This window comes from Streptomyces sp. NPDC051243, from assembly GCF_044455405.1.
Classification (GTDB): domain Bacteria; phylum Actinomycetota; class Actinomycetes; order Streptomycetales; family Streptomycetaceae; genus Streptomyces.
In genome coordinates this window covers 57,672-115,342 of sequence record NZ_JBITES010000026.1, presented here as the reverse complement: position 1 = coordinate 115,342, position 57,671 = coordinate 57,672, and the positions used below count along the sequence as shown (strand labels likewise).

Below are 57,671 nucleotides of genomic sequence, written 5' to 3'. Positions count from 1 at the left end.
GGATCCCGGTGGCGCCGTTGGGGACGCAGGCGTACAACCCGGCGTTCGATGTGACGCCGCCCGAGCTTGTGACGGCGATCGTCACGGAGGAGGGGGTTGTGTCGCCCGTGACCGCTGAGGCGCTGGCGGAGCTCTGTGGCAGGAAGCGGCCGGTGACGCAGAGCTCGTGAGGCAGCGGCCGAAGACGGTCGGCGGGCGGAACGGGGCAAACCCCCTGAAAAGGTAACGCGGTGTGATCGCGGCAAGGGCAGACAGTGGCGACCACGTACGACTAAGGTCACTGGCCGGTGACCTATCTCACCACTGCCTTCGCCACTGTTATGAGAATGGGATGATGGCATTCATGAAGGGACGAGTCCTTGTCGTCGACGACGACACCGCACTGGCCGAGATGCTCGGCATCGTGCTGCGTGGTGAAGGTTTTGAGCCGTCTTTCGTAGCCGACGGCGACAAGGCGCTTGCCGCATTCCGGGAGACCAAACCCGATCTGGTGCTGCTGGACCTGATGCTGCCCGGGCGGGACGGTATCGAGGTGTGCCGTCTGATCAGGGCGGAGTCCGGGGTGCCGATCGTGATGCTCACGGCCAAGAGCGACACGGTGGACGTGGTGGTCGGACTGGAGTCCGGCGCCGACGACTACATCGTGAAGCCGTTCAAGCCGAAGGAGCTCGTCGCGCGTATCCGGGCGCGGCTGAGGAGGTCGGAGGAGCCGGCGCCGGAGCAGTTGGCCATCGGTGACCTCGTGATCGACGTGGCCGGGCACTCCGTGAAGCGGGACGGGCAGTCGATCGCGCTGACGCCGCTGGAGTTCGACCTGCTGGTCGCGCTGGCCCGTAAGCCGTGGCAGGTGTTCACGCGTGAGGTCCTCCTCGAGCAGGTGTGGGGCTACCGGCACGCGGCTGACACCCGACTGGTCAACGTGCATGTGCAGCGGCTGCGTTCCAAGGTCGAGAAGGACCCGGAGCGTCCGGAGATCGTGGTGACGGTCCGTGGCGTCGGCTACAAGGCAGGGCCGAGCTGACATGACCGGGGACAGTGCCGCTTCGGCCCCCGGTCGGACCGGGGCCCGTCCGGAGCGGCCTGTCGGCCGGAAGTCGGCGGGCTCCCGTTGGGCTCGGATCCTGGAGGGCGGGCTGCTTCAGGGCGGAGTCCAGGGCAGCCCGGTCCTGCGCCTGCTGCTGCGCTGGGTGCGTCGGCCGCTGCTGCCGGTCATGCGGCTGTGGCGGCGCAACATCCAGCTGAAGGTCGTCGTCACGACCCTGCTGATGTCGCTCGGTGTTGTTCTGCTGCTGGGCTTCGTGGTCATCGGGCAGGTGCGCAACGGGCTGCTCGACGCCAAGGTGAAGGCTTCGCAGAGCCAGGCCACGGGCGGGTTCGCGGCGGCCAAGCAGCGGGCGGACGAGGCGGCGGCCGGGACCGCCGACGACGGTGCGACGGTCGACGAGCGTTCCGACCAGAACGTCATCCAGTGGATGAGCGACCTCGTCTCCTCGCTCTCCAGCGGCGGGCAGGGCGCCTTCGAGGTGGTCACGCTTCCGGCCTCCACGGGAAGCGACACCGGTGGGCGCGGGCGGCGTGCCTCCGGCGGTGTGGATCCGACCGCGAGTGTGCCCGAGGCCCTGCGCGACCGGATCGACAGTGCCACGGGGGCGTTCCAGAGCTACACCCGCGTCGTCTACCAGCCCACCGCCCGCAAGGACTCCCAGCCGGCCCTGGTCATCGGCAAGCAGGTCAACGACCCCAACGGCGACCCGTACCAGCTCTACTACCTCTTCCCGCTCAGCCAGGAGGAGAAGTCGTTGAGCCTGGTCAAGGGGACGCTCGCCACGGCCGGGCTCTTCGTCGTCGTACTGCTCGGAGCCATCGCCTGGCTCGTGGTGCGCCAGGTCGTCACGCCCGTGCGGATGGCGGCCGGGATCGCTGAACGGCTGTCGGCCGGGCGTCTGCAGGAGCGGATGAAGGTCACCGGCGAGGACGACATCGCGCGGCTCGGTGAGGCCTTCAACAAGATGGCGCAGAACCTGCAGCTGAAGATCCAGCAGTTGGAGGACCTGTCGCGGATGCAGCGGCGGTTCGTCTCCGACGTCTCGCACGAACTGCGGACGCCGCTGACGACCGTACGCATGGCTGCCGACGTCATCCACGAGGCGCGGGAGGACTTCGATCCGGTGACCGCGCGGTCGGCGGAGCTCCTCACCGACCAGTTGGACCGGTTCGAGTCGCTGCTCGCCGACCTGCTGGAGATCAGCCGGTTCGACGCGGGGGCGGCGGCGCTGGAGGCCGAGCCGATCGACCTCAGGGAGGTCGTACGGCGTGTCGTCACCGGGGCGGAGCCGCTCGCCGAGCGCAAGGGCACCCGGATACGGATCGTCGGCGACCAGCAGCCGATCGTCGCCGAGGCCGATGCCCGGCGCGTCGAGCGGGTGCTGCGCAACCTCGTCGTCAACGCCGTCGAACACGGCGAGGGCAGGGACGTCGTCGTCAAGCTCGCTGCGGCGGGCGGGGCGGTCGCGGTCGCGGTTCGTGACTACGGCGTCGGGCTCAAGCCAGGTGAGGCGACCCGTGTCTTCAGCCGCTTCTGGCGGGCCGACCCGGCACGCGCGCGTACCACGGGCGGGACGGGGCTGGGGCTGTCCATCGCGCTGGAGGACGCGCGGCTGCACGGCGGCTGGCTGCAGGCGTGGGGCGAGCCGGGTGGCGGGTCGCAGTTCCGGCTGACGTTGCCGCGGACCGCGGACGAGCCGCTGCGGGGATCGCCGATACCCCTGGAGCCCAAGGACTCGCGCCGCAATCGCGGACTCAATGACGCCGGTCTGCCGCGCGGCGGCGGTGAGAAGGCCGCGACCGTGCCGGCGCAGCCCAGTGGTGACCAGATGACGCCGATGCCGTCGAGGGACCCGATCCCGCCGAGGCCGGGCACGGCGGTCCCGAAGGCCGATCCGACGGCGCTGCCCGGCAACGGCGCGCGCGTGGTGCCCAGGCCCGCGTCGAGTGCGCGCCGACAGGACGACGCACCCGGTGCGGAAGAGCCGCCGGCTGAGGAAGCCGGGCAGGCCGAGAAGTCGAGCAAGCATGGGGAGGCATCTCGTGGGCGCTGAGCGCGAGGGGGGCGCCCGGCGCACGCGGGGGCGCGTGGTGGCGTACGCCGCCTGTGGCGCCGTACTGCTGGCCGGGTGCGCCTCCATGCCCGACAGCGGCGATCTGCGTGGCGTCGAGTCCACGCCGCGCCAGGACACCCAGGTGCGGGTCTTCGCCATGCCGCCGCACGAGGACGCTTCGTCCTCGGAGATCGTGTCGGGCTTCCTGGAGGCGCTGACCAGTGACGATCCGGACTACGAGATAGCGCGCAAGTACCTGACCAAGGAGGCCTCGGAGAGGTGGCGGCCCTTGCAGTCCACCACGGTGCTCGCCGACGGACCGGGCGTCGATCCTGACCGGGTGGGAGGCCGGGAGGAGACCGACAGCCTCTCGTACACGCTGACGGGCACCAGGGTCGCCACGGTCGACGCGCAGCAGTCGTACTCGCCCGCAGACGGGGACTACCGGGAGACGATGCACCTCACCCAGGACAAGAAGACCAAGCAGTGGCGCATCGACGTGCCGCCGCGCGGTGTCGTCATGGGCAGGTCGGACTTCCAGCGCAACTACATGTCCGTCGACAAGTACTACTTCGCCACGAACACCACGCTCGGGAGGTCCCCGCACACGGCGGCCGTCGCTGATCCCGTGTACGTGCGCAGGAACGTGGACCCCATGACGGAGATGGTGCGCTCCCTGCTCAGGGGACCCACCAGCTGGCTCGACCCGGTGGTCAGGTCGAGCTTCCCCACCGGTACGGCGCTCAGGAAGGACGGCGACTCGCTGACGCCCGACGACCAGAACGAGCTGATCGTGCCGCTGAACGACAAGGCGGCCGGGGTCGGGCTGGCCAAGTGCAACGAGATGGCGGCGCAACTCCTGTTCACCCTGCAGAACCTCACGCCCACGGTGGCGAAGGTCGAGCTGACGGCGGGTGGCAACAGCCTCTGCACGCTCAGGGAGGACCAGGCGGAGGCTGTCGCCACGCGCGGGTCGGTCGAACGTGCCGATTACCTGTACTTCCTCGACGCCAAGCACCGTCTCGTACGGCTGGCGGCAGACACCAACGACACGCATCCCGATCCCGTGCCGGGCGCCCTCGGGGAGGGCGAGAAGCAGCTGGGGTCGGTGGCGGTGTCTCGTGACGAGGACATGGCGGCAGGGGTCGGCCTCGACGGCAAGGAGCTGTACGTCGGAGCGCTGGTGTCGGGCGGCCCGCTCGGGGACCCGGAGCTGACCAGCGAGGGCGGGACGCCCGAGGAGCGGTTGTCGACGCCGAGCTGGGACGCCCAGGGCGACCTGTGGGTGGCCGACCGGGATCCCGACAACCCCCGGCTCCTCCTGCTGGAGGAGGGCGTGGACGATCCCCTGGTGGTCAAGACGCCGCCGGGCCTGGAGGGGCGCATCGAGTCCGTGCGGGTGGCTGCCGACGGTGTGCGGATCGCGCTCGTCGTGAAGGACGGCGACCAGTCGTCGCTGCTCATCGGGCGGATCCAACGCGGTGCGGACGGCGAGGACGGGGAGCCGGCGGCAGTGTCCGTGCACGAACTGCGTTCCGCCACCCCGGAGTTGGAGGAGGTCACCGCCATGTCGTGGGCCGGGGACAGTCGGCTCGTGGTGGTCGGGCGGGAGAAGGGCGGCGTCCAGACCATGCGGTACGTCCAGGTCGACGGCTCGACGCCGGAGGGGCCGGTGCCCGCGGCCCTCACCGGCGTCAAGGAGATCACCGCGTCCGAGGACGCCCGGCTGCCGCTGGTCGGCTACTCGGAGGACGGGATCGTACGGCTGCCGTCCGGGATGCCGTGGCAGAAGGTGGTGACGGACGGGACCGCGCCGGTCTATCCGGGGTGACGTTGCGTCGGGGCCGGGTCGGGACGGGCCGTTGAGGCTCCTGGACGGTGAGTTGGCGGCCGCTGCTGGCCGGAGGGTACTCCGGTTGGGGGCGGTCGCTTCGTTGTGGGGCGGGGCTCCCGTTCTGTGTAGCTCCGCGGGAGTGAGGCGTGGCTGTGTGGGGGATACGGCGTGGTCGGGGACTGGGATCAGTCAGCGTGACTGTGGGGCCGAAGCGGCCTCTGCGGGGCGGCTGGAGTTTTCCACAGGGAGTTATCCACAGGGGTGGCCGGTCCGCTCGGGCGTTGGCACAGTGGTGGGCATGCGGGGGTGGTGGCAGGACCTCACCGACCTGGTGCTGCCGGCCGAGTGCGCAGGCTGTGGAAGGTCTCGCACGGTGCTCTGCCCGGAGTGCCGTGCCGTTCTGAGCGGGGCCGCGCCCAGCCGGGTGCGACCGGTGCCGGAGCCGCCCGGGCTGCCGGTCGTGCACGCGGCCGCCCGGTACACGGACGAGGTGCGAGCGGCCCTGCTGGCTCACAAGGAGCGCGGCGCTCTTGCGCTCGCTGCGCCGCTCGGCACGGCGCTTGCGGGGGCTGTGCGGGCGGGGCTTCGGGAGGCCGGTGCGGGTGGCTGTGGGGCTTCGATGCGGGGAGCGTGGACCGGGCGGGCCGGGTGGGATGCGCGGGATGTGCGGTCCACGGGGGCTGCGCGGGCCCCGGGCGCTCGGGTGCGGGCCGACCGGGTGGGCCGGTTCGGGAGGGCTGCTGCGCCTGTGCTGCTCGTGCCCGTTCCGTCCGCGCGTGGGGCGGTGCGGGCACGGGGGCATGATCCGGCGCGGCGGATCGCGCTCGCGGCCGCGGGTGAGCTGCGGCGGGCCGGGACGCCGGCGCGGGTCCTCGCCGTGCTGCGGCAGCGGCGTGCGGTGGCCGATCAGTCGGGGCTCAACTCCCGTCAGCGGCTGGACAATCTCGCGGGCGCGCTGGCGGTGGCTCCTGGTGGAGGCCGGCTGCTCGCGGGTGGGCCCGTCGTGCTTGTCGACGACCTGATGACGACGGGCGCGTCCCTGGCGGAGGCGGCGCGTGCCGTGCGGGCGGCCCTGGCGGAGGGAGGGAGCGCATACGGCAGAACGTTTGAGGAGGTGGACGCGTATGGATGGGTGACCGAGGAGTTCGGTGCATGTGGCGACGGCACAACCGCTGTGTACGCGACGGGAAGTCGGGAAAGCACAGGGGAACGGACAGCTGGATCTACGGAGGGCGTGGTGCGGCGAGCGCGTGAGATGCCGGGAATCATGGGTGCAGGACAGGTCGGCGACCCGATCTGCGCGGCCGTGGTCGCTGCGACACCGGATTCTTTCGAAATAAACCGGAACTGACCGCGAACTTGCATCGTTGCAGGTTACGAGAGGGCCTATTCACCTGAACGGAGGTACGCCTCAGTAGAGGGTGACGACATCCGTCCGGGCGAGATATGTTCGGTTGTACGGGAAAGGCGCAGGCCATCCCCGTCATATCCGAATGCCGTGCCGCGGGTTTTGCACAAATGACTCGCGGCCATGGGGTGGAGATCTTGCCCATGGGGGAGGAGGAGGTGGACGTCACCGAGTCCGAGGTTCCGGGGTTCACCGGAGCCTGGTGCAAAAGGGAGATGCTCCGCCGATGGAGCGGAGCGATCCGGGAACGGAGTTCTGCGTGGACATCGTCGTCAAGGGCCGCAAGACCGAGGTGCCCGAGCGGTTCCGCAAGCACGTGGCCGAGAAGCTGAAGCTGGAGAAAATCCAGAGGCTCGACGCCAAGGTGATCAGCCTCGACGTCGAGGTGTCCAAGGAGCCCAACCCCCGACAGGCCGACCGCAGTGATCGAGTGGAGATCACGCTCCGCTCCCGCGGTCCGGTGATCCGGGCGGAGGCAGCGGCCAGCGATCCGTACGCGGCACTCGACCTGGCGGCGGAGAAGCTGGATGCCCGGCTGCGCAAGCAGCACGACAAGCGTTTCTCGCGCCGAGGCGCACGCCGACTCACGGCGGCCGAGGTCCCCGACCACGTTCCGGGCGCGGCGACGCTCAACGGGAACGGCCACAGCTTCCAGACGGAAGAACCGGACGGCATTCCCACCAAGAAGATCGGCTCGCTGGAAGTGAAGGGCGAAGGCCCCCTCGTCGTCCGCGAGAAGACGCACGTCGCCTCCCCGATGACCCTCGACCAGGCCCTCTACGAGATGGAGCTGGTCGGGCACGACTTCTACCTGTTCGTCGACTCCGAGACCAAGGAACCGAGTGTCGTCTACCGGCGGCATGCCTACGACTACGGCGTCATCCACCTCAGCACGGACCCGATGGTCACCCAGGCGCAGGCTCCCGCGGCAGGTGGCACGCTGGGCGGCTGACCGTCCGGCTGACAGCTGAGCCGGTGCCCCTGGAGCGCGTGTGCGCCCCCAGGGGCACCGGTGTGCGACCACTTCGCGCCCCGCTCGTCACCGTAGTGTCGGACGGGCATGAAATCATGGCCGCACCGGCCCAACCGGTGGGCCGCTGCCTTGGGTTGGCGATGGCACAGGACCAGCCACAGCCTTCAGGGGGAGGAACGATGGCGGACAGCTTCGGACCGATGCGGGACGAGGATGCCGACGGCGACGTCGTTGGCATGGGCCCGAACGAGGGCTCTCCACGCAAGGAGCCGATCAGAGTCCTCGTCGTGGACGACCATGCCCTCTTCCGCCGTGGACTGGAGATCGTGCTCGCGGCCGAGGAGGACATCCAGGTCGTGGGGGAGGCGGGCGACGGCGCGGAGGCCGTCGACAAGGCCGCGGACCTGCTGCCGGACATCGTCCTGATGGACGTCCGCATGCCCAGGCGTGGCGGGATCGAGGCCTGCACCTCCATCAAGGAGGTGGCCCCCAGCGCGAAGATCGTCATGCTGACGATCAGCGACGAGGAGGCCGACCTCTACGACGCGATCAAGGCCGGCGCGACCGGTTATCTCCTCAAGGAGATCTCCACGGACGAGGTGGCCACCGCCATCCGCGCGGTGGCGGACGGGCAGTCGCAGATCAGCCCGTCCATGGCGTCGAAGCTGCTCACCGAGTTCAAGTCGATGATCCAGCGCACGGACGAGCGGCGCCTCGTGCCCGCGCCGCGGCTGACGGACCGCGAGCTGGAGGTCCTCAAGCTCGTCGCCACCGGGATGAACAACCGCGACATCGCCAAGGAGTTGTTCATCTCCGAGAACACCGTGAAGAACCATGTGCGCAACATCCTGGAGAAGCTGCAGCTGCACTCCAGGATGGAGGCCGTGGTGTACGCGATGCGGGAGAAGATCCTCGAGATTCGCTGATACCGGGTGGGCCGAGAGGTTTGCTTCGAGGGCACTGAGGATCACGCCATGATGCGAGTGAGTTCCTTGGCGAGCGGCTCGCGCAGGTCGGGTGCGTCCACCCGCTCCACCCTTACGTCCGTGCAGTCCACCCAGCTCGCCGCCTCGGCCAGGGCCTGGGCGACCGCGGGGACCGCCTTGGGTCCGTCCAGGGTGACCTGCTTGGCGACCAGGGTTCGGCCGTCGCGGGCCGGGTCCACGCGGCCGACGAGCCGGCCGCCGGCCAGGACGGGCATCGCGAAGTAGCCGTAGACCCGCTTCTGCTTGGGGACGTAGGCCTCCAGTCGATGGGTGAAGCCGAAGATCCGCTCCGTGCGCGCGCGTTCCCAGATGAGGGAGTCGAACGGGGACAGGAGCGTCGTCCGGTGGCGGCCGCGCGGGGGTGTTTCCAGGGCCGCGGGGTCGGCCCAGGCCGGCTTGCCCCAGCCCTCCACGGACACCGGGACCAGGCCCGAGTCGGCGATCACCGCGTCCACCTGGTCGCCCTTGAGGCGGTGGTAGTCGGCGATGTCCGCTCGGGTGCCGACGCCGAGGGACTGGCCGGCGAGGCGGACCAGGCGGCGCAGGCACTCGGTGTCGTCCAGCTCGTCGTGCAGCAGTGCGGCCGGGATGGCGCGCTCGGCGAGGTCGTAGACGCGCTTCCAGCCGCGGCGCTCGACGCAGACCACCTCGCCGTACATGAGGGCGCGTTCGACGGCGACCTTCGCGCCGGACCAGTCCCACCACTCGCTGGTCCTCTTCGCGCCGCCCAGTTCGGTCGCGGTGAGGGGGCCGTCGGAGCGGAGCTGTTTGATCACCTGGTCGTAGGCGCCGTCGGGAAGTTCGTGGTTCCAGTGGGGGCGGTTGCGGTAGGCGCGGCGGCGGAAGGCGAAGTGGGGCCACTCCTCCACGGGGAGGATGCAGGCGGCGTGGGACCAGTACTCGAAGGCGTGCGGGGTGGGAGGCGCAGTCTTGGGGGCTGTCGTCCAGTACGCCTGCTCGACCGTCTTGCGGCCTACCGCGCCCAGGCGGGCGTACGGGATCAGTTCGTGGGAGCGGGCCAGGACAGAGATGGTGTCGAGTTGGATCGCGCCGAGGTGACGGAGTATGCCGCGGACACCGGACCTGCGGTTGGGGGTGCCGAGGAAGCCCTGGGCTTTGAGGGCGATGCGGCGGGCTTCGGCTGCCGAGAGGTCGGTGATGGGGCGCGGGGTCGTCATGGGTCGGACGATAGGGGGTGGCACTGACAATGGGGGATGAGCTGGGGATTTGGGGGAGGGGGCGGTAGGGGTGGGGGTGGGCGTTTGGGGTTTCGCCCCCGCCGCCCCCACCCGTCCCATCCTGTCCCGTCCTGAAGGGGCGCTGCCCGACGGGGGGAAAGCGCCTCGGTCAGGGGTGGTTGGGGCTGTGCGCTCGTGGTGGGGCGGGTAGGTACGGGGCCGTCGAGGGGAGGCTCAGGTCTGAGGGGAGCAGGGAGCCCACCCAGCAGTCCCGGCGTACGCCCTGGTGGACGATGGCGGAGCGGAGGGTGCCCTCGATGGTGAAGCCGGTGCGTTCCGCCACCGCGCGGGAGGGGGCGTTGCCTACCTCCGCGCGCCATTCGACGCGGTCGATCGACATATGGACGAAGGCCCAGCGGGAAGCGGCCAGGACGGCCTGGGTGACGTAGCCGTTGCCGCGGTGTTCCTTCGTGGCCCAGAAACCGATCTCGGCATCGCTCATGGAACGCATCGTGAGGCCGAGCATGCCCACCAGGTCCTCCCCTTCGGGGAGGAAGAGGCCCCACGTGAACATCGAACCGCTGTTCCAGCCCTCCGGTGCCAGTTTGTGCGTGAAGCTGTGGGCGTGTTCGTACAGGTAGGGGGAGGGGATCGTGGTCCAGCGCAGGATGTCGGGGTCCTGGACGGCCTCGTACACGGCGTCGGTGTCCGAAGGGCCGACCGTGCGCATGAGGAGGCGGTCCGTGGTGAGCGTGACGGGTTCCATCGGCCGATTCTGGTCGGGGGCCGCCGCGAACGCCATTCCCCGTGCGCCGCATGCACCGCGTGAACCATGCGGTGGGTGAGCGCCTGATCGCGTTTCGCGCAATTCGTTGGCGGAACGCGGCACCATCCGCGACCCCCGGCCGTTGTCCCCTTTGAGGGAGATTTGAAGCAGCGGATCGTCGGCGTCCCCGGCAGGCTCCCGGCGTGGCGGGGTCCTCGCATACGATGGCCGTTGCTCAGACAAGTCAAAAGGAAACCGACCGTCCCAGGCCCGACCGGCAAGGAGACCAACCCCCGTGTCCGTCCTCTCGAAGATCATGCGTGCAGGCGAAGGCAAGATCCTGCGCAAGCTGCACCGCATCGCGGACCAGGTCAACTCCATCGAAGAGGACTTCGTCGACCTCTCCGACGCCGAGCTGCGGGCCCTCACCGATGAGTACAAGCAGCGCTACGCCGACGGTGAGAGCCTGGACGACCTGCTGCCCGAGGCCTTCGCCACCGTTCGCGAGGCCGCCAAGCGCGTCCTCGGACAGCGTCACTACGACGTCCAGATCATGGGTGGCGCTGCCCTCCACCTCGGCTACGTGGCCGAGATGAAGACCGGTGAGGGCAAGACCCTGGTCGGCACGCTGCCCGCGTATCTGAACGCCCTTTCCGGAGAAGGCGTTCACCTCATCACGGTCAACGACTACCTGGCCGAGCGCGACTCCGAGATGATGGGCCGCGTCCACAAGTTCCTGGGCCTGAATGTCGGCTGCATCCTCGCCAACATGACGCCGGCCCAGCGCCGCGAGCAGTACGCGTGCGACATCACCTACGGCACGAACAACGAGTTCGGCTTCGACTACCTGCGCGACAACATGGCGTGGTCCAAGGACGAACTCGTCCAGCGCGGCCACAACTTCGCCATCGTCGACGAGGTCGACTCCATCCTCGTCGACGAGGCCCGTACGCCGCTGATCATCTCCGGCCCGGCCGACCAGGCCACCAAGTGGTACGGCGACTTCGCCAAGCTGGTCACGCGCCTCAAGCGCGGCGAGCCCGGCAACCCGCTCAAGGGCCTGGAGGAGACCGGCGACTACGACGTCGACGAGAAGAAGCGCACGGTCGCCATCCACGAGTCCGGTGTCTCCAAGGTCGAGGACTGGCTGGGCATCGACAACCTCTACGAGTCGGTGAACACGCCGCTGGTGGGCTACCTGAACAACGCCATCAAGGCCAAGGAGCTCTTCAAGAAGGACAAGGACTACGTCGTCATCGACGACGAGGTCATGATCGTCGACGAGCACACCGGCCGTATCCTCGCCGGCCGCCGCTACAACGAGGGCATGCACCAGGCCATCGAGGCCAAGGAAGCCGTGCCGATCAAGGACGAGAACCAGACGCTCGCCACGATCACCCTCCAGAACTTCTTCCGCCTGTACAAGCGCCACGACCACGACGGCAAGGAACTGCCCGGCCTGTCGGGCATGACCGGTACGGCGATGACCGAGGCCGCCGAGTTCCACCAGATCTACAAGCTCGGCGTGGTCCCGATCCCGACGAACAGGCCGATGATCCGCAAGGACCAGTCGGACCTGATCTACCGCACCGAGGTCGCGAAGTTCGAGGCGGTCGTCGACGACATCGTCGAGAAGCACGAGAAGGGCCAGCCGATCCTCGTCGGTACGACGTCGGTCGAGAAGTCCGAGTACCTGTCGCAGCAGCTGTCCAAGCGTGGCGTCCAGCACGAGGTGCTGAACGCCAAGCAGCACGACCGGGAGGCGATCATCGTCGCCCAGGCCGGCCGCAAGGGCGCCGTGACCGTGGCGACCAACATGGCCGGCCGTGGTACCGACATCAAGCTCGGCGGCAACCCCGAGGACCTCGCCGAGGCGGAGCTGCGCCAGCGCGGCCTCGACCCCGAGGAGCACATCGAGGAGTGGGCCCACGCCCTGCCCGCCGCCCTGGAGCGGGCCGAGGCGGCCGTCAAGGCCGAGAAGGAAGAGGTCGAGGCGCTCGGCGGCCTGTATGTGCTGGGCACCGAGCGGCACGAGTCGCGGCGTATCGACAACCAGCTGCGCGGTCGTTCCGGCCGTCAGGGCGACCCGGGCGAGTCCCGCTTCTACCTGTCCCTGGGCGACGACCTGATGCGGCTCTTCAAGGCCCAGATGGTCGAGCGCGTCATGTCGATGGCGAACGTCCCCGACGACGTGCCGATCGAGAACAAGATGGTCACGCGCGCGATCGCGTCCGCCCAGTCGCAGGTCGAGCAGCAGAACTTCGAGACCCGTAAGAACGTCCTGAAGTACGACGAGGTCCTCAACCGCCAGCGTGAGGTCATCTACGGCGAGCGGCGCCGCGTCCTGGAGGGCGAGGACCTGCACGAGCAGGTGCAGCACTTCATGGACGACACGATCGACGCGTATGTCTCCGCGGAGACCGCCGAGGGCTTCGCCGAGGAGTGGGACCTGGACCGGCTGTGGGGCGCCTTCAAGCAGCTCTACCCGGTGAAGGTCACCATCGAGGAGCTGGAGGAGGCGGCCGGCGACCGGGCCGGTCTCACCGCCGAGTTCATCGCGGAGTCCATCAAGGACGACATCCACGAGCAGTACGAGCAGCGCGAGGCGCAGCTCGGCTCCGAGATCATGCGCGAGCTGGAGCGCCGGGTCGTGCTGTCGGTCCTGGACCGCAAGTGGCGTGAGCACCTCTACGAGATGGACTATCTCCAGGAGGGCATCGGCCTGCGCGCGATGGCGCAGAAGGACCCGCTGGTCGAGTACCAGCGCGAGGGCTTCGACATGTTCACCGCGATGATGGACGGCATCAAGGAGGAGTCCGTCGGCTACCTGTTCAACCTGGAGGTCCAGGTCGAGCAGCAGGTCGAGGAGGTCCCGGTCGAGGACGCCAAGCCGGTGGCCGACCTCGAGAAGAAGGACGCGGTGCCGGCGCAGGCGGGCGCGCGCCCCGAGATCCGCGCCAAGGGGCTCGAGGCTCCGCGCCGCCCGGACCGGCTCCACTTCACCGCGCCCAAGGTCGACGGTGAGGGCGACATCGTCGAGGGCGACTTCGACAACGGCGACGAGCCGGTGCGGTCCGAGGCCGACGGCCTCACGCGCGCGGAGCGCCGCAAGCAGTCGCGTGGCGGCCGGCGCCGCAAGAAGTAGCGCCGGTCAGGGGCGGCGCGAGGAGCGTGCGCCGCCCAGGCAGGCGGTGACCGCGTTGACGGTGCTCGAGGTGCCGTAGTGATTGCACGGAAGGGCCGGGTCTCCTTGGGAGCCCGGCCCTTCGGCCGTGGATGAGCCGTGTGGTGGTCAGTCCTCGTCTGTGCCTGGCCTGCGCGGGCCGCCCAGTTCCACGGCCGTGCAGCGCCAGCGGAGGTCACCGCCCCGTTCCAGACGGAAGGCCATGGCGCGCAGCTGCTCGCCGGCGCCGATGCGGGCGAAGGCCTCGATGGCCCCCGGGCGGGGTTCGAAGTAGCCGATGTCGCGGACCTCGGGGCGGGTGCCGCGGGCGCGCAGTGGACTGCGGTCAGCGAGCCAGGCGAGTTCGTCGTAGGCACGGCCCGCGGTGTGGCGGAGCATCGAGTGGACGGGGCGCTGGCCGCTCAGGACCAGGAGCAGGCGGTCGGCGAAGACGTCCGTGGGGCGGGGTTGGGGGATCTGTGGCAGATGCCCGGGAGGGGACTGCGGCGGGACGATCGGCGGGGCAGGCATCGTGGCTTGCGCTGCGGCTGGGGTGGGGTGGGTCGCGCGGTCCGGCGCTTGCGGGGTGCTGCCTGCGCTCACCCTCGCCCAGGCTCGCGGGGCGGACGTGGACGGTGGACGGGTGTCCCTGGGCCCGGTGTGGGCGTTGGGGCCCGTCGCGCCCGGGGATCCGGGTGGGCGGCCGTCGGGTGATGCCGTGCGGGGCGCGCCGCCGCTCGGGACGCGGGGTGGGGTGCTGCCGGGGCGGCGGGTGTCGCGGCGGCTCGGTGGGCGGGCGCCGGGGCGGTGCTGGGTCCTGGTCATGACCTTGTTCATGGGATCCCCGTTCGGTGGGCCCGGGTGATACCGGGCGGTAACTTCGCGGTCGGTGATCTTGTACGGGGTCCTGGGCGCCGACGGCAAGGAAGTGCGAGTCCGGATCGGGCGGCTGGAAACTTCACTTATCTGGGTGATCGCGAGGTGTGGAACGCCGTGATGGCGGGGCTGCACCGGGTGAGTTTCCGGACCGGAGTGGACGCCCGGCGAGGCGGTGACGGGGACTCGAAAGGGGACACCCGCACGTATCCTGAAGGCCTTCCGGGAGGTCGGGTTCCGCCCTTCCGGGTCCTTGCGGAGCCTCACGAGTACGAAAGCGGTCAGCCATGCGCGTCTACGTCCCCCTGACCCTCCCCGGTCTCACCGAGGCGTACAAGACGGGCGAGTTGGGGACCGGGCCGCTCGTCGCGTACGCGGTCACGCCCGGGTTGCGCGAGTGGTACCTCTCCGACGACATCGAGGAGCTGGAGTACGCGGCGCTGAACCGGGCCGCGCTGGCCTCGCTGCGGTTGCTGGCGGCGGACGCCGGGGCGGTGCGCCGGCGGGTCGTGGTCGCCGTGGACGTGCCCGACGGGACGGCCGTCGCCGACCCCGACCGGGGGCTCGATCCGTCCGCGCTGGGCGAGGTGCGGATCGCCGGGAGTGTGCCGTTGGCCAAGGCGGCCTCGGTGCATGTCGACTCGGGCGATGCGGAGGCCGACGTCTCGGCGGCGGCGGAGGCGCTTGCGGCGGCGGACGACGGGGACGACGACGCGCAGTTCGTGGTGGACGGGGCGGAGGACCACGAGCTGCTGTGGTACGCCACTCAGGAGATTCCGAACCTGGTCGGGCTGGGGGACTGAGGCCTCGGCGCGGTGCGGATCTCGGTGCCGGGCGTCGGCGGGGACGCAGGGCGCCCTGGTGCTGGGCGTTGCCGCTGGGCGTCGGCGCTGGATGGGCTCGAATGCTCGTTGACCTGGTGTTCTCTTGATTGTCAGTGGTGGCGGGTACGGTTTTTGGCATGGGGAAGCAGGTAGGGGCGCACATCGTCTGGGACTGGAACGGGACGCTGTTCCATGACACTGACGCGATCATCGGGGCGACGAACGCGGCGTTCGCCGAACTGGGGCTGGAACCGATCACCTTGGAGCAGTACCGGACGCTGTACTGCGTGCCGGTGCCGAAGTTCTACGAGCGGCTGCTGGGGCGGCTGCCGACCGAGGCCGAGTGGGAGGTCATGGACGAGACCTTCCACCGGTACTACGCCGAACACCGGGTGAGGTGCGGGCTCACCGAGGGCGTGGCGGAGCTGCTCGTGGAGTGGAGGTCGTCGGGGCGCAGCCAGTCGATCCTCAGCATGTACGGGCATGACGAACTGGTCCCGCTGGTACGCGGGTTCGGGATCGAGCAGCACTTCATACGCGTCGACGGGCGGACCGGGCCGTCCGGGGGCAGCAAGGCCGAGCACATGGTGCGGCACGTCGAGGCGCTGGTGAGCGTGGATCCCGCGCGCACGGTGGTGATCGGGGACGCCGCCGACGATGCGGTGGCGGCGCTGCATGTGGGGGCGCGGGCCGTGCTCTACACCGGGGGGTCGCACAGCCGGGCGAGTCTCGAGGAAGTGGGGGTGCCGGTGGTGGACACGTTGGGGGAGGCGGTCGCGGAGGCGGAGCGGTTGGCGGCGTAGGAGGTTGGCGGCGTAGGAGGTCTGCGGCGCTGGGCGGAGTTTCGTTGGGCCCGGCGTCGGAGCTGAGGCGGCGGTGCCGACCGGTGGTGCTGATCCGTGGTGCTGATCGGTGGTGCTGATCGGTGGTGCGGATTGTGGTGCCGATGGGTTACGTCGCCGGTGCTTTCGCCCTCAGTACCGTCAGGAACTCCCGCATCCACGCCGAGTGGTCCGGCCAGGCGCGGGAGGAGACCAGGGTGCCGTCGACCACTGCCTCGGCGTCCTTGAAGGTGGCGCCGGCGGCCTGCATGTCCAGTTCGAGGGCGGGGTACGCCGTGACGCGGCGGCCGCGGAGGCTGTCGGTCGCGGCGGTGAGCAGGGGGCCGTGGCAGATCTGGGCGACCGGTTTGTCGGCGTCGAAGAACGACTTGAGGATCTTGCGGAGTTCGGGGTCGTTGCGGAGGTACTCGGGGGCGCGGCCGCCGGGGATGACGATGGCGGCGTAGTCGCCGGGGTCGACCTCGGAGAAGGCGAGGTCGGCGGGCCAGGTGTAGCCGGGTTTCTCGGTGTAGGTGTCGAAGCCGGGTTCGAAGTCGTGGACGACGAACTGGAGCTTTTTGCGGGCGGGGGCCGCTATGTGGACGTCGTAGCCCTCTTCGCGGAGGCGTTGGTAGGGGTAGAGGACCTCCAGGGACTCCGCGGCGTCGCCGGTGACGATGAGGATCTTCGCTGTCATGTCGGGTGCGCTCCTCTTCTTTGGCCGTGGTCTGCGGCTCCGTCGGGGCCGGCCTACCGGGGAATCTGCCCGGGGGTGGGGGGATTGCCAAGGGGGCGTGCGGTTGTGGGATGCCGGGAGGGCGGGTTCCGGTTGCCGGAGTTTGCCGGGTGCCCGGCGTTGCGGCTGGGGCGGGGCGTTTGCGCAGTCCGGCACGACGGGATGCCTCCCCGGAGTGGCCGCGCGTGCGACGGGGCCACGCCTGCCGCAGAGTCGTCCGTTGTCCCCGCCGCCCTCCCCGTACGCATCGGCCGAGGCCCCGGTTCACCGCTGTTTTCGGACACGGGGTGCCTCCGGATGGCCTGCTTCCGCCTCGTCCCTTGCCCTGATTGTCCGCTCGGTACTTTCTCCCAGCCTCTCCCTCGCCACCCCACCCCGCCAGTTACGCCCTGCCCGCCCCCTTTGCCCCTGTGCAGAACGTCAAAGTTCCACCCCCGGTTTTGTACACATACGGCTCATGACGACCCCCCTGTAAGGAGCGATAGCCTTGGTGGCGTGATCAGCGCGATAGCTCGCGGGGGCACTGGAGCCCCTGCCCTGCGCCCGGAGAGCACGGACCACATCCGTGACCGGGCGGCGGTCGCTGGTCTTCGCGGGCGGGAGGGGGGCGTAAGGGCTCCCGGGACGCCAAGTGCACCCTGGGCCCGGGCGTCGCAGAGAGCAGCGTCACACCCCGTGGGCAGCTCAAAATTGGCTCATATATCCCCGCTCATCTCACCTCGCGGCATAGCGTCGAAGCAGACCGGACACCCCGCGTCGCGGCGTTACGCCCGAGGGGAAGAGACCGTACTTCCTTCTACGTCACGCAACGGCGCGCGACAGGAGCCAGAGGACAATGCAGACCAAGCTGGACGAAGCCAAGGCCGAGCTGCTCGAGAGGGCCGCCCGGGTAGCTGAGAACAGCCCGGTCGGGGGGTATCTACCGACCGGGACGACGGACGAGAGCACCGCCGGCACCCCGGACCACGACATCGTGCTCGCGTTCCTCCAGCGCTACTACCTGCACACCGCACCGGAGGACCTCACCGACCGCGACCCGGTCGACATCTTCGGGGCCGCCTTCTCGCACTACCGTCTGGCCGAGAACCGCCCCCAGGGCACGGCCAACGTGCGGGTGCACACGCCCACCGTGGAAGAGAACGGGTGGACCTGCAGCCACTCCGTCGTCGAGGTCGTGACCGACGACATGCCGTTCCTGGTCGACTCCGTCACCAACGAGCTGACCCGGCAGGGGCGGGGCATCCACGTCGTCATCCACCCGCAGGTCTTCGTCCGCCGTGACCTCACCGGCAAGCTCATCGAGGTGCTCACCGCGCCGCCCGCCGGCGAGCTGCCGCACGACACGCACACCGAGTCCTGGATCCACGTCGAGATCGACCGCGAGACCGACCGCGCCGACCTGAAGCAGATCACCGCCGACCTGCTGCGCGTCCTGTCCGATGTCCGCGAGGCCGTCGAGGACTGGGGCAAGATGCGGGACCTGGCCGTCCGCATGGCCGACGAGCTGTCCCAGGAGCCCCACTCCGACCTGCGCGAGCAGGAGTTCGAGGAGGCCCGCGAGCTGCTGCGCTGGCTGGCCGACGACCACTTCACCTTCCTCGGCTACCGCGAGTACGAGCTGCGCGACGACGACTCGCTGGCCGCCGTGCCGGGGACCGGGCTCGGCATCCTGCGCTCCGACCCGCACCACTCCGAGACCGACAGCCACCCGGTCAGCCCGTCCTTCGAGCGGCTTCCCGCCGACGCGCGCGCCAAGGCCCGCGAGCACAAGCTGCTCATCCTCACCAAGGCGAACAGCCGGGCGACCGTGCACCGGCCGTCGTACCTCGACTACGTCGGCGTGAAGAGGTTCAACGAGAACGGGGAAGTCGTCGGCGAGCGGCGCTTTCTGGGTCTGTTCTCCTCCGCCGCCTACACCGAGTCCGTCCGCCGCGTCCCCGTCATCCGGCGCAAGGTGGACGAGGTGCTCCAGGCCGCCGGGTTCTCGCCCAACAGCCACGACGGGCGCGACCTGCTGCAGATCCTGGAGACGTACCCGCGCGACGAGCTCTTCCAGACCCCGGTCCCCGAGCTCCAGCAGATCGCCACCTCGGTCCTCTACCTGCAGGAACGGCGCCGTCTGCGCCTCTACCTCCGCCAGGACGAGTACGGCCGCTACTACTCCGCGCTCGTCTATCTCCCGCGCGACCGCTACACCACCGGCGTGCGCCTGCGGATCATCGACATCCTGAAGGAGGAGCTCGGCGGCACCAGCGTCGACTTCACCGCCTGGAACACGGAGTCGATCCTCTCCCGGCTGCACTTCGTCGTCCGCGTCCCGCAGGGCACCGAGCTGCCGCAGCTCAGCGACAGCGACAAGGAGCGCATCGAGGCGCGTCTGGTCGAGGCCGCCCGCTCCTGGGCCGACGGCTTCGCCGACGCGCTGAACGCCGAACTCGGCGAGGAGCGCGCCGCCGAGCTGCTGCGCCGCTACTCGGGCGCCTTCCCCGAGGGCTACAAGGCCGACCACAAGCCGCGCTCCGCGGTCTCCGACCTCGTCCACCTCGAACAGCTCACGGAGGAGAACAACTTCTCGCTGAGCCTGTACGAGCCGGTCGGCGCCGCCCCGGAGGAGCGCCGCTTCAAGATCTACCGCAAGGGCGCGGCCATCTCCCTGTCCGCCGTCCTGCCGGTCCTCAACCGGCTCGGCGTGGAGGTCGTCGACGAGCGGCCCTACGAGCTGCGCTGCTCCGACCGCAGCGTCGCCTGGATCTACGACTTCGGTCTGCGCATGCCCCAGGCCGGCGCCGGCGACTACCTCGGTGACGACGCGCGCGAGCGCTTCTCGGAGGCGTTCGCCGCGACCTGGACCGGCAAGGCGGAGAACGACGGCTTCAACGCCCTCGTGCTGAGCGCCGGGCTGACCTGGCGGCAGGCGACGGTGCTGCGGGCGTACGCGAAGTACCTGCGGCAGGCGGGCTCCACCTTCTCGCAGGACTACATGGAGGACACCCTCCGCAACAACGTCCACACCACCCGCCTCCTCGTCTCCCTGTTCGAGGCGCGGATGTCGCCGGATCGGCAGCGGGCGGGCCGGGAAATCGTCGACGCCCTCCTCGAAGAGGTGGACGCCGCCCTCGACCAGGTCGCATCGCTCGACGAGGACCGGATCCTGCGGTCCTTCCTGACCGTGATCAAGGCGACCCTGCGGACGAACTTCTTCCAGGAGGCGGGAGGCGGCAAGCCGCACGACTACGTCTCCATGAAGTTCGACCCGCAGGCCATCCCCGACCTGCCGGCGCCGCGCCCGGCGTACGAGATCTGGGTCTACTCGCCGCGCGTCGAGGGCGTGCACCTGCGCTTCGGGAAGGTCGCGCGAGGCGGCCTGCGCTGGTCCGACCGGCGTGAGGACTTCCGGACCGAGATTCTCGGCCTGGTGAAGGCGCAGATGGTGAAGAACACCGTCATCGTGCCGGTCGGCGCCAAGGGCGGGTTCGTCGCCAAGCAGCTGCCGGACCCGAGTGTGGACCGGGACGCGTGGCTCGCGGAGGGCGTGGCGTCGTACAAGACCTTCATCTCGGCCCTGCTCGACATCACCGACAACATGGTCGCGGGCGAGGTCGTGCCGCCCGCCGACGTCGTCCGGCACGACGAGGACGACACCTACCTCGTCGTCGCCGCCGACAAGGGCACCGCGACCTTCTCCGACATCGCCAACGGGGTGGCCGAGCAGTACAACTTCTGGCTCGGCGACGCCTTCGCCTCCGGCGGCAGCGCGGGCTACGACCACAAGGGCATGGGCATCACCGCCCGCGGCGCCTGGGAGTCCGTCAAGCGGCACTTCCGTGAGCTGGGCGTGGACACGCAGACCGAGGACTTCACGGTCGTCGGCATCGGCGACATGTCCGGTGACGTGTTCGGCAACGGCATGCTGCTCAGCGAGCACATCCGTCTGGTCGCCGCTTTCGATCACCGGCACATCTTCATCGACCCGACCCCGGACGCGGCCACCTCGTACGCCGAGCGCCGTCGCCTGTTCGAGCTGCCCCGCTCCAGCTGGGAGGACTACAACACCGAACTGCTGTCGGCCGGCGGCGGGATCTTCCCGCGCAGCGCCAAGGCCATCACGGTCAACGCGCACATCCGCGAGGCCCTCGGCATCGAGGGCAAGGTCTCCAAGATGACCCCGGCCGAGCTGATGAAGGCCATCCTCCAGTCGCCGGTGGACCTGCTGTGGAACGGCGGCATCGGTACGTATGTGAAGGCCTCGACCGAGTCCAACGCGGACGTCGGCGACAAGGCCAACGACCCGATCCGCGTCGACGGCGCCGACCTGCGCGTCAAGGTCGTCGGCGAGGGCGGCAACCTGGGTCTGACCCAGCTCGGCCGGATCGAGTTCGCGCGGCACGGCGGCAAGATCAACACCGATGCCATCGACAACAGCGCGGGCGTCGACACCTCCGACCACGAGGTGAACATCAAGATCCTGCTCAACGGTCTGGTCTCCGAGGGCGACATGACCGTCAAGCAGCGCAACAAGCTGCTCGCCGAGATGACCGACGAGGTCGGCCGTCTGGTCCTGCGCAACAACTACGCGCAGAACACGGCGATCGCCAACGCCCTCGCGCAGTCCAAGGACATGCTCCACGCCCAGCAGCGCTTCATGAAGCACCTGGTCAGGGAGGGCCACCTGGACCGGGCGCTGGAGTTCCTGCCCACCGACCGCCAGATCCGCGAACGCCTCGGCACCGGCCACGGCCTGACCGGCCCGGAGACGGCCGTCCTGCTGGCGTACACGAAGATCACGGTCGCCGAGGAACTGCTGCACACCTCGCTGCCGGACGACCCCTACCTGAGCACCCTGCTGCACGCGTACTTCCCGACCGCGCTGCGCGAGCGGTTCCCGGAGCACCTCGTCAGCCACCCGCTGCGCCGTGAGATCACCACGACGGTGCTGGTCAACGACACGGTCAACACGGGCGGTACGACGTATCTGCACCGGCTGCGCGAGGAGACCGGTGCCTCGCTGGAGGAGATCGTCCGGGCGCAGACCGTGGCGCGCGCGATCTTCCGCTCGGCGGCGGTGTGGGACGCGGTCGAGGCGCTCGACAACAAGGTCGACGCCGACGTCCAGACCCGGATCCGGCTGCACTCGCGCCGCCTCGTCGAGCGCGGCACGCGCTGGCTGCTCAACAACCGGCCGCAGCCGCTGGAACTCGCCGACACCATCGACTTCTTCGCCGAGCGGGTCGAGCAGGTGTGGTCGCAGTTGCCGAAGCTGCTGCGCGGTGCGGATCTGGAGTGGTACCAGCAGATCTACGAGGAGCTGACCGGCGCGGGCGTCCCGGCCGAACTGGCCACCCGGGTGGCCGGCTTCTCCTCCGCCTTCCCGACGCTGGACATCGTGTCCGTGGCGGACCGTATGGGCAAGGACTCGATGGACGTCGCCGAGGTCTACTACGACCTGGCCGACCGCCTCAACATCACCCAGCTCATGGACCGCATCATCGAGCTGCCGCGTGCGGACCGCTGGCAGTCCATGGCCCGCGCCTCCATCCGCGAGGACCTCTACGCCGCCCACGCCGCCCTGACCTCCGACGTCCTGGCGGCCGGCAACGGCACCGCGACGCCCGAGCAGCGGTACAAGGCGTGGGAGCAGAAGAACGGGGCGATTCTGGGGCGGGCGCGTACGACGCTGGACGAGATCCGGGGATCGGACGCGTTCGACCTGGCCAACCTGTCGGTGGCGATGCGCACGATGCGGACGCTGCTGCGGACGCACACGTAGGCCGTCCGTGAGCACATAGGTCATATGTGAGTCAGGGCGCCCCGGGCTGTGAGAGCCCGGGGCGCTCGCGCATTTGAGGCAAAACGGGACTTACAGTGCTCGGGTGAGCATCCTGCGGGCCGCGCTGCGGAGAACGACGGTCATCCCGCAGGTCGTCGCCGCCCTGGTCGTCGTGCTGCTCCTCCTCGTGATCGCCCGGCTTCCGTGGGCCGGTGACCTCGGTGTGCACGCGGCGACCGTGCAACGCCTGCGGCACAGCCTGGTCGATCCCGGCAACCCACTGGTCGACGCGGACACGCCGAGTCCGTACTACTCGCCGTGGATGCTGGTGCTGGGGTGCCTCGCGCGGGTGACGGGGTTCTCGGTCTTCGTCGTGCTGCGGGTCGGCGCGCTGGTCGGGCTGGGGCTGCTGGTCACGGGCGTATGGCGCTACGTGCGGACGCTCAGCGCGCATCGGGCGGCCCCCGCGCTCGCCGTGCTGTGTCTGGTGTTCCTGTGGGGGACGTCGCTGTTCACCTGGAGCGGGTTCCTGGGGCTCAACTCGCTGGCGCTGACGGTGTCGTATCCGAGTGTGTTCGCGTTGGGGCTGGCCTTTCACCTCTGGGCCTGGCTGGCGGGGGCGGTGCATGCGCGGCCGCTGGGCGGGTGGGGGGCGTGGCTCGGGCTCGGGGCGCTGTGGGCGGTGATTCTGCTGTGCCATCAGTTCTCGGGGGTGGTGGCCTCCCTGGGGGCGCTGGCTGTCGTGGTCGCCGCGCGGCCGGGGCGGCAGGTGTGGCTGCGCGTGGGGGGTGGGCTGGCCGTGGCGGTGGGGGTGCTGTGGGTGTGGCCGTACTACGACTTCTTCGCGTTGTTCGGGGCGGGGGATGAGCTGGAGGCAGTGCATCGGGGGCTGTACCGGGACCTTGTGGGGAGGTACTGGCTGGTGCTGCCGGGGGTGGCGGCGCTGGTGGTGCGGTGGCTGCAGGACCGGTGGGATCCGCTGGTGCTGTTCTTCGCGCTGGGGGTGGTGGTCGTGGGGGCGGGCGGGCTGAGCGGGCACTACTCGTGGGGGCGGGCGTTGCCCGCGGTGGTGATTCCGGCGCAGGTCGCCGCCGCGTTGGCGGCGGTCGGGACGGGGACCGGAGCGGGGGCGGCGGCCCGGTGGTGGCGTGGGGGCGGGGCGGCGGTGCTTGCCGGGGCGCTGGTCGTGGGGGCGTGGACGCAGGTCGGGACCGTGGGGTACGTCGTTCCGCGTGGTGTGCTGCCGGGGGTGGTCGCGGGGAAGTACCGGGCGCCTTGGGTGGGGTACCGGTGGGTCACGCCGTGGATGCGGTACGGGGACGTGGTCATGGCGCGGACGTTTCCGGCTCGGCAGCTTCCGGCGTACGGGGCCTACACCGTGGCCCCCGGCTACCCCGACTTCTTTCTGCCGGACGAGGGGCGGCGGGCGGCGGATGTGCGGCGGTACTTCGCGGCGGGGACGTCCGGGAGTGCGCGGCGGGGGATCGTGGCGGCGTACCGGGTGCGGTGGGTGGTGGACCGGGGGGCCGGGGTGGGGGTGGGTGGGGAGCGGCACTCGGGGTTGCGGGTGGTGACTTGGGGGCCGGGTGGGCAGGTGCTGTATGAGGTGGTGCGGTGAGGTTCGCGACGGCGTCGGTGAGGGGCCACAGCCTGGCCGGTGCCTCGCCCTCAAACGCCGGACCGGCTGAAAGAGCTGCTCACAGCTTGCCGAAGATCACTCCGCGCCACGTCCAGCCCGACTCCAGGACGGCGTTCCGCAGAGGGTCGCGCAGCTCCGAGCTGTCGAAGCGGAAAATCTCCTTCTTCGAGACCGCCACTCTCTCCACGCTCAACCGTGTGGTGACGGGAGACGGTCCTGTCCGGCCCGCGCGAGTACGACCCCCCCGATCTTGAGCTGCGGCGGGCTGCCGACCCGCGTGACCTCCCACGATTCCTCGAGGACCCGTACCTCATGGTCGTCCGGAACCAGGCGCAGCCGGATCCGGACGGCGCGGGTCAGCTGGGACTCGACGAAGACCGTCTGCCACGCGGGCTCCGCCATTCGCCACTCCGCCACCAGGTCGGCGTCTTCCGCGGAGCCGTCGCGGATGACGTACGGGGCATCGGGCCGGTTGACGCCGAGCAGGGCCGCGCGGACTTCGGTGGCGGATCGAGGGGCGACACCGTCGTCGGGGCGGTGTGTGCCGGTCAGCTTGTCGAGGAGTCCCATGAAGTGAGGCTGTGCAGCGCGGGGTTGGGGTTCGAGATCTGCAAGCGGACCGCTCATGGGCTCGGATCACCGGCCCCGGCGCAGCGCGCTCGGCGCCGATCACTGGCCTCAGCGCAGCGCGCTCCGCACCAACCGCGCCGCCCTTCGCACCCTCGGCCGCGCCACTCGCCGTACCACCGGTCGCACCAGCCTCGCCGTCACACCCACCGGCTCCCACCGCAGCTGGAGGCGACCGGGGCCCCGGCCCTCGGGTTCGACGGTCACTCGGTGGGGGGCCGTGGCGGAGTGGTAGTTGATGCGGGTCGTCAGGGTGGGGAAGGTCAGGGGGGCCAGGAGTACGGCCGTGTTGCGCAGGCCCTGGTGTTCGAGGCGGAGGAGGGGGTGGCGGGTGCCGGCGAAGCCGTGGTGGGGGACGGGGGCCGTGGTCAGGTCCAGGTGGACGTGGCCCTCGAAGACGCCGGGGAGGACGGGCGTCAGACGGAACGGAATGGTGAGGCGGCGTCGGCCGGGCGTGAGGAGGAGGCTTGCCCGCTGCGGGCCCACCGGCAGGCGCAGGCCGGGGTCGTACGTCCGGATCGTCAGGTCGATCGAGGCGCCGGGACCTCGTGTGAGGTCCGTGATCTCGTGGCGGAACTGGGCGCTTCGGAACGGGCGGGTGTCCAACTCCAGGTCGGCGACGTCCAGTTCGCGGCGGGACCAGGCGGTCGCCGGGACGCGGTCGCCCCAGTACGTGTTGCCCTCCGCGTCCTGGCTCACCCGCCTCGGTGCCACGGCACGGCCCAAGCCCCGTGCCGCAAGTCGGGCCTCGGTGAAGCGGCGTTCGCGGACCAGTTGCAGGACCACCCGTTCCGTGCGCGGGAGGCGGGCGTAGGCGTGCGGGGACAGGGTCTCCAGGTAGGGGACCATGATGTCCGCGAAGGAGTCCAGCCACTGGTCGTCGCGGTACGGCAGGTCCCCGGCGTACATCCGGAAGTCGTGCTTGAGGAACTTGTAGTCCTTGTCCTCGCGCAGCGCCCCATGCCCGCTCTCGGCGAGGAAACCGTCGATCAGGTGCTGGACCCGGACGCGGTCCCGGACGTTGCCGAGTCTGTCGCGCTGGTTGGAGATCGATGCCGCGTCCCGGGTCGCGTACGGCGCGATGTGCCAGCGGTACACCGGCTCGGGGACGATCGTGAACTCCTTGGCCAGACAGTACGCCTGCGCTGTGAACAGCTGGTCCTCGTAGTGGACGCCCTCGGGGAAGCGGAGGTCGTGGCGGTCCAGGAAGGCACGGGCGTACATCTTGCTCGTCGACAGGTGCTCGAAGAGCAGCCGGGGCTCGGACTCGATGCCGACCACCGTGCGGCGCTCGGCGACCAGGTGCGGCATCCACTTCGTACGGCGTTCGCTGTCCTCCCGGACCCGCACCACCGCGCCCATCGCGAAGTCGATCTCCCGTTCGCGGTGGGCCGACAGGAGCAACTCCACCGCGTTGTCGGTGAGTTCGTCGTCGCTGTCCAGGAACATCACGTACGGGGCTCGGGCGATCTCCAGGGCGCGGTTGCGCGGGGCGCTGCAGCCGCCGCTGTTCTCCGGCAGGCGGAGGTTGAGGATGCGGGGGTCCTCGGACGCCAGTCTCCCCGCCACCTGGGGGGTCTCGTCCGTGGAGTGGTCGTCGCTGATGATGATCTCGATATTGCGGTGGGTCTGGCGGCGCACCGACTCCACGGCCCTGGGCAGCCGTGCGGCGTCGTTGTGGACGATGACCGTCACCGTCACGTCCGGCGTCATACCGCCTCCCGGGGGCTCGGCGCCGGCGTGCGTTCCTCCAGTGGGATCACCGGCGGCAGGGCGTCCTCGTCCTCGCCCAGGAACACGCGGCGTACGACCCGTTCGGCGGCGCGTCCGTCGTCGTACTCGCAGAAGCGGCGGCGGAAGGCGGCCCGCGCCTTCGTGGCGCCCTCGTCGTGCCAGGCATCGGTGGTGAGGATCTCGGTCAGTTCCCGCTGGGTGCGGGCCACCTGGCCCGGCGGCTCGGACATCAGGTCGAAGTAGACGCCGCGGGTGGTGCGGTACGTCTCCCAGTCGTCGGCGTGGATGACGATCGGGCGGTCGAGGTTGGCGTAGTCGAACATGATGGACGAGTAGTCCGTGACCAGCGCGTCCGCGGCCAGGCAGAGGTCCTCGACGGGCTCGTACGACGAGACGTCGATGATCCTGCCGGTGCGGCGCAGGGCCGTCAGGGGGGACGGCGTCCCGTCGTAGAAGTAGTGGCCGCGGACGAGGAGGACCGTGTCCTCGCCCAGGTGGTCGGCGAGCGTGGCGAGGTCCAGGCGCGGGGTCCAGCCGGCCTCGTAGTCGCGGTGGGTGGGGGCGTAGAGGATCGCTCGGTGGGTCGGGGGGATGCCCAGGCGGTCGCGGATCGCCCGGATGTCCGCTGCCGTCGCCGAGTAGTAGACGTCGTTGCGCGGATAGCCGTGGTCGAGGGAGACGAAGCGGGACGGGTACGCGCGCTCCCACATACGGGTGGAGTGGCTGTTCGCCGAGATGCTGTAGTCCCACTTGTCGATACGGGACATCAGGGCCTGGAAGTCGAGGCCCTTGGCCGCCGCCGGGAACTCCAGCTGGTCCAGGCCCATGCGCTTGAGTGGGGTGCCGTGGTGGGTCTGGAGGTGGATCGCCTCCGGGCGCTTCACGACGGCGTTGGCGAAGTTGACGTTGTTGACCAGGTACTTCGCCGTGGCCAGCACCTCGCGGTAGCGGCGGGTGCCGGGGAGGACGTGGTCGGTGTGGGGCGGGAGGAGGGGGGCGTTCTCCGGCGTCACCACCCACACCGGGTGGATCTGCGGGGCGAGTTCGGTGAGCTTGGCCGCGATCGCCGCCGGGTTGCAGGCGACCCCGCGGTTCCAGTACGCCGCGAAGACCGCCAGGCCGGTGTCGACCGGGCGGGACAGGGCCTTGCGGTAGTGGTGGTCGCCGAGGGCGGTGGCGATGCGGCGCCCGTGCGTTCGTACGGCCGACTTGGTCGCGCGGCGGGCACGGTTGACCGCCTGGAACGCGCGATACCTGGTGTAGGCATTCTCTTCGAGGAGGGCCCGGCGGATGGCCTCGGGGCCGGTGGGCGGACGGTGCCCGGGCGGGTGGTGACGGACGGCCGCTGCGCCGGCTCGGCGGAAGAACTCCCTGGCGACCGGGTCCGGCATGGCCGTGCGGGCGAAGGTGCGCAGGCAGTCCTGGACCATGACGTCGTACAGGACGGCGTCCGGCGGGGGACCGGCGGTGGGGTGGGACGCGGGGCGGTTCCGGGCGAGGTCGAGGAGCGTCTCGTAGCGGTCTATCAGGGAGTAGCACTCCTCTGGAGTGACCGGCGGGAGGCTCTCGGGGCGCAGCTCGTAGTGCTCGTACGCCACTTGGTTCAGGGCGGCGATCTCGTCGGCGAGGAGGAGGGCGGCGTAGGCCGCGAACGGCTCGTCGGGGGTGGTGAGCCGGTGTATGTGCGCCTGCCAGAAGGGGGTGCGCAGCGCGCGGTTGCCCAGGAGCGGGGTGACGCGGAGCGCGCTGCGGGCGATGTCGTCCAGGCGGTGGGCGGCGCGGCCCGCGCGGGCCAGGAGGGGGCCGTCCTCGGCGGGGAGGCCGGAGATGTCCCAGGTGGCGCGGACGTGGTCGAACAGGAGGACGTCCACCTCGTCCGGCAGCTCCGCGGCACGCTCGGCCACCATGCGCGGGGCACCGGCGGGCAGACCGTCCTTGGCGTGCACGAAGTGCAGCCAGCGGCCGGAGGCCCGGGCCGCCCCCGCCGACCGGGCGGCCGCGTCGTCCGTGCCGTCCGGCAGGGGCAGCACCAGCATCTCGGGGGCGTACACCCGGGCCGTCTCCTGCGCCCATGCGCCGACCGCGGCCACGATCACCTCGACGTCGGGGTGGGGGTGCGCGGCCAGGGAGGCGAGCAATCCGGTCAGGCGGTCCTGAGTGTTCGGCCCGTGGACGATGACGCTGAGTTCGGGCATCGCGGGGACACTCCTTCACCTTCGCCATCGCTGTCACTACGGTGCACTCTGCTCCGTCATAGTGGCATTAATGGGGCGAAAGGGTGACGCCGGAATGCGCCTCACGAGGGAACCGGGGCAGCGGGCGCGGGCTTCGGCTGGGGCTTAGGGGCCGGCTTGGCCGCCTTGTCACCCGTGAACGCCTCGTACTCCTTCAGCACCTCGTCCGTCGGCCCGTCCATGCGCAGCTCGCCGCGCTCCAGCCACAGCACGCGGTCGCAGGTGTCGCGGATCGACTTGTTGTTGTGGCTGACCAGGAACACCGTGCCCGCGTGCTTGCGCAGCTCGCGGATCCGGGCCTCGGAACGCTTCTGGAAGGAACGGTCACCTGTCGCCAGCGCCTCGTCGATCAGCAGCACGTCGTGGTCCTTCGCGGCGGCGATGGAGAACCGCAGGCGGGCCGCCATGCCGGAGGAGTACGTGCGCATGGGGAGGGTGATGAAGTCGCCCTTCTCGTTGATGCCGGAGAAGTCGACGATCTCCTGGTAGCGCTGCTTGACCTGCTCGCGGGACATGCCCATGGCGAGGCCGCCGAGGTGGACGTTGCGCTCGCCGGTGAGGTCGTTCATGAGGGCCGCGTTGACGCCGAGCAGGGAGGGCTGGCCGTCGGTGTAGATGTGGCCGTTCTCCACCGGGAGCAGGCCCGCGACCGCCTTGAGCAGCGTCGACTTGCCGGAGCCGTTGGTGCCGATGAGGCCGATGGCCTCGCCCCGGTACGCCACGAAGGAGACGTTCTTGACGGCGTGCACCCTGCGCACGCCAGCCGCCTTCTCGGCCTGCTTGCGGCGCAGGATGCGGTTGAGAGCGGCGGTCGCGGAGCCGCGGCCGGCGCCCGTGCCGTTGACGCGGTAGACGATGTCGACGCCGTCGGCGATGACGGTGGGGATGCTCTTGTCGAGGTTCTCAGCCACGGCCGTACGTCTCCTCAGCCTTCCAGAAGTAGATGAAGCCGCCGACGCCGGCCAGCAGGGCCCATCCCGTCGCGATGGCCCACACGTGCGGCGGGAGCTGGCTCGCGTGGAAGCTGTCGATCAGCGCGAAGCGCATCAGGTCGATGTAGAGGGCGGCCGGGTTGGCCTGCAGGGCCGCGGTCACCCAGGACGGCAGGTCCTTGCCGCTCGTGATGTGGCTGATGCTGAACATCACGCCCGACGCGTACATCCAGGTGCGCAGCACGAACGGCATCAGCTGGGCGATGTCCGGCGTCTTCGCGCCCATGCGTGCCATGACCATCGCCACGCCCGCGTTGAACGTGAACTGCAGCACCAGCGCCGGGATCGCCAGCACCCAGGACGCGGCCACCGGAATGCCGAAGCAGAGCAGGATGACGACCAGCGCGGCCATCGAGAACAGCAGCTGCTGGAGCTGCTGCAGCGCGAAGGAGATCGGCAGCGCGGCCCTCGGGAAGTGAAGGGCGCGGACCAGGCCGAGGTTCCCGGAGATCGCGCGGGTGCCCGCCATGATCGAGCTCTGTGTGAACGTCCACACGAACACGCCCGTCACCAGGAACGGGATGTAGTCGGGCACGCCGTGGCTGGTGCCCAGCAGCTCGCCGAAGATCAAGTAGTACACCGCCGCGTTCAGCAACGGCGTCAGCACCTGCCACACCTGGCCGAGCTTCGCCTGGCTGTACTGCGCCGTGAGCTTGGCGGTGGCGAACGCGGTGATGAAGTGACGGCGCGCCCACAGCTGGCGGATGTACTGGGGCAGCGAGGGGCGGGCGCCGCTGACCGCGAGCCCGTGACGGGCGGCGAGGGCCGCGAGGTCGGCTTCGGGCGGGGCCTGGGTGCTGGAGGGCGGTGCGTCGAGGGCCTGGCTCACATCCGCTGCTTTCGTTCGGGGGAGGGCGGGGGGTGGGCGTGAGGGACGCCGAGGTGCCGGTGTGGTTCGGCGGTTCCTTACGCTCCTCTTCACGTTTTCTTACGTCGGGACGGGACCGTATCGTCGCAACGTGAGCGTAGGTGCAGGGGGCGTCGGAACGCAACCGTTTCGTCGTGACGTGAGGGACGTAACGCCGGGCGGGGGGACGCGGCGTCGCGACGCCCGCGTGAGGACGGGACGGTCGCGCCCCGACGTCATGCGTGAGGACGGGACCGTATCGTCGCAACGCCCTATGCTGGTCCGTATGACGACCAACGCCGACCAGCCCCAGACGCGTCCGCGCCGCCGGACCCCGGCCGGGGCGGCCGTACTCCGGGAGGACGTGACGGAGGCCATCAGGGCGGCCGTCTTCGAGGAGCTGGCGGCCGTCGGCTACGCGCGGATGTCGATAGAGGGCATCGCGCGCCGCGCGGGCGTCGGCAAGACGGCGGTGTACCGGCGCTGGCGTTCCAAGCTGCACCTGGTGCTGGACGTGGTGTCGGCGGTCGCCGTCATGGGATTGCCCGTTCCCGACGCCGGTTCGCTGGAAGGGGATCTGCGTCAGCTGTACCAGGTGACCGCGCGCGCCCTGCGGCACCCCTTGGCCTCGCAGATCCTCCCCGACCTCCAGGCCGAGGCGGCTCGCAGCCCCGAGATCGCCGAGGCTGTGCAGAAGGCGCTGCGGGACGGGCAGGCGAGCGTTGCCAGTGGGATCGTGATGGCCGCGGAGAAGCGTGGCGAGGTGCGTCCGGGCATCGACGAGGAGTTGGCCCTGGATCTGATCTCGGGCCCCCTGTACTGGCGTTCCGTCGTGATCCGCAGCCCCAAGGTGCCCAAGGGTTATCTCGACGCCCTGGCCCGTGCCACCGCCCACGCCCTCAAGGCGTTGTGAGTGGCTCTGTGAGTAGGCTGCGCGCAGCGACCGCCGGTTGATCGGGGCGGCGACACCGCGCGCGTGCGGTGACCGGCGCAGCGGCGGAACTGCCGTGAGCGTCGTGATCGCCGAGGACAACGCGCTGCTGCGTGAGGGCCTCGTCCTCCTCCTGACCTCGGCCGGGCACGAGGTCGTGGCCGTCGCCGCCACCGGCCCCGAGTTCCTGCCCGCGCTGCTGGAGCACCGCACCGACGCTGCCGTGCTCGACGTGCGGATGCCGCCGGACTTCCGCGACGAGGGACTGCGCGCCGCCCTCGCCGCGCGCAGGGAGATGCCCGGGCTGCCGGTGCTGGTGCTCTCGATCGCGGCACTGGCCGGGTAGCGCGTCGTTCGTGTCCTCAGACCCTGCTACCAGCGAACGGGCACTTCGAACGGGCCGCCTTGGGGGCCCGGGTGCGCTGCCTCTCCGTGGTGCGTGAGCGCGGTGCCGGTCAGTGGCACGGAGGTGAACCCGTCGAAGTAGTGCAGTGGTACGTGTGTGATCAGCAGGAGTCCCAGCCCGAGCGTGACCGCCGTACGCTTCACGTTCTCGTGACCGTCGCACCACAGCCACACCACGACGGCGAGGTTCACACAGAGCAGGAACGCCCAGCGATGCTCGTCCCACCCGCCGAAGGCCAGCAGGAACGGCGCTCCGCTCGCGCCCACGGCCAGGGCGCGTGTCGCCCAGCCGCGTGTGTCGTGGCCGCGTCCCACGACGACCGCCGTCACTGTGATGGCGACCAGGGCGAGCGGGGCCAGGGAGAGAGCGATGTTCCACGGGTCGTAGGCGGTCCAGTTCTGGACCTGGGTGCGGAAGAACAGGGCGATCGCGTCCTCGCGCCAGTTCCAGCCGCCCTCCCTGATCCGTGCGATCAGATGTTCTCGCGCTCCCGGGGCCACGGATGGCACGGCGAACAACAGGGCGTTCACCGCCACCGGCAGGGTGCTCACCGCGAACGCGGTGCGCACCGACAGCGCCGAGCGCCACACGGCCAGCAACCACAACGGGATCACGGTCAGCGCACTGATCTCATGAGCCGTCGGCGCCAGGGTCATCACCAGAGCCGCCGCCCACCATCTGCCGCGACCTCCGAGCCACAGAGCGACGAACAGCAGCAGGAACAGGACCTGGTCGAGATAGCCGACCTCGTGGAAGAGGTAGCCACCCGCCGGGAGAACGAAGAACGCCACCGGGAGCCATCGCCGTACCGGTGTCGTGGCCCGCACCACCGCGGTGACGACGACGGCGAGCAGCAGTGCCAGGATCGCGAGCGAGAACGCCGCGTAGAACCAGTACGCATTCCCTGCCCACTCGGCGAGCGGGTAGAGGACGGTGGCGACGAGGAAACGGCGGCGGAACCCGTCGGTCAGTGACGTCGTCTGGAGCGTCACGGTCCAGAGCGACGGCAGCCGGGCCCCGGTGTACAGAGCGAGCGCGATGGCCGCCGCACACAGCCCACCGGCCCACCAGGAACGCGAATGTGACGCCCGAGGAATGCCGGATGCCGCAGTGCGGGGAGCGGTTTGCGGAGGAAGGGAGGCACTGACCACGCGGACAAGCTATGTACTCGTCCGGGTGCCTGCGTGGCGCCAGGCCGTACACCGGACTGATCCACGCCGAGCGGACGTCCGGAATCACCCGGCTGAGCGATCGGGCTGTGCCGAGCGGCGGCTGGTCGGCCGATTCGGAGGGCGTGCCGTGCGATCTGGACGGCAAGTGGCAACCCCTCGGGTCGGACGGAGTCGGCGGTGACCGGTGGTCCAGTGACCGCCCCGCGACAGGAACCTCAGTGCCGCGCCGCCTTCGGATGCGACCGCAGCCACCCCGCCCACGCCGACGTGATCATGTCCTGCACGTCGTGCCTGGCCTTCCAGCCCAGTTCGGCGGTGATGCGGTCGGCGGAGGCGACGACGCGGGCCGGGTCGCCGGGGCGGCGGGGTGTGACGGTCGGGGGGCGGTCGTAGCCGGTGACGGCGTTGATCATGTCGATCATCTCGCGTACCGAAACGCCTTCTCCGCGACCGATGTTGAACGTGAGGTCGCGGCCCGGCGAGGCCTGGAGCGCGCGGGCCGCGGCGACATGGGCCTCGGCCAGGTCGACGACGTGGATGTAGTCGCGGACGCAGGTGCCGTCGGGGGTCGGGTAGTCGTCGCCGAAGATGCGCGGGGGCGCGTCCTCCGTGAGCTTCTCGAAGACCATGGGGATGAGGTTGAAGATCCCGACGTCGGCGAGTTCGGGGGCGGCCGCGCCCGCCACGTTGAAGTAGCGCAGTGACGCCGTGGACAGGCCGGTCGCGCGGCCCGTCGCCCGGACCAGCCACTCGCCGGCCAGCTTCGTCTCGCCGTACGGCGACATCGGCACGCACGGCGTGTCCTCCATGACCAGATCCACGTCCGGCATGCCGTACACCGCCGCCGAGGAGGAGAAGACGAAGGACCGTACGCGTGCCGCGGTCACCGCTTCCAGGAGGACGCGCAGGCCCTCGACGTTCTCCCGGTAGTAGTGCAGGGGGAGATCGACCGACTCGCCGACCTGCTTCTTCGCCGCGAGGTGGATGACACCGGTGATGCGGTGGGCCAGCAGGGCGCGGGCGACGCGCTCGCCGTCCAGGGTCGAGCCGACCACCAGCGGCACGCCGTCGGGCACGCGCTCGATGATGCCGGTGGACAGGTCGTCGTACACCACGGAGTGCTCACCCGCCTCGGTCATCGCCCGTACGACGTGCGCTCCGATGTAACCGGCGCCGCCGGTGATCAGCCAGGTCATGTGCGGGCGTCCCCTCGTCAATGGGCCTGTGAGCCTGAGTGTCTGTGGTCTGGGTGTCTGTGGAGTCTGGGGGTCTGTGGAATCTGGGTGCCAGTGACAGTGAAGCAGGCGCTGGGGTCTGGCACGGACTCCTGATGTAACTGGGCGTAAACCACGGGCCACGCGTCGTGCCGGGTGGTTCATCACGACGGATCGTAAGCCGGATGAATGCCATATCGAAGGTGATACGCCGTCAATGAAAAGTAACAGTCTGCTAATAGCACAAAATCGGTCCCGTGACGTACGCCGAACAGGAACAGGAACAGAGACAGAGGAGGAGCAGCCGCGCGGCAGGCGCCGGCACCGCCCTCGCCGTCTGTGTCCCCATGGCCGTCATGCTCGGTATCGGGCTGTGGGGGCTCGACCGGGAGGGCATGTGGCGGGACGAGGGGGTGACGTTCCAGGTCGCGCGGCGGTCGGTGCCGGAGATCTGGCGGCTGCTGCGGGACGTGGACGCCGTGCACGGCCTGTACTACCTGCTCATGCACGTGGTCCTCGCCCACTACCCCGGCGAGCCCGGTGAGGTCGCGCTCCGGTTGCCGTCGGTGCTCGGCGCGACCGCGGCGGCGGGCCTGGTCGCGGCGCTCGGAGCGCGGCTGGTGCGGCCCAGGGTGGGGCTGTGGGCCGGATCGCTGTTCGCGGTGACGCCGATGACCGGGCACTACGCGCAGGAGGGGCGGTCGTACGCACTGGTGGCGGCCGGGGTGGCGGGGGCGACGCTGCTGCTGGTGCGGCGGGTGTGGTGGGCGTACGGCCTCGTCCTCGGGGCCGCCTGTCTGCTGCACGAGCTGGCCGTGCTGGTGGTGGGCGCGCACGCGGTGACCCTGGCGGCGGGCCGGGTGTCGCGGCGGGTGTGGTTCGGGTGGGGGCGCGCGGTGGCCGGTGCGGGGATGGTCCTGCTGCCGCTGGTGGCCCTGTCGTGGGTGCAGGCCGGTCAGGTGGAGTGGTTGCCGGTGCCGGAGTGGGGGACCGCGGAACGCCTGCTCCGGGGGTTCGTCGCCGGGCCCTCGGGGGTGGTGTTCGGGGCCTGCGTTCTGCTGATGGCGGTGGGGCTCGGGACGGGGCGGGTCACGGCGGTCGCGCTGCCGCTGCTGGTGGTGCCGCCGGGGCTGCTCATCGCCGTGTCCCAGGTGCGGCCCGTCTACGACGACCGGTATGTGCTGTACGCCCTCGCGGGGGCGCCGTTGCTCGTGGCGGCGGGGGCCGATCGGGTGGCCGCGCTCCTGGCGCGCGAGCACCTGGACGCCCGCCTTCGTGGCCGCAGCACCGGCCGCCCCTTGCGCCGCCCCCTGATCCCCCGGATCCCCCTGGCCGGCGCCCTCGCCATCACCCTCGCCTTCCTCCACCACCTCCCCCTCCACCGCCAGGACCGATCCCCGACGCACCGCCCCGACAACCTCGCCGCCACGTCCGCGTTCGCCGCCCGGCATCTGCGTCCCGGCGACCCGGTGCTGTACCTGCCGTCGATCGGACGGCGCTCGGCGCTCGCGTACCCGAAGGGGTTCCGGTGGGCCCGGGACATCGCGTTGCTGCACTCCGCGCCGAGGTCGGGGACGCTGTACGGCCGTGAGGTGGGGGCCGAGGAGCTGCGGCGCAGGCTCGACTCGGTCGACCGGGTCTGGGTCGTCGCCGAGCCGTACGCCCTGCGCTCCCACTGGTACCCGCGCAACCCCACCGAGCGCGCCAAACTCGACATCGTGGCCGAGGAGTTCCGCCCCCTCCCCGCCGGGCGCCACGACGACCCGCTACGGCTGTACGTCCGCAGACAGCCCACGCAGCACGCCGCGGGCCCGAACCGAGCCCGTCCCACCCGGCAGAACAGCGCCGAGCAGCACGCCGCGCCCCATCACGGCGCCCCGCACGAGGAGACCGCCCAGTCCGAGCGCGGATCCCCGCACGAACACGCCGCCGCACCCGAGCACACCACCCAGCCTGAGCACGGCGCCCCGCACGAGGCGCCCGAGCACCCCTCCCCGCCTACACCCCCCGCTCCGCCGACTCCTCCAGCGCAGCCGCGTCCAGAGCGGCCGTGAGCTGGTCCAGTCGTGCGCGCAGCTCGCGGATCTCCTCCACGTCGAAGCCCGTCGCACCGGCGATCCGGCGCGGCACCTGCAGGGCCCGCTCGCGCAGGGCGGTGCCCTCCTCGGTCAGCCGCACCTCCACCGAGCGCTCGTCGCGCGCGCTGCGCTCCCGGCGTACCAGGCCCGCCGCCTCCAGCCGCTTGAGCAGCGGGGACAGCGTGCCGGAGTCCAGGCGCAGGTGTTCGCCCAGCTTCTTCACGGGGAGGTCGCCGTGCTCCCACAGCACCAGCATCACCAGGTACTGCGGATAGGTGAGCCCCAGGTCCTTCAGGACCACGCGGTAGACGCCGCCGAAGGCGCGCGACGCGGCGTTCAGGGAGAAGCAGATCTGCTGGTCGAGGCGGAGCCAGTCGGCCGTGGGCGTGGTCGTCATGGCTCCAGGGTAACTCGCGTCCGCCATTCAGTTGCGCACAATTGAATTGCGTGCTCTACTTGTGGTCGTCCGGCGGCCGCAGACAGAGCCGCCGGAACGTGACTCGAGAGGGATGGTTTTTCATGGACGCGCTCTACACCGCAGTCGCCACCGCCACCCACGGCCGCGACGGTCGTGCCGTCTCCAACGACGGCAAGATCGACCTCAAGCTCGCCCCGCCGGTGGAACTGGGCGGCAACGGCGAGGGCACGAACCCGGAGCAGCTGTTCGCCGCCGGTTACGCCGCCTGCTTCGGCAGCGCCCTCGGCCTCGTCGGCCGCCAGGCCAAGGTCGACGTCTCCGACGCCGCCGTCACCGCCGAGGTCGGCATAGGCAAGCAGGGAGAGGGCTTCGGTCTGAAGGTGACGCTGCGCATCGAGCTGCCCGACAGCCTGGACGAGGCGACCGGCCGCAAGCTCGTCGAGACCGCCCACCAGGTCTGCCCCTACTCCAACGCCACCCGCGGCAACATCGACGTCGACCTCGTCATCGAGTAGGACCACGCCTTCAGCAGCCGCCGGTCACCCGATCCGCGCCAGCACCTCCCCCGTCGTCCGGCTCCAGGCCACCACCACCGCCTCCTCCGGCACCCGCTTCCAGCGCGTCAGCAGCAGCCAGCGCGCGTGGTAGCGCCGGGCGACGGCCGTGCGCTCGGCCCGGGTCGACGCGGGGGAGAGGTAGGCGCGGACATCGGCGAGCCGGCGTCCGCGTTCCCGCTCGTCCAGGGCGCGGTCGGGCCAGATCGGCGCGGCGAGGTTCGGCCCGTACCCGGGGATCGAGCGAGGGGCGAAGTGCCCGTCGGCGATGATCACTTCACTCTTCCCGACATGCCGCGCCACCCAGGCGTACGACGGCCACAGCGACGGCTGCTGAAGCCCGACCGGATCCAGCGCACGCGGCACCACCGCCCCGCCCTGCACGGTCAGGAACCCGACACAGGCCCCGGCGGCCGCGGCCCCGCCCAGCACCCGGCGCGCCCTGCCCCACGGCCGGGGCGTCGCCAGCTCCACCGCCAGCGCGAACTGGAGCGGCACCAGGGTGAGCCCGAGGATCCTGCCGTAGGTGTAGTGGCCGCTGACCCAGCCGTACGCCACGAGCAGGCAGTCGAGGGCGAACAGCAGCACCAGCGGATCCCGCCGGGAACCCCGCCGCCACCGCAGCCACAGCGCGGGCAGCCCGAGCAGTGCCAGCCAGAACTGCCCCAGGAGCTGCTCGTACAGCCGCCGGTGCATCCGGTCCACGCTGTCGTCCCCGGCCAGCGCGAACACATCGAAGTACGGCCAGCACCCGGCGACCAGCACCGCCGTCCCCGCCGTCACCCCCCACCGCACGGCCACGGCACCCGGCTGCCGACGCCACCCCCGCTGCCACCCGGCCACGAACGCCACCGCCCCCAGCAGCGCGGCCGCCGCCGTGATCGGATGGATCAGCAGGATCAGCCCGTACAGCATCCCGAGCCCCGCATGCCCGGCGACCCCCGGCAGCCCGCTCGGCCCGACGTACCGGACCTGTCCCCGCGCCCGCGCCGGTCCCTCCCCCCGCGCTCGCGCCCCGGTCAGCGCCCAGGCCCAGAACGTCAGCCCGATGGCGAACGCCGAGGGATAGCCGAGGTTGCCCGTCATCGACATCAGGCTCGGATACCCGCTCCACCAGGCCCGCTCCGTCCCCCACAGCAGCGTCATCGTCCCCAGTGCCAGCACCGGCGCCCACGGCCGGGGTGTGAGCACCCGCACGAGCCGGCCGATGCCGGTCAGCAGCACCAGCAGGTTCAGCGGCCCGGCCAGCCGTACCACCTCCCAGCCGCCCAGCCCGGTCAGCCGGGCGAACGCACCCTGCGCGACGGCGTACGGCGAGTAGTACGGGCTGCCCGCGCCCGGCAGGTCCGCCATCGGATGGCGTGGGTGGAGCAGGTTCGCCCGCAGACGTTCCACGACCGCCGCGTGCTGGCCCGCGTCGCAGCACAGCGGCACGGCCCAGTACGCCAGCGACATCACCAGGAAGAACAGAAAGCCGAAGACCTGGTACGGCGTGGGACGCCAGGGGCGGCCGCCGCGCAGCGCGGTGGAACCACGCACCGCCCTCCGGACGAGTGTGCTGACGGCCGCCTTTCCGACCTGGGAGGTTGAGTGGGTTCGGGGCATTTGCCGTATGTTCCCGATGTCGCCGACCGGGTCAACGGCGCTGCCTCACGTCACCACATCGAGTGAACCCGGGTGAGCCGCCACAGCGGACACGGCCTAGCGAGCGTCCGTCAGCGACCTCGCGCCCGCCGGAGCGGGCACCCTCCTCGCGCCGATCGGCCCCTCCGGCGTCCGCTCGCCCAGCATCACCGCGCGCACCACCCGCTCGGCGGCGTGTCCGTCGTCGAACTCGCAGAACCGCTCCCGGAATCCGGCCCGCGCCCGCGCCGACTCCCCGTCCCGCCACGTCCCGGACGCGAACAGCCACGCCAACTCCCGGTAGGAGCGCGACACATGGCCCGGCGCGTCGGCCGTGATGTCGAAGTAGGCGCCCCGGCTCGCCGCGTACGCCCCCCAGTCGTCGGCGTGGATCACGATCGGCCGGTCCAGGTTGGCGTAGTCGAACATCAGGGCCGAGTAGTCGGTGACCAGGACGTCGGCGGCGAGCATCACGTCCTCGACGTGCGGCTCGTCCGTCGCGTCGATCAGCACGCCCCGCCGATGCAGATCGGCCAGGCCCATCCCGCGTGCAATGCCCTTCGCCAGCGACGGGTGCAGCCGTACGACCAGCGTGTGGCCGGCGCCCAGATCCTCGGCGAACCGGGCGAGATCGATCCGGTCGACATGGCCGCCCCGGCGGTAGTCGCGACGGGTCGGCGCGTACAGCACGACCGTGTGCCCGGCGGGCACACCGAGCCGCGCACGGACCGCCTCACCGGCTCCGGGACCGGCGTTGACCAGCACGTCGTTGCGCGGACTCCCGGTCCTGAGCGAGGTGAAGCGACACGGATAGGCCCGCTCCCACACCAGCTCCGAGTGCCGGTTGGCCACCAGGCTGTAGTCCCAGCGGTCGGCCCGCCACAGCATCTTCGGCACGTCGAAACCGTGCCGCGCGCCGGGCTTGGTCAGCAGATCGGCCGCCATGTACTTGAGCGGGGTGCCCAGGTGGGTCTGGACGTGGACGCTGCCGGGGCGTTTGGCGAGGGTGCCCGGCCAGTTGACGTTGTTCACCCAGTACGTGGCCCGCGCCATGACCTCGTGATAGCGCCGCGAGCCCGGCGTCACGAAGTCGATGCCCGGCGGCAGCGCCTCCACGGCGTCCTCCTGGACGACCCACACACCCCTGATGTGCGGGGCGATCTCGCGGGCCTTGGCGTGGATCGCCGCCGGATCGCCGAGCACTCCCCGGTGCGAGAACGCCGAGTAGACCGCCAGGTGCGGATCGAGCGGAAGCCTCGACCGGGCGCCGTACCAGACCCGTTGGGCCCGCTGCGCGACAGCCCGCGTCACCCGCCGCCTGCCGCTCCCCGCCGCCGAGCGCACGTCACGCAGTCCGCGCAGCACGGCGTACGACGCGTACGACGCCGTCGCCGGCAGCCGCATCTCCTTGCCGCGCGGGCCGTCCGGGAGGGTGAAGCCCTCCGGGACGTGACGGGAATGGAAGGAGCGGATCTCCCGGTAGAAGTCCCCGCGATCCCTCGGCGTCACCCGGTCCTCGCGCGCGAGCACGAACAGCATGTGGTCCAGGGCCCGTTCGAACAGCGGCGGGCGCGCCCACGCCAGGTCCGGGCGCCCTTCGAGGAACGCGAACAGCCCCTCGTACTGCGCGAAGATGTCGAAGTGCCGCCGCCCCGGCGTCTTGGTGATCGCGCCCTGCCGCCGCTGCCGGTACTCGACCCCGATCCGCTCCAGACAGGCGATCCGGTCGGCCAGCACCATCGAGCGGTAGGTGACGGGCGCGTCCTCGTACAGGCCCGGGGCGTAGCTCAGCTCGTGCTTCAGGAAGAAGTCGCGGCGGTACGCCTTGTTCCAGGCGACCAGGAACAGGTGGAGGTACTCGGGGCGCTCGCGGATGCTGAAGGTGCCGGTACCGGCCGCGGCCAGCAGGTCCGCCGACGTGCTGCGGCCGCCGCGCCCCCACCAGTGGGTGCGCACGTGGTCGAAGACCAGCAGGTCCGGGTCCCGGTTCGCCTCCAGGCGGGCCGCGACGGCCGCCAGCAGGCCCGGCGTGTAGGAGTCGTCGCTGTCGAGGAAGAGGACGTAGTCGCCGCTCGCCTCCTCCAGACCGGCGTTGCGGGCCCGGCCGAGGCCGACGTTCTCCGGCAGGTGCAGCACGCGCACACGGGCGTCGCGGTCGGCGTAGGCGTCCAGGATCGCGGGGCAGCCGTCGGGGGAGCGGTCGTCGACGGCGATCACCTCGAAGTCGGTGAACGACTGCCCGAGCACCGAGTCCAGGCACTCCCGCAGGAACCCCTGCACCTTGAAGACGGGAACGATGATGCTGAAGCGGGGCACGTCAGTTCCTCACGAGGGTCGTCGGGGCGGGGGCGGGGATGCGCTCGGCGAGCGGGATGACCGGTGGGATCGCCTCGGGCGGCTCGCCCAGCAGCACCCGGCGTACGACCCGTTCGGCGGCGAGTCCGTCGTCGAACTGGCAGAACCGCTCCCGGAAGGCGGTCCGCAGCGCCTTGGCCTCCGCGTCCGCGTACGAGCCGTCCCGGAAGAGGGCCGCCAGCTCGCCCGGCGTCCGCGCCACCCGCCCCGGCGGCGACTCCATCAGGTCGAAGTAGACGCCCCGCACCTCCCGGTAGACGTCCCAGTCGTCGGCGTACACGACGATCGGACGGTCCAGGTTGGCGTAGTCGAACATGATCGAGGAGTAGTCGGTGATCAGCGCGTCGGCGGCCAGGCAGACGTCCTCGGCGGAGTGGTGCGCGGTGACGTCGATGATCCGGCCGGTGCCGCGCGCCCTGCCCCGGTCGTAGAAGTAGTGGGCGCGCAGCAGCACGACGTACTCGTCGCCGATCTCCTCGCACAGCGCCTCCAGGTCGAGGCCCGTCTCGAAGCCGGTGGCGTGGTCGCGGTGCGTGGGGGCGTAGAGCAGGGCCTTCTTGCCGTCCGGAACGCCGAGTTCGCGGCGGGCGCGGGCGACGTCGGTGGCGTCGGCCGTGTAGTAGACGTCGTTGCGCGGATAGCCGTACTCCAGGGGCTCGTGCGCGGACGGGTACGCGCTCTCCCACATCTGAGTGGAGTGCCCGTTGGAGGTGAGGTTGTAGTCCCAGCGGTCGACGCGGGCCAGCAGTTTGCCGATGCTGCCGGTCGCCGCGGTCACCACGGGGTACGCCGACTGGTCGGCGCCCATCTTCTTCAGCGGGGTGCCGTGCTGCGTCGACAGGTGCACGCTGCCCCTGCGCTTGACCACGGCGTCCGCGAAGTTGGCGTTGTTGACCAGGTACTTGGCGCGGGCGAGCACGTCCCAGTGCTTACCGCTGCCGATGACCGCGTACTCCACGTCCTCGGGCACCGTGTGCGCCCGGTCCGCCTCGACGAGGAACACCGAGCGCAGGTGCGGGGCCAGTTCACGCGCCTTGGCGTGGATCGCGGCCGGGTTGCAGAGGTAGCCACGGCCCCAGTACGCGCAGTACACGACGAGGTTCCTGTCCAGAGGCAGCAGCAGCTGGAGCCGGTACCGCAGCCGGTTGCGCACCCCGCCCGGACGCGGCACCCCGGCCGCCGCCCGCGCCGCCGCCTGGATGGCCCGGCGCAGCGCGCGGAACGCCGCGTACGACCCCGCCGCCAGCAGCCGGTGCTGCACGCCCAGGCTGCCGCCCGGCACCCGGAACCCGGCGGGGCGGTGCCGCCGGTAGAGCCCGCTCGCCCGGCGGAAGAAGGCACGCCGCCCGCGCGGCAGCCGTCGCGGATGCGCGGCCGTCTTCAGTACGGCGCCGAAGACCTGCTCGAACAGCGCCGCGAACCGCTCCCCGGACAGCCCCTGCCCGGCCGCCCGCGTCAGCACCAGCTCGACCTGGTCCAGCAGCTCGGCATGGTGCTCGCCCGGCAGGCCCAGCCGGCTGCCCTGCCGCCGCAGCAGATGCCGTACGACGACCTGGCGCAGCACCGCCACGCGCTCCGCGCTCAACGCGACCAGGCCACCGAAGCCGACATCGGTGAAGTGGCCCTCGGGGAAGGCGAGTTGCCGCTCGGCGAGGAAGGCCCGGCGGTAGGCCGCGCTCCAGGCCGGCAGCTGGACCCCCGTCAGGTGCGGCGCCCGCTCCGGCGGGAAGACCCCGTCCGGAGCCCGGGCCAGCAGCGGCGCCGCCGGGTTGGTCGGCTCGCCCACCCACCACGGGGTCCGCTCGTGCTCGAAGTACAGGACGTCCACGTCACCGGTCTCGTCCAGCCGCGCGTCCAGCGCCGCCAGCGCGCCCGGCACCAGCACGTCGTCACCGTCCAGGAACAGCAGCCACTCACCGATCGCCGCCCGCATCCCGGCGTTGCGCGCCCCGGCCCGCCCGGCGGTCGGCGGCGAGTGCACGGGCGCCACCCGGCAGTCCCGCCGGGCGTACCCGGCCGCCACGTCCGACGCCGGGCAGTCGGGGCCGTCGCAGACCGGGATCAGCTCGAAGTCACCGAAGGACTGGGCGAGGACCGAGTCCAGCGCCAGGGACAGCCGGCCCGCGACCCCGTGGGACGGAACGATGATGCTGAAGCGGGGCATACTGCTCTTTCTGTCGTTGTGCCGGCGGCCGGGTTCCCGAGGAGGCCGAGGCCGGCCTCAGACGCGAACTCCTCTTCCGTGAGAACGGCGTTCAGACGCTCTCGGTGACGGAACCGGGTGGCGGTTGCCCAGCGGCACCACGGACGGGACGCCGGTCTCACCCAGCACCACATGGCGTACGACCCGCTCGGCGGCGCGCCCGTCGTCGTACGGGCAGAAGCGCGTCCGGAACGCCGACCGCAGCTGGGCGGAGCGCGAGCCGCACCAGTGGCCGGTGGCGAAGATGTCGATCAGCTCGTCCTCGCTGCGCGACACCGCGCCCGGCGGGCAGGACCGCACGTCGAAGTAGGTGCCGCGGGCCGCCTCGTACGCCTCCCGGTCGTCGGCGTGGATCACGATCGGCCGGTCCAGGTTGGCGTAGTCGAACATGATCGCCGAGTAGTCGGTGACCAGGGCGTCCGAGGCGAGGCACAGCGACTCGACACTCGGGTGGTCGGTGACGTCGATGACCTGGTCGGTGGTCGCCGCGAGCGGACCGCCGTGGCGGTGGTGGGCGCGGGCCAGGACGACGTGGCGCGGGCCCAGGCGGCGGGCGACGCGGTGCAGGTCGAGGGGGCTGCGCTGGGTGCGGCGGTAGTCGCGGTGGGTCGGGGCGTAGAGGATCACGACGGCGCCCTCGGGGATTCCGAGGGACTCACGGATCCGGGTCACGTCCGCCGAGGTCGCCTGCTGGAAGACGTCGTTGCGGGGACTGCCGTACTCCAGGGTCGTGTAGCCGCCCGGGTACACGCGCTCCCAGATCAGGGTGGAGTGGCGGTTGGCGGACAGGACGTAGTCCCACTTGTCGACCTCGTCGACCAGCTCGTCGAAGTCCGTGTCACCCGAGGCCGCCGGGCGTTCGCGCAGATCCAGGCCCATGTGCTTGAGCGGGGTGCCCCGCCGGGTCTGCACCACGATCTGGCCCGGGCGCTTGACCAGGCGGCGGTCCAGCTCGGCGTTGTGGACGAGGTACTTGGAGCGGGCGAGGGCCGTCCAGTAGGCGGCCGTGCCGGGGCGCAGCCGGCGGGTGCCGGTCGGCACGGCGGCGTGCTGCTCGGCCTCGGCGATCCAGGCCGTGCGGATCCCCGGGACGTGCGTGCGGAACGCCTGCTCCAGGGCGCCCGGGTGGCAGCCGTGGCCGCGGACGCCCTCGGCGGCGAAGACGGCGCGGTCGGCCCGTACGGGGAGGCAGCGCTGGAGGCGGTAGTGCAGGCGCAGCAGCGCGGAACGCAGGCCCTTCAGCAGGCGGTTGGCGAGCTTGGCGGTACGGCGGACCAGGGCCGCCGTCAGCTGCAGGGCGTGGTAGGTGCGGTGCAGTCCCAGGCGGACGAGGGCGTAGTGGACGCGGGTGCGCGCCGGGACGGGGACGCCGGGGGCGTGGTAACGGCGGTAATGCGTACGGGCCTTGCGTAGGAAGGCGGCGCGGCTGCGGCGCGGTAGGCGGTCGCGGCGCGCGAACACCACGATCAGGTGGTCGACCATGCGACGGAACAACAGCGGGCGCCAGCGCGCCAGTTCCGGGTTCTGGCCGACGTACGCGAAGACCCTGTCGTACTGCTCGAAGATGTCGAAGTGCCGCGGGCTGACCGTGCCGAGGATGCCGCCCCGGCGCCGCTGCCGGTAGTGCACGCACACCCGGTCCAGCGTCGCGATCGACTCCGCCGTCATCAGGACCGGATACGTCCACGGGGTGTCCTCGTAGTAGCCGGACGGGAAGGCGAAGCCCTCCTCCGCGACGAACTCCCGCCGGTACGCCTTGTTCCACGCGACCATCAGCAGCCGCAGCAGCCCCGGACGGTCTGCGAGCCGGAAGGGCGCGGGGCCGTCCTCGCTGAGCCGGTCGGCGGCCTCGTTGCGGATCGTCTCGCCGGTCCAGAAGGTGCGCGCGTAGTCGTAGACCAGGACGTCCGGGTCGCCGGTCTCCTTCAGCCGGTCGGCGATCGCGTGCAGGGCGTCGGGGGTGAGGGTGTCGTCGCTGTCCAGGAAGAGCAGGTAGTCGCCGGTGGCCTCCGCCATACCGGCGTTGCGGGCGGGCCCCAGGCCCCGGTTCTCGGCGAGGTGCACGGGGCGTACCCGTGGGTCGCGGACCGCGAACTCGTCGATGATCGCGCCGCACGCGTCCGGCGAGCAGTCGTCGACGGCGATCAGTTCGAGATCGGGATACGACTGCGAGAGCACCGATTCCAGGCACTCGTGCAGGTACGCCTGCACCTTGTACGCGGGGACGATGACACTGAACCTGGGCAAGGGACATCCACTGGGTCGGTCGGGGGGGGATGGGCGCTGTCGCCTTGCCGGGAACGGCCAATGGAGTGACTTGGTTACGGGACCTACGGCATACGGGGGACCCGTAAGTGAACGACAGGGGGCGGGCCGATGTCGGCCCGCCCCCTCAAGCGTGGCGCCCTTGCCGCTACTTGACCGCGCCCGCCATCACGCCGGACACGAACTGCCGCTGGAACGCGAAGAACACGATCAGCGGGATCACCATGGAGATGAACGCGCCGGGTGCCAGTACGTCGATGTTGTTGCCGAACTGCCGTACCTGGGTCTGCAACGCGACCGTGATCGGCTGGCTTCCGGAGTCCGTGAAGATCAGCGCCACCAGCATGTCGTTCCACACCCACAGGAACTGGAAGATGCCGAGCGCGGCGATCGCCGGACCGCCGAGCGGCATCACGACACGGAAGAACAGGCGCAGTTCACCGGCGCCGTCCAGGCGGGCCGCCTCCAGCAGCTCCCGCGGGATCTCCGCGAAGAAGTTCCGCAGCAGGAAAACCGCGAACGGCAGGCCGAAGCCGACGTGGAAGAGGATCACGCCGATCAGCGAGCCGAAGATGCCGATGTTGCCGAACAGTTCGGCGATCGGGATCAGCGCCACCTGCACCGGCACCACCAACAGGCCGACCACGCCCAGGAACCACCAGTCGCGGCCCGGGAACTCCATCCACGCGAACGCGTATCCCGCGAGCGAGCCGATGATGACGACGAGGACCGTCGCCGGGACCGTGATCAGCACGGTGTTCAGGATCGAGTCGGTGATGTCGCTGTTGCTCAGGAGCTTGTCGTAGCTGTCGAAGGTGAGTTGGGAGGGCTTGCTGAAGACCTCCCACCAGCCGCTCGCGGTCATCTCCTCCGGCGGCCGGAGCGACGACAGCAGCAGCCCGATCGTCGGGACCAGCCAGAACAGGCCCACGACGATGAGAAACACCCGCACCAGCCCGCCGCTGACGAAGGAGGCGAGCCGGGCGCCGAGCGACTGCTCGCCCTTGACGCCGCTGAGCGGCTCGGGCGCCGCCTTGGTGAGCCTGCCGGCGTCCGCACTCATCGCCGCACCTCCCGCCTCAGCCGACGGACGTTGAACCACATCACCGGGATCACGAGCAGCAGCAGGAACACGGAGATCGCGCTCGCGATGCCCGGCTGGTCCTCGGAGAAGCCCTTGCGGTACAGCTCCAGCGCGAGGACGTTCGCGTCGTCCTGGGAGGAGCCCGGGGCGATGATGAAGACCAGGTCGAAGATCTTCAGGACGTTGATCATCAGGGTGACGGTGACGACCGCGAGGACGGGTGCGAGGAGGGGGACCGTGACCCTTCGGAACACCTGCCACTCGTTGGCGCCGTCGACCCGCGCCGCCTCCAGCAGATCGCGCGGGATGCCCGCGAGCCCGGCCGCGATCAGCACCATCGCGAAACCGGCCCACATCCAGATGTACGACCCGATGATGGCCGGCGTGACCAGGGACGGGCCGAGCCAGTCCAGGCCGTTGTACGGCTCCTTGAAGTTGCCTGCGGGGAGGCGGAGTCGGGCACCGTCCGCCGCGGCCGGCAGGGTGAACGTGCCGTCGTCGGCGGCCTTGGTGGAGGCCACCACCTTGCCGTCCCTGACGGCCTCGACCTTCATCCCGGCGTACCCCAGCTCGGACGCGTCGACGCCGCCGAGCGTGCCGACGCCCTTGCCGCGCGTGAAGTCCTGCCAGGTGGTGCCGGTGACCTTCCCCGGCTCCGCCTTCGCCGGTACGGCCTTCTTGGCGTCGTCCGGCATCTGGTCGGGGGCCACGCCGACCAGAGGCAGCACGACCGGGGTGCCGGCGCTGACTGTGGCCTTGGTGATGAAACCGCCGCCCGGCGCCGCTTCGAGGGGCGACTCGCGCCCCGGATGCGCCTTCGGGAACGCGGACGCCTGCGCGAAGGTGTCGTGCACACCGACCCACACCGCGTTGGCGACGCCCTTGTCCGGGTCGGCGTCGTACACCAGCCGGAAGATGATGCCCGCCGCCAGCATCGAGATCGCCATCGGCATGAAGACGACCAGCTTGAAGGCCGTTCCCCAGCGCACCCGTTCGGTCAGCACCGCGAAGATCAGACCGAGCGCGGTGGCGACCGTGGGGGCGAACACCACCCAGATGACGTTGTTCTTCAGGGCGGTGCGGATACCGTCGTCCGTGAAGAGGGCCTCGTAGTTGTCGAATCCGGCGAAGCCGTCGCCGGACTGGTCGTAGAAGCTGCGCACGACCGAGTACCCGATCGGGTAGACCACGAGCGCGCCGAGCAGCACGAGGGCGGGCAGCAGGAAGAGCGCCGCCATGGCCTTGCGCGTGCCGGTCACACTCTTGCGCGACCTGGGTGCGGCAGGGGTCGGATTCTCCGGGCCGACCCCTGCCGCTTCCGCCGACGCCATGGCGTCAGTTTCCGTACGCCGCGGCCGCGTCGGCTTCCAGCTTGCGCTGCGTACCCGCGATGTCCGACGGGTTCTTCAGGAAGTCCTGCAGCGCCTTCCACTCACCCTTGCCGGGCGTGCCGCCGAAGGCCTGCGGGGCCTGGTCGGACATGTCGAAGCGGAAGTCGTCACCGGAGTCGATGAGGGCCTTGGCGATCTTCCGCTGCACGTCGTTCGGGTACGCCGAGTTGTCCACGTTCTTGTTCGGCGAGAGGTAGCCGCCGAGCTTCGCCTGGATCGTCGCCGCGTCCGGGGAGGCCAGGAACGTGGCCAGCGCCTGCGCCGCCTTGGAGTCCTGCAGGATGACGGCCGCGTCGCCGCCGGAGACGACGGGCGCGGTGTCACCGACGGCCGGGAACGGGAACACCTTCGCGTCCGTGCCCACCTCCGCCTTGGCCTGCGTGATGTTGACCTGCGCGAAGTCGCCCTCGTAGACCATGCCGGCCTTCGGCTGGTCGCCGCCGGTGAAGGTCTGGGTGACGGAGGCCGGGAAGTCCGTCTGCAGCGCGCCGCTCGCACCGCCCGCCACATAGTCCTTCTTGCCCCACACCTGGGCGAGCGTGGTGAGCGCGTCCTTCACGGACGGGTCGGTCCACTTGATCTCGTGCCGCGCCAGCTGGTCGTACTTCTCGGGACCCGCCTGGGAGAGGTAGATGTTCTCGAACCAGTCGGTGAGGGTCCAGCCCTCCGCGCCGCCCACGGAGAACGGGGTGACGCCGGAGTCGTACACGGTCTGCGCGGTCGTGAGAAGCTCGTCCCACGTCTTGGGCTCGGTGGCCCCCGCGTTCTCGAAAACCTTGGTGTTGTACCAGATCAGCGACTTGTTGGCGGCCTTGTAGTAGACGCCGTACTGCTTGTCGTCGACCTTGCCGATGTTCTGCCAGCCCTGCGAGTAGTTCTCCTGGAGCTCCTTGACGGCGTCCGCGCCCAGGGGCTTGGCCCACTTCTTCTCGACGGCCTGCTTGATGGCGCCCGGCTGCGGAAGCATCGCGATGTCCGGCGGCTGCCCGCCCGCGACCTTCGAGCCGAGGAAGTTGATGATCGGGTCCTGGGCGGGCACGAAGGTCACCTTGGCGCCCGTGCGCTTCTCGAACTCCGCGAGGACCTTCTTGAAGTTCTCCTGCTCGGCACCGGTCCATACGGCGGCGACCTCGAGGGATTCGCCGTTCAGCTTGGGAAGGGTGACGGTGTCGGCGGTCTCCTGACCGCCGGAACCGCCCTGTTCGCCGCCGCCGTTGTCGTCATCGCCGCCGCATGCCGTGAGCGAGAGCGCGAGGGCTCCCGCCAGTACGGCCGCCGCGGCCCTGGCGGCCCTGTTCGTCCGGTTCTTGCTGCTCGTGCTGCGCATCACTGCCCCGTTCTTCGTGCCTCGTCGAACGTTCGAGCGCTGTCCCGTGCGATCTGGTCTACGCCTTGGTATGGGGGGCGGCAAGACCGCCTCCGCTGTCAACCCGGGGATCGTGACGACCTCGTGACCAGGGACCGCGCACTCCTGCTATCGGCGTGAACGGCCCCGTCCTGAAGGCGCCCGCTACAGCAGAGACGGAACCTCCACCGCGGACACCTCCCGTGCCGCCCGCTCCAACGCACTGGCCAGCAACGCAAGATCCGTCGGCCCGTTGCCCAACTCCCGCACCGGGCGCCGGGTCGGCGGGTCGCCCATCCGGTGCCACTCCAACGGCACCACCGTGGGCCGCAGCGTCGCCGTCCGCGGAATGCGCCCGGTGACCCGGCCGCCCTGGAACGGCACCACTCTGCCGTCCGCCCACGCCAACCGCCCACGCCCCGGCGCCGGTTCGTCAGGACCCGCCGCGACCGCGTCCAGCGTCACCCGCAACGTCGCCAGGCGCGCCGGCTCCGACTCCGCCGTACGGCCCCCGATGCCCGCGGCGGCCACCAGGTGCACCCCGAGCCGCGCGCCCTCCCGTGCCACGGCCTCCAGCGCACGTATCACCGAGCCCGCCGCGGGTCTGCCCGGCGACCCCAGCGCGGGCGAGACCAGCGCGTCCAGGTCGTCCACGACCACGACGAGCCGCGGCAGCGGCGGCACGGCCTCGGCCCGCCGACGTGCCGCGCCCGGCCGCAGCCGCAGCGTGGAGCTGGGCGGTGTGTCCAGATCGCCGTTGAGGTCACCGCCCCCGCCGCCGATCCCGGCGCCCGCCCCCGCCCCACGGTGCGCGACCATCCGGCTCGACAGCTCACGGCCCGTGTGCCACTCGGTGAAGTCGGACCGCCCGAGCAACTCCGCGCGGCGCTTCAGCTCGGCGCTGAGCGACTGGGCGAACTTCCGCATGCGGACGGGGTCGTTGGCGGTGAGGTGGGTGGTGACATGCGGGACGTCCGTACAGACCCGCAGCCCCTCGCCGTGCGCGCCGCCCGCGCTCACCGTGTCCCGGCCGTCCATCAGCACGATGCTCAGCCGGTCCGGCCGCTCGGCCGCCGCGAGCGAGGCGACGACCGCCCGCAGCAGCTCCGTACGCCCGCTGCCGTGCGGGCCCTCGATCAGCAGGTGCGGGCCGTCGGCGCCGAGGTCCGCGCTGACCGGCCCGCGCGGCCCGGCCCCCAGCACGGCGCACGCCCGCCCGCCGAGGGCCTCCGCGTCGTCACCGGCGTCGGCCCACCGCGCCATCAGCGACGCCGGGGTGGCCCGGGCCAGCCCCAACTCGTCCAGCAGCCGCGCCGCCTGAGGCAACGGCACGGACACGCGCGCGTGCCGGTCCCCGACGGCACCCTCGGTCCGCAACGGCGCCAGAGCCCGCGCGAACCGCTCAGCCCAGGCGAGCGAGACGGCGTCCACGGCGGCCACGGTGCCGTGCCCGACGGGACCGTGGGCGGGGGCGCCGGAAGGGCCGGCGGGGCTGGAGGAGCCGGAGGCCGGGCTGTTGCCGGTTGGGCTGTGGGCACCTGGGCTGTGGCCGGTGGTGTGGTGATCCGCAGGGCCGTGGTCGCCAACGGCGCCTTGGCCGGTGGCACCCGTCCGCGCCGCGTCCCCCGCGCGTGGGGAAGCCTCCGCCTCCGCCCCGCGCGGGAAGCCCTCCGCCTCACGTCCGGCAGCCCGAGCCCCGCCGCCGTTCCCGCTTCCGGCTCCGCCCCGCGCCACCCGCATCAGCCGCAGCGCCGTCGCCACATCGCCGCTGAGCAGCGCGACCGCACCGCACTCGCGGAACACCGGCGACACCGTGCAGGCCGCCTCATAGGTCTCGGTCACCGGAGAAGCGGGCGACGCCGAAGCCGTCTCGGCCAGGCACACGACATGGATCCCGGCCCGCGGCCCCTCCAGCGCCAGCCGTGCCACGGCCTCGCGCAGGTCGGCACCACCGGGATCGCCGTCCACGACGACCACGCTGTACGGCCCCGCGAATCCGCTCGCCCCGTCGGCAGGGTTGTCGTCCCGCGCCCACGAGGGCCGCCGAACGGCACGCTGAGCAGGCAGTGGCCCGCCCGCCCCATGGCTCGCCGAGCCTATGACGGCATCGGCGGCCGTCTCCGCCGTCAGGTCCTCCAGCCGCCGCAGCAACTCCTCCGTGCGGGCCGTCGCCTGTTCGCGGTCGTACGCCAGCAGCAGGCGGCAGTCCTGGCCGTGGCCGGGGCGGACCTGCGGGAGCCAGCCCAGCCAGGACCACTCGGCGGTGCGCTCCTCCAGGGGACGGGAGCGGTCCGCGCTGATCAGGACCAGTTCCAGGGCGTCCGGCGAGTGCAGGGCGGCGAGTTGGGCGATCACCGCGCGGGCCAGCCCGGCGAGCCGCTCGCGCGGACCGGCCAGGCCCAGCGCCCCGACCTCGCGCAGATCGGCGGTCACCGGTACCGCGGGCAGCAGCCCCGAGCCGTCCGGCGCCGCCCGGTCCGCCGTGCCGAGCCGTACCGTGAGTGCCTCCGGGTGGCCCGGTGCGCGCTCCCACAGCCGGGGCCCGGGGCCCAGGGCCGTCAGCAGCAGGGACGCGGGGTCCGGCCACGTCTCCGGCAGCCGGGGGCCGCTCGCCGGCGAGGGGAGCTCGGTCGCCTCGGCCCGCTCGTCGTCGTACGTCCCACGCCGCGCCGCCTCCTGCTCCCCGCGCCCGCCGGCCAGCCGCCGCGCCCACGCCGAGAGCCCGCCGCGCCTGCGCACGCCGGGCGGCACATCGGTGCCCCGGAGCGGGGTGCCCTTACGGCTGCCGCCGTGCGCCGGGGTCCCGCCGCGGCTGCCGTCGCTGACGGTGCCGTCGATGCCGATGCCGTGACCGACCGTGTCATCGCGGTCGGCCGGGGTGCCGTCGCGGCTGCCGTCGCTCGCGGTGGTGCCGGCGCCATGCCCCCCGGTGTCCCCGCCGAGTGCGCCCACGCCGAAGCCCGCGCCGTGCGTGTCGCCGCCGCGCGGTGCCGTGGGGGGCCGCCCGGCCCCGCCCTGCCGCTCGATCCGCGGTGCCCCGCCCTGGGGCGGCACGAGGGGCGGCTCAACCGGGCCGTGCTCCTGGGCGGCCGACCGGCCGGCCGAGGACCCGGACGCGTCGCCGCCGTCCGGCACGCGCGCGTGCGGTACCGCCGGGGCACCCGGCGCGGGCGCCGCCGGGCCGTCGCCCGCCGGGCGGGGGCCGACCGGGTCGCCCCCGACGGGGACGCGCACATGTCCCTCTCCGTCCGGCTCCGTCCGTACCCGTGCCCCCGGCCCGCCGGCCGGAGTGAGCCGCAGGGCCGACTCACCGATCCGCAGCAGCGCGCCCGGCGCGAAGCGCACCGGGCGGGTGGTCAGGCGGGCGCCGTCCAGCGTCGTGCCGTTCGTGGAGCCGAGGTCGGCGACCGAGACACGGCCGTCGGCGGCGACCGTGACCGCGCAGTGCAGCCGGGAGACGTCCGGGTCGTCGAGCGGGACGTCGGCGTCGGCGGAGCGGCCGATGCGGATCTCGCCGCCGTGCAGCAGGTGCACCCCGCCCGCGTCCGGGCCGGCCACGACATGGAGCTGGGTCGGGGCGTCGTCCAGCTCGGGGTGGGGTTCGGGCGCCGCCGGGGCGCCCACGGACAGCACCGCGCCGTCTGTCAACGGGGGTTCGCCGAGCGTGCTGCGCCGGTCGTCGAGCCGCTCCGTGCCCGCGTACAGCACGACGGGGCCTCCCCCGCGCTCCGCCTCGCTCCCGCGTGAGGTGCCCCCGTCACCGGACACCGCCGAGGCGAGCGCCGACGCCACCGCGGCCAGGGCCGTGCCCGCGGGCGCCGTGACCAGCACGTCGCAACTCGCGGCGCGGCCCCGCGCCGGGGAAGGCGGAGCCAGCGGGTCTACGACGGTCAGCCGGATCTGCATCGGCGTCAGCGGTCCCTTCTGTGCGGGCGCGGACCACCCCACACGAGCACATCGGCCAGTACTCCCCGCATCCTCGCACCTGCCACTGACAACGCGCCCCCCGCCCGAAGGCAAGTGATCTTGATTGGTCGGCTCTGCCCGCAAAAGTGCCTGACAAGTGCACCGCCGACGATCAGTTGAGATCGCTCACGTCCGCTTGCGGCAACCACGAGACAGAGCCGAGCGTCTTTCCTTCGAACATGTACGGGAAGCCATACGTAAGACGCACAGAATGACGACAGGCCGGTGTCCGGGGGCACGGCACTACAGTGGGTCGGAACGTAGGCAAGCAGCAGGGAGCGCGACGTGCGGCCGGTAGGCAGCAAGTACTTCCTCGAGGAGCCGCTCGGTCGCGGCGCCACGGGGACCGTCTGGCGAGCCCGCCAGCGGGAGACCGCGGGCGCCGAGGCAGCCGTGCAGGGGCAGCCCGGTGAGACCGTCGCGATCAAGGTCCTCAAGGAGGAGCTCGCCAGCGACGCGGACATCGTCATGCGGTTCCTGCGGGAGCGGTCCGTCCTGCTCAGGCTGACCCACCCCAACATCGTCCGGGTCCGTGACCTGGTCGTCGAGGGTGAGCTGCTGGCCCTGGTCATGGACCTCATCGACGGCCCGGACCTGCACCGCTACCTGCGCGAGAACGGCCCCTTCAGCCCGGTCGCCGCGGCCCTGCTCACCGCGCAGATCGCCGACGCGCTGGCCGCCAGCCACGCCGACGGCGTCGTCCACCGCGACCTGAAGCCCGCCAACGTCCTGCTCCAGCAGAACGGCGGCCAGATGCACCCGATGCTGACCGACTTCGGCATCGCCCGTCTGGCCGACTCCCCGGGGCTGACCCGCACCCACGAGTTCGTCGGCACGCCCGCGTACGTCGCGCCCGAGTCCGCCGAGGGTCGCCCGCAGACCTCCGCCGTCGACATCTACGGCGCCGGAATCCTCCTCTACGAGCTGGTCACCGGCCGCCCGCCGTTCGGCGGCGGCTCCGCCCTGGAGGTCCTGCACCAGCACCTGAGCGCCGAGCCGCGCCGCCCGTCCACGGTCCCCGACCCGCTGTGGACGGTCATAGAACGCTGCCTGCGCAAGAACCCCGACGAACGGCCCAGCGCCGAGAACCTCGCCCGCGCCCTGCGCGTCGTCGCCGAGGGCGTCGGCGTGCACGCGAACTCGGCCCAGATCGCCGCGGCCGAGGGCGTCGCCGCGCTGCTCGCCCCCGACCCCTCGCCGGCCACCGTGCCCGGCTCGGCGGACCCCACTCAGGTGCTGCCGCACGGTGCGGCCCCCGGCGCGTTCGACCCGAACGCCGCGACGAGCGTCCTGCCGCACACCGGCGCCCCCGGCCCGGCGGGCGCCGCCGACCCCACCACCGTGCTGCCGAACACGGGCGGTCCGGGCGGACGGGGTGCCGCGGACCCGACGGCCGTCATGCCGCCGATGCCGCCGGGACAGCCCGGTCAGCCGGGTCAGCCCGGGCCCGAGGACCCGCACCCCTGGCAGAACCAGCTGCGCGCGGCCCGGGACCGCAACGAGCAGACGCAGGTCCAGTACCTCGACCCCGATCAGGACCCGCTGCGCCGCCGCCCCCAGCGGCAGGTCGCCCGCCCGCAGCAGCAGCCGCACCCCCAGCAGCAGGCCCCTCAGCAACAGCGGCCGCCGCAGGGCCGGCAGCAGGGGTACGGCTACCCGCAGCAGCAACAGCCCCAGCCGTACGCCCCGCCGCGCCGGCCGCAGCAGCAGCCGCAGCGGTACGCCCCGCCGCCCACGCCGGAGCCGCAGCGACCGCAGCGCGAGCCGCGCGAGCCACGCCGGCGCAGCGCCAACCCGATGCGGATCCCCGGCCTCGGCTGCCTCAAGGGGTGCCTGTTCACGATCGTCATCCTCTTCGTCGCGGGCTGGCTGATCTGGGAGCTGAGCCCGTTGCAGGAGTGGATCGGCACCGGCAAGGGCTACTGGGAGCAGCTCACCGACTGGGTCAGCACCGTGAGCGGGTGGATCGGGGAACTGGGCGGAGGCTCGGGCACCAACTGAGCCGAGACGGTGCCGGCTCGGCCAGTTTGGTTATTTGTCGACATCTGGCGGGTGATTTCCGCCTCCGCAGTGAAGGTTGGCTCCTCGGACGCGTAGTTTTAGCGACAACACGCGGCAGTAGGAGCAGCTTTGGCACGGAAGATCGGCAGCCGGTACACCGCCAACCAGATCCTGGGGCGGGGCAGCGCCGGCACGGTGTGGCTGGGTGAGGGGCCCGAGGGGCCCGTCGCCGTCAAGCTGCTGCGCGAGGATCTCGCCTCCGACCAGGAGCTCGTCGGACGGTTCGTGCAGGAGCGGACGGCGCTGCTCGGGCTGGAGCACCCGAACGTGGTCTCGGTGCGCGACCTCGTCGTCGACGGCAACGACCTCGCGCTGGTCATGGACCTGGTCCGCGGCACGGACCTGCGCACCCGCCTCGACCGCGACCGGCGGCTCGCGCCCGAGGCGGCGGTGGCGATCGTGGCGGACGTCGCGGACGGGCTGGCGGCGGCACACGCCGCCGGGGTCGTGCACCGGGACGTGAAGCCGGAGAACGTCCTGCTGGACATGCAGGGCCCGCTGGGCCCGGGCGGCTCGCACCCGGCCCTCCTGACGGACTTCGGTGTGGCGAAACTCATCGACTCACCGCGCCGCACCCGCGCCACGAAGATCATCGGCACGCCGGACTACCTGGCGCCGGAGATCGTGGAGGGGCTCCCGCCGAGGGCTGCGGTCGACATCTACGCCCTCGCCACCGTCCTGTACGAGCTGCTGGCGGGCTTCACGCCGTTCGGCGGGGGTCACCCGGGCGCGGTCCTCCGCCGCCATGTCACCGAGACGGTGGCCCCCCTCCCCGGCATCCCCGACGAGCTGTGGCAGCTGATCGTGCAGTGCCTGGCGAAGGCGCCGGCCTCGCGGTTGCGGGCGTCGGAGCTGGGAGTGCGGCTGCGGGAGCTGCTGCCGATGCTCGCCGGGATGCCGCCGCTGGACGTGGACGAACCGGACTCGGAGCCGGTGGAGGAGGAGGCCCCGGTCGCGGAGGAGACGGCGCCGGTGGGGGAGCGGGCGCGGCGGCGAGGGGCGGTGCCCCTGGTACCGGGCGCCAAGCCGGCCGACTCCAACCGGGACACCCATACGTCGATGAGGGTGCCGGCGCCCGACGAGCTGGCCGGGGGCGCGCGCGGTACGGCGCGGGTGCCGAGGGCGGCGGGGGCGCCGCGGCCGGGTTCGGCGCGTCATCGGGCGACGGCGCGCAGGCGGCGGGTGGCGTTGGGGGCGGCGGCGGTGGCGCTGGTGGCCGCGGCGGGAGTGGGCACGTGGCTGGCCACGTCGGAGGACGACGCCGGCGCGACACCCCAGGACACGAACAACACCGCCCCGGCGACACCGTAGGTTTCCGCTGGTACGGCGTCGGCGACGCCTGGCGCCCCGTAAGGCCACGGCACCCGGAGCTCCCCGCTCGGCGGAGCCGTTACGCTGGAGGCGTGGCAGTCGTCGATGTATCCGAAGAGCTCAAGTCCCTCTCCTCGACCATGGAGTCGATCGAGGCCGTTCTGGACCTCGACAAGCTGAGGGCAGACATCGCCGTGCTCGAGGAGCAGGCGGCCGCGCCGTCCCTGTGGGACAACCCGGACGAGGCGCAGAAGATCACCAGCAAGCTGTCCCACCTCCAGGCGGAGGTGCGCAAGGCCGAGGCCCTGCGCGGGCGGATCGACGATCTCGCCGTGCTGTTCGAGATGGCCGAGGAGGAGGACGACCCGGACACCCGCGCCGAGGCCGAGTCCGAGCTCGCCGCCGTCCGGAAGGCACTGGACGAGATGGAGGTCCGGACGCTGCTGAGCGGCGAGTACGACTCCCGTGAGGCGCTCGTCAACATCCGCGCCGAGGCCGGTGGCGTGGACGCCGCCGACTTCGCCGAGCGGCTGCAGCGCATGTACCTGCGCTGGGCGGAGCAGAAGGGCTACAAGACCGAGCTCATCGAGACGTCGTACGCCGAAGAAGCCGGCATCAAGTCGACCACCTTCTCCGTGCAGGCGCCGTACGCCTACGGCACCCTCTCCGTCGAGCAGGGCACCCACCGCCTCGTGCGGATCTCGCCCTTCGACAACCAGGGGCGCCGCCAGACCTCCTTCGCGGGCGTCGAGGTCCTCCCCGTCGTCGAGCAGTCCGACCACGTCGAGATC

At 71.3% G+C, this 57,671-nt stretch carries 37 protein-coding genes and 2 pseudogenes (2 of these 39 cut by a window edge); 19 read left to right on the top strand and 20 right to left on the bottom strand.

Going from position 1 to position 57,671, the window contains the following annotated elements; genetic code table 11:
- The 7 genes from mtnA to ACIBAG_RS43555 all read left to right on the top strand — a co-directional run.
- Positions 1–170: the end of an S-methyl-5-thioribose-1-phosphate isomerase gene (gene mtnA / locus ACIBAG_RS43585; RefSeq protein WP_399113422.1), read on the top strand. 982 nt of this gene lie to the left of the window's left edge; only the last 170 of its 1,152 coding nucleotides appear in the window; its start codon lies beyond the left edge, outside the window; its stop codon occupies positions 168–170.
- A 161-nt stretch (positions 171–331) separates the two neighbouring features.
- Positions 332–1,021, top strand: coding sequence for a two-component system response regulator MtrA (gene mtrA / locus ACIBAG_RS43580; protein WP_187822996.1), 690 nt, complete (start codon positions 332–334; stop codon positions 1,019–1,021).
- A gap of 1 nt (position 1,022) precedes the next feature.
- Complete coding sequence (mtrB, locus tag ACIBAG_RS43575; protein WP_399113419.1) at positions 1,023–3,098, top strand: MtrAB system histidine kinase MtrB; 2,076 nt, start codon at positions 1,023–1,025, stop codon at positions 3,096–3,098.
- Positions 3,088–4,929, top strand: coding sequence for an LpqB family beta-propeller domain-containing protein (locus ACIBAG_RS43570; protein ID WP_399113417.1), 1,842 nt, complete (start codon positions 3,088–3,090; stop codon positions 4,927–4,929). Before mtrB ends, ACIBAG_RS43570 begins: the two co-directional genes overlap by 11 nt.
- Positions 4,930–5,230: 301 nt before the next feature.
- Positions 5,231–6,283 (top strand): ComF family protein, encoded by a 1,053-nt coding sequence (locus ACIBAG_RS43565; RefSeq protein WP_399113416.1) that lies wholly within the window; start codon positions 5,231–5,233, stop codon positions 6,281–6,283.
- A gap of 316 nt (positions 6,284–6,599) precedes the next feature.
- Positions 6,600–7,292 carry a ribosome hibernation-promoting factor, HPF/YfiA family gene (hpf, locus tag ACIBAG_RS43560; RefSeq protein ID WP_371132030.1) on the top strand — a complete coding sequence of 231 codons (693 nt, stop codon included), beginning with the start codon at positions 6,600–6,602 and terminating at the stop codon, positions 7,290–7,292.
- 200 nt (positions 7,293–7,492) lie between these two features.
- Complete coding sequence (locus tag ACIBAG_RS43555) at positions 7,493–8,239, top strand: response regulator (protein ID WP_399113415.1); 747 nt, start codon at positions 7,493–7,495, stop codon at positions 8,237–8,239.
- A gap of 41 nt (positions 8,240–8,280) precedes the next feature.
- Here the strand turns inward: ACIBAG_RS43555 and ACIBAG_RS43550 are convergent, their stop codons facing one another.
- Both ACIBAG_RS43550 and ACIBAG_RS43545 read right to left on the bottom strand, forming a co-directional pair.
- Positions 8,281–9,477 (bottom strand): winged helix-turn-helix domain-containing protein, encoded by a 1,197-nt coding sequence (locus tag ACIBAG_RS43550; RefSeq protein WP_399113413.1) that lies wholly within the window; start codon positions 9,475–9,477, stop codon positions 8,281–8,283.
- 169 nt (positions 9,478–9,646) lie between these two features.
- Positions 9,647–10,243, bottom strand: a complete 597-nt coding sequence (locus tag ACIBAG_RS43545) for a GNAT family N-acetyltransferase (RefSeq protein ID WP_399113412.1) — start codon at positions 10,241–10,243, stop codon at positions 9,647–9,649.
- 295 nt (positions 10,244–10,538) lie between these two features.
- On the opposite strand from ACIBAG_RS43545, the gene secA reads away from it, so the two are divergent.
- Positions 10,539–13,388: a preprotein translocase subunit SecA gene (secA, locus tag ACIBAG_RS43540; RefSeq protein WP_399113410.1), complete on the top strand. Its 2,850-nt coding sequence runs from the start codon at positions 10,539–10,541 to the stop codon at positions 13,386–13,388.
- Between the two features lie 147 nt (positions 13,389–13,535).
- Here secA and ACIBAG_RS43535 read toward each other — a convergent pair whose 3' ends face one another.
- The gene (locus ACIBAG_RS43535; protein WP_399113408.1) at positions 13,536–14,243 is read right to left on the bottom strand and encodes an Rv3235 family protein; all 708 of its coding nucleotides are present in this window, start codon (positions 14,241–14,243) and stop codon (positions 13,536–13,538) included.
- 326 nt (positions 14,244–14,569) lie between these two features.
- On the opposite strand from ACIBAG_RS43535, the gene ACIBAG_RS43530 reads away from it, so the two are divergent.
- Entirely contained in the window at positions 14,570–15,085 is a 516-nt protein-coding gene (locus ACIBAG_RS43530) for a DUF6912 family protein (protein WP_399113407.1), read from the top strand.
- Between the two features lie 158 nt (positions 15,086–15,243).
- Positions 15,244–15,909 (top strand): HAD family hydrolase, encoded by a 666-nt coding sequence (locus ACIBAG_RS43525; RefSeq protein WP_399113406.1) that lies wholly within the window; start codon positions 15,244–15,246, stop codon positions 15,907–15,909.
- 148 nt (positions 15,910–16,057) lie between these two features.
- On the opposite strand, the gene ACIBAG_RS43520 is transcribed toward ACIBAG_RS43525, so the two are convergent.
- Positions 16,058–16,624, bottom strand: coding sequence for a DJ-1/PfpI family protein (locus tag ACIBAG_RS43520; RefSeq protein ID WP_399113405.1), 567 nt, complete (start codon positions 16,622–16,624; stop codon positions 16,058–16,060).
- Positions 16,625–17,498: 874 nt separating this feature from the next.
- Here ACIBAG_RS43520 and ACIBAG_RS43515 point away from each other — a divergent pair.
- Together ACIBAG_RS43515 and ACIBAG_RS43510 are read left to right on the top strand one after the other, a co-directional pair.
- Positions 17,499–22,430 (top strand): NAD-glutamate dehydrogenase, encoded by a 4,932-nt coding sequence (locus ACIBAG_RS43515; protein ID WP_399113404.1) that lies wholly within the window; start codon positions 17,499–17,501, stop codon positions 22,428–22,430.
- 103 nt (positions 22,431–22,533) lie between these two features.
- Positions 22,534–24,048: a hypothetical protein gene (locus tag ACIBAG_RS43510; protein ID WP_399113402.1), complete on the top strand. Its 1,515-nt coding sequence runs from the start codon at positions 22,534–22,536 to the stop codon at positions 24,046–24,048.
- Positions 24,049–24,127: 79 nt separating this feature from the next.
- On the opposite strand, the pseudogene ACIBAG_RS43505 reads toward ACIBAG_RS43510, so the two are convergent.
- From ACIBAG_RS43505 to ACIBAG_RS43485, 5 genes and pseudogenes are all read right to left on the bottom strand, one after another.
- Positions 24,128–24,639, bottom strand: a pseudogene (locus ACIBAG_RS43505) (hypothetical protein).
- A 108-nt stretch (positions 24,640–24,747) separates the two neighbouring features.
- The gene (locus tag ACIBAG_RS43500) at positions 24,748–26,409 is read right to left on the bottom strand and encodes a glycosyltransferase family 2 protein (protein WP_399113401.1); all 1,662 of its coding nucleotides are present in this window, start codon (positions 26,407–26,409) and stop codon (positions 24,748–24,750) included.
- The gene (locus ACIBAG_RS43495) at positions 26,406–28,625 is read right to left on the bottom strand and encodes a CDP-glycerol glycerophosphotransferase family protein (protein WP_399113399.1); all 2,220 of its coding nucleotides are present in this window, start codon (positions 28,623–28,625) and stop codon (positions 26,406–26,408) included. Before ACIBAG_RS43495 ends, ACIBAG_RS43500 begins: the two co-directional genes overlap by 4 nt.
- A gap of 101 nt (positions 28,626–28,726) precedes the next feature.
- Positions 28,727–29,575: an ABC transporter ATP-binding protein gene (locus ACIBAG_RS43490; protein WP_399113397.1), complete on the bottom strand. Its 849-nt coding sequence runs from the start codon at positions 29,573–29,575 to the stop codon at positions 28,727–28,729.
- Entirely contained in the window at positions 29,568–30,485 is a 918-nt protein-coding gene (locus ACIBAG_RS43485; protein ID WP_399113395.1) for an ABC transporter permease, read from the bottom strand. The genes ACIBAG_RS43490 and ACIBAG_RS43485 overlap by 8 nt, the downstream gene beginning before the upstream one ends.
- Before the next feature lie 292 nt (positions 30,486–30,777).
- On the opposite strand from ACIBAG_RS43485, the gene ACIBAG_RS43480 reads away from it, so the two are divergent.
- The gene (locus tag ACIBAG_RS43480) at positions 30,778–31,416 is read left to right on the top strand and encodes a TetR/AcrR family transcriptional regulator (protein WP_399113393.1); all 639 of its coding nucleotides are present in this window, start codon (positions 30,778–30,780) and stop codon (positions 31,414–31,416) included.
- A 94-nt stretch (positions 31,417–31,510) separates the two neighbouring features.
- Positions 31,511–31,759 (top strand): annotated as a pseudogene (locus ACIBAG_RS43475) (response regulator); the annotation flags it as partial.
- Positions 31,760–31,806: 47 nt separating this feature from the next.
- On the opposite strand, the gene ACIBAG_RS43470 reads toward ACIBAG_RS43475, so the two are convergent.
- Both ACIBAG_RS43470 and galE read right to left on the bottom strand, forming a co-directional pair.
- Entirely contained in the window at positions 31,807–32,832 is a 1,026-nt protein-coding gene (locus ACIBAG_RS43470; RefSeq protein ID WP_399113391.1) for a hypothetical protein, read from the bottom strand.
- Between the two features lie 395 nt (positions 32,833–33,227).
- A complete protein-coding gene (gene galE / locus ACIBAG_RS43465; protein WP_399113390.1) occupies positions 33,228–34,208 on the bottom strand; it encodes a UDP-glucose 4-epimerase GalE in 981 nt (326 codons plus the stop codon).
- 275 nt (positions 34,209–34,483) lie between these two features.
- Here galE and ACIBAG_RS43460 point away from each other — a divergent pair, with 275 nt between their 5' ends.
- Positions 34,484–36,280: a hypothetical protein gene (locus ACIBAG_RS43460; protein WP_399113388.1), complete on the top strand. Its 1,797-nt coding sequence runs from the start codon at positions 34,484–34,486 to the stop codon at positions 36,278–36,280.
- Here the strand turns inward: ACIBAG_RS43460 and ACIBAG_RS43455 are convergent.
- Positions 36,225–36,701 (bottom strand): MarR family winged helix-turn-helix transcriptional regulator, encoded by a 477-nt coding sequence (locus ACIBAG_RS43455; RefSeq protein ID WP_399113386.1) that lies wholly within the window; start codon positions 36,699–36,701, stop codon positions 36,225–36,227. The genes ACIBAG_RS43460 and ACIBAG_RS43455 overlap by 56 nt on opposite strands.
- A 122-nt stretch (positions 36,702–36,823) precedes the next feature.
- Between ACIBAG_RS43455 and ACIBAG_RS43450 the strand changes: the two genes are divergently transcribed.
- On the top strand, positions 36,824–37,237 hold the full coding sequence (locus ACIBAG_RS43450; RefSeq protein ID WP_399113384.1) for an organic hydroperoxide resistance protein: 414 nt from the start codon (positions 36,824–36,826) through the stop codon (positions 37,235–37,237).
- 24 nt (positions 37,238–37,261) lie between these two features.
- Here ACIBAG_RS43450 and ACIBAG_RS43445 read toward each other — a convergent pair whose 3' ends face one another.
- From ACIBAG_RS43445 to ACIBAG_RS43410, 8 genes are all read right to left on the bottom strand, one after another.
- Complete coding sequence (locus tag ACIBAG_RS43445) at positions 37,262–38,881, bottom strand: hypothetical protein (RefSeq protein WP_399113382.1); 1,620 nt, start codon at positions 38,879–38,881, stop codon at positions 37,262–37,264.
- A gap of 96 nt (positions 38,882–38,977) precedes the next feature.
- On the bottom strand, positions 38,978–41,215 hold the full coding sequence (locus ACIBAG_RS43440; protein ID WP_399113381.1) for a CDP-glycerol glycerophosphotransferase family protein: 2,238 nt from the start codon (positions 41,213–41,215) through the stop codon (positions 38,978–38,980).
- Position 41,216: 1 nt separating this feature from the next.
- Positions 41,217–43,418, bottom strand: a complete 2,202-nt coding sequence (locus ACIBAG_RS43435) for a CDP-glycerol glycerophosphotransferase family protein (RefSeq protein WP_399113379.1) — start codon at positions 43,416–43,418, stop codon at positions 41,217–41,219.
- Between the two features lie 57 nt (positions 43,419–43,475).
- The gene (locus tag ACIBAG_RS43430; protein WP_399113377.1) at positions 43,476–45,704 is read right to left on the bottom strand and encodes a CDP-glycerol glycerophosphotransferase family protein; all 2,229 of its coding nucleotides are present in this window, start codon (positions 45,702–45,704) and stop codon (positions 43,476–43,478) included.
- Positions 45,705–45,870: 166 nt separating this feature from the next.
- Positions 45,871–46,785 (bottom strand): carbohydrate ABC transporter permease, encoded by a 915-nt coding sequence (locus ACIBAG_RS43425; RefSeq protein ID WP_399113376.1) that lies wholly within the window; start codon positions 46,783–46,785, stop codon positions 45,871–45,873.
- Positions 46,782–48,137, bottom strand: coding sequence for a carbohydrate ABC transporter permease (locus tag ACIBAG_RS43420; RefSeq protein ID WP_399113375.1), 1,356 nt, complete (start codon positions 48,135–48,137; stop codon positions 46,782–46,784). The genes ACIBAG_RS43425 and ACIBAG_RS43420 overlap by 4 nt, the downstream gene beginning before the upstream one ends.
- Positions 48,138–48,141: 4 nt before the next feature.
- Entirely contained in the window at positions 48,142–49,524 is a 1,383-nt protein-coding gene (locus ACIBAG_RS43415) for an ABC transporter substrate-binding protein (RefSeq protein ID WP_399113373.1), read from the bottom strand.
- Between the two features lie 183 nt (positions 49,525–49,707).
- A complete protein-coding gene (locus ACIBAG_RS43410; RefSeq protein ID WP_399113371.1) occupies positions 49,708–53,448 on the bottom strand; it encodes an FHA domain-containing protein in 3,741 nt (1,246 codons plus the stop codon).
- A gap of 345 nt (positions 53,449–53,793) precedes the next feature.
- Between ACIBAG_RS43410 and ACIBAG_RS43405 the strand changes: the two genes are divergently transcribed.
- The 3 genes from ACIBAG_RS43405 to prfB form a co-directional block, all read left to right on the top strand.
- The gene (locus ACIBAG_RS43405) at positions 53,794–55,509 is read left to right on the top strand and encodes a protein kinase (RefSeq protein ID WP_399113369.1); all 1,716 of its coding nucleotides are present in this window, start codon (positions 53,794–53,796) and stop codon (positions 55,507–55,509) included.
- A 129-nt stretch (positions 55,510–55,638) separates the two neighbouring features.
- Entirely contained in the window at positions 55,639–56,880 is a 1,242-nt protein-coding gene (locus ACIBAG_RS43400; protein ID WP_399113367.1) for a serine/threonine-protein kinase, read from the top strand.
- 92 nt (positions 56,881–56,972) lie between these two features.
- A protein-coding gene (gene prfB / locus ACIBAG_RS43395) for a peptide chain release factor 2 (RefSeq protein WP_399113365.1) crosses the window boundary here: on the top strand, positions 56,973–57,671 show its 5' portion. The gene runs 408 nt beyond the window's last position; 699 of the gene's 1,107 nt are visible here — the first part of the coding sequence; the start codon lies at positions 56,973–56,975; its stop codon lies beyond the right edge, outside the window.

What these genes read in the sequence shown, in the direction of transcription:
- mtrA (WP_187822996.1), top strand. Translation starts at nt 332, where the DNA reads ATGATGGCATTCATGAAGGGACGAGTCCTTGTCGTCGACGACGACACC.
- mtrB (WP_399113419.1), top strand. Translation starts at nt 1,023, where the DNA reads ATGACCGGGGACAGTGCCGCTTCGGCCCCCGGTCGGACCGGGGCCCGT.
- ACIBAG_RS43565 (WP_399113416.1), top strand. Translation starts at nt 5,231, where the DNA reads ATGCGGGGGTGGTGGCAGGACCTCACCGACCTGGTGCTGCCGGCCGAG.
- ACIBAG_RS43555 (WP_399113415.1), top strand. Translation starts at nt 7,493, where the DNA reads ATGGCGGACAGCTTCGGACCGATGCGGGACGAGGATGCCGACGGCGAC.
- ACIBAG_RS43550 (WP_399113413.1), bottom strand. Translation starts at nt 9,477, where the DNA reads ATGACGACCCCGCGCCCCATCACCGACCTCTCGGCAGCCGAAGCCCGC.
- ACIBAG_RS43545 (WP_399113412.1), bottom strand. Translation starts at nt 10,243, where the DNA reads ATGGAACCCGTCACGCTCACCACGGACCGCCTCCTCATGCGCACGGTC.
- ACIBAG_RS43535 (WP_399113408.1), bottom strand. Translation starts at nt 14,243, where the DNA reads ATGAACAAGGTCATGACCAGGACCCAGCACCGCCCCGGCGCCCGCCCA.
- ACIBAG_RS43530 (WP_399113407.1), top strand. Translation starts at nt 14,570, where the DNA reads ATGCGCGTCTACGTCCCCCTGACCCTCCCCGGTCTCACCGAGGCGTAC.
- ACIBAG_RS43525 (WP_399113406.1), top strand. Translation starts at nt 15,244, where the DNA reads ATGGGGAAGCAGGTAGGGGCGCACATCGTCTGGGACTGGAACGGGACG.
- ACIBAG_RS43520 (WP_399113405.1), bottom strand. Translation starts at nt 16,624, where the DNA reads ATGACAGCGAAGATCCTCATCGTCACCGGCGACGCCGCGGAGTCCCTG.
- ACIBAG_RS43515 (WP_399113404.1), top strand. Translation starts at nt 17,499, where the DNA reads ATGCAGACCAAGCTGGACGAAGCCAAGGCCGAGCTGCTCGAGAGGGCC.
- ACIBAG_RS43500 (WP_399113401.1), bottom strand. Translation starts at nt 26,409, where the DNA reads ATGACGCCGGACGTGACGGTGACGGTCATCGTCCACAACGACGCCGCA.
- ACIBAG_RS43495 (WP_399113399.1), bottom strand. Translation starts at nt 28,625, where the DNA reads ATGCCCGAACTCAGCGTCATCGTCCACGGGCCGAACACTCAGGACCGC.
- ACIBAG_RS43480 (WP_399113393.1), top strand. Translation starts at nt 30,778, where the DNA reads ATGCTGGTCCGTATGACGACCAACGCCGACCAGCCCCAGACGCGTCCG.
- galE (WP_399113390.1), bottom strand. Translation starts at nt 34,208, where the DNA reads ATGACCTGGCTGATCACCGGCGGCGCCGGTTACATCGGAGCGCACGTC.
- ACIBAG_RS43455 (WP_399113386.1), bottom strand. Translation starts at nt 36,701, where the DNA reads ATGACGACCACGCCCACGGCCGACTGGCTCCGCCTCGACCAGCAGATC.
- ACIBAG_RS43450 (WP_399113384.1), top strand. Translation starts at nt 36,824, where the DNA reads ATGGACGCGCTCTACACCGCAGTCGCCACCGCCACCCACGGCCGCGAC.
- ACIBAG_RS43445 (WP_399113382.1), bottom strand. Translation starts at nt 38,881, where the DNA reads ATGCCCCGAACCCACTCAACCTCCCAGGTCGGAAAGGCGGCCGTCAGC.
- ACIBAG_RS43435 (WP_399113379.1), bottom strand. Translation starts at nt 43,418, where the DNA reads ATGCCCCGCTTCAGCATCATCGTTCCGTCCCACGGGGTCGCGGGCCGG.
- ACIBAG_RS43425 (WP_399113376.1), bottom strand. Translation starts at nt 46,785, where the DNA reads ATGAGTGCGGACGCCGGCAGGCTCACCAAGGCGGCGCCCGAGCCGCTC.
- ACIBAG_RS43420 (WP_399113375.1), bottom strand. Translation starts at nt 48,137, where the DNA reads ATGGCGTCGGCGGAAGCGGCAGGGGTCGGCCCGGAGAATCCGACCCCT.
- ACIBAG_RS43415 (WP_399113373.1), bottom strand. Translation starts at nt 49,524, where the DNA reads ATGCGCAGCACGAGCAGCAAGAACCGGACGAACAGGGCCGCCAGGGCC.
- ACIBAG_RS43410 (WP_399113371.1), bottom strand. Translation starts at nt 53,448, where the DNA reads ATGCAGATCCGGCTGACCGTCGTAGACCCGCTGGCTCCGCCTTCCCCG.